The 51190-nt window shown below is 66.8% G+C and carries 53 protein-coding genes and 1 pseudogene; 31 read left to right on the forward strand and 23 right to left on the reverse strand.

The annotated features are described in order from the left end of the window. Positions 1 to 150, reverse strand: a pseudogene (locus GOOTI_RS25725) (IS630 family transposase); the annotation flags it as partial. Between the two features lie 196 nt (positions 151 to 346). Between GOOTI_RS25725 and GOOTI_RS11745 the strand changes: the two are divergent. Further along, positions 347 to 1408, forward strand: coding sequence for a PHP domain-containing protein (locus GOOTI_RS11745; RefSeq protein ID WP_007238809.1), 1062 nt, complete (start codon positions 347 to 349; stop codon positions 1406 to 1408). Here the strand turns inward: GOOTI_RS11745 and GOOTI_RS11750 are convergent. Next, positions 1390 to 2733 (reverse strand): multidrug effflux MFS transporter, encoded by a 1344-nt coding sequence (locus GOOTI_RS11750; RefSeq protein ID WP_083835905.1) that lies wholly within the window; start codon positions 2731 to 2733, stop codon positions 1390 to 1392. The two genes, GOOTI_RS11745 and GOOTI_RS11750, sit on opposite strands and share 19 nt — an antisense overlap. A gap of 137 nt (positions 2734 to 2870) precedes the next feature. Between GOOTI_RS11750 and cynS the strand changes: the two genes are divergently transcribed. From cynS to GOOTI_RS11765, 3 genes are all read left to right on the forward strand, one after another. Continuing rightward, positions 2871 to 3323 carry a cyanase gene (gene cynS, locus GOOTI_RS11755; protein ID WP_007238811.1) on the forward strand — a complete coding sequence of 151 codons (453 nt, stop codon included), beginning with the start codon at positions 2871 to 2873 and terminating at the stop codon, positions 3321 to 3323. Positions 3324 to 3539: 216 nt separating this feature from the next. Next, positions 3540 to 4199 (forward strand): class I SAM-dependent methyltransferase, encoded by a 660-nt coding sequence (locus tag GOOTI_RS11760; RefSeq protein WP_007238812.1) that lies wholly within the window; start codon positions 3540 to 3542, stop codon positions 4197 to 4199. Between the two features lie 95 nt (positions 4200 to 4294). Continuing rightward, positions 4295 to 4735, forward strand: coding sequence for an Rv0313 family protein (locus tag GOOTI_RS11765; RefSeq protein ID WP_007238813.1), 441 nt, complete (start codon positions 4295 to 4297; stop codon positions 4733 to 4735). 15 nt (positions 4736 to 4750) lie between these two features. Here the strand turns inward: GOOTI_RS11765 and GOOTI_RS11770 are convergent, their stop codons facing one another. After that, complete coding sequence (locus tag GOOTI_RS11770; protein ID WP_007238814.1) at positions 4751 to 5584, reverse strand: ABC transporter ATP-binding protein; 834 nt, start codon at positions 5582 to 5584, stop codon at positions 4751 to 4753. Beyond that, positions 5581 to 6621: an ABC transporter permease gene (locus GOOTI_RS11775; protein ID WP_007238815.1), complete on the reverse strand. Its 1041-nt coding sequence runs from the start codon at positions 6619 to 6621 to the stop codon at positions 5581 to 5583. The genes GOOTI_RS11770 and GOOTI_RS11775 overlap by 4 nt, the downstream gene beginning before the upstream one ends. 196 nt (positions 6622 to 6817) lie before the next feature. Between GOOTI_RS11775 and GOOTI_RS11780 the strand changes: the two genes are divergently transcribed. After that, positions 6818 to 8020 carry a sensor histidine kinase gene (locus GOOTI_RS11780; RefSeq protein ID WP_007238816.1) on the forward strand — a complete coding sequence of 401 codons (1203 nt, stop codon included), beginning with the start codon at positions 6818 to 6820 and terminating at the stop codon, positions 8018 to 8020. Further along, positions 8017 to 8652 carry a response regulator gene (locus GOOTI_RS11785; protein ID WP_007238817.1) on the forward strand — a complete coding sequence of 212 codons (636 nt, stop codon included), beginning with the start codon at positions 8017 to 8019 and terminating at the stop codon, positions 8650 to 8652. The genes GOOTI_RS11780 and GOOTI_RS11785 overlap by 4 nt, the downstream gene beginning before the upstream one ends. Positions 8653 to 8915: 263 nt before the next feature. On the opposite strand, the gene GOOTI_RS11790 is transcribed toward GOOTI_RS11785, so the two are convergent. From GOOTI_RS11790 to GOOTI_RS11815, 6 genes are all read right to left on the reverse strand, one after another. Next, a complete protein-coding gene (locus tag GOOTI_RS11790; protein ID WP_007238819.1) occupies positions 8916 to 9560 on the reverse strand; it encodes a LutC/YkgG family protein in 645 nt (214 codons plus the stop codon). Continuing rightward, on the reverse strand, positions 9557 to 11107 hold the full coding sequence (locus tag GOOTI_RS11795) for a LutB/LldF family L-lactate oxidation iron-sulfur protein (protein WP_007238820.1): 1551 nt from the start codon (positions 11105 to 11107) through the stop codon (positions 9557 to 9559). The genes GOOTI_RS11790 and GOOTI_RS11795 overlap by 4 nt, the downstream gene beginning before the upstream one ends. Further along, complete coding sequence (locus GOOTI_RS11800; protein WP_007238821.1) at positions 11104 to 11844, reverse strand: (Fe-S)-binding protein; 741 nt, start codon at positions 11842 to 11844, stop codon at positions 11104 to 11106. The genes GOOTI_RS11795 and GOOTI_RS11800 overlap by 4 nt, the downstream gene beginning before the upstream one ends. Positions 11845 to 12051: 207 nt before the next feature. Then, entirely contained in the window at positions 12052 to 12564 is a 513-nt protein-coding gene (locus GOOTI_RS11805) for an acyl-CoA thioesterase (RefSeq protein ID WP_007238822.1), read from the reverse strand. A gap of 74 nt (positions 12565 to 12638) precedes the next feature. After that, a complete protein-coding gene (locus tag GOOTI_RS11810; protein ID WP_007238823.1) occupies positions 12639 to 13463 on the reverse strand; it encodes a formate/nitrite transporter family protein in 825 nt (274 codons plus the stop codon). A gap of 336 nt (positions 13464 to 13799) precedes the next feature. Beyond that, positions 13800 to 14126 (reverse strand): transglycosylase family protein, encoded by a 327-nt coding sequence (locus GOOTI_RS11815; RefSeq protein WP_005171066.1) that lies wholly within the window; start codon positions 14124 to 14126, stop codon positions 13800 to 13802. 306 nt (positions 14127 to 14432) lie between these two features. Here GOOTI_RS11815 and GOOTI_RS11820 point away from each other — a divergent pair, with 306 nt between their 5' ends. After that, a complete protein-coding gene (locus tag GOOTI_RS11820; RefSeq protein WP_007238824.1) occupies positions 14433 to 15218 on the forward strand; it encodes an enoyl-CoA hydratase in 786 nt (261 codons plus the stop codon). 85 nt (positions 15219 to 15303) lie between these two features. Here GOOTI_RS11820 and GOOTI_RS11825 read toward each other — a convergent pair whose 3' ends face one another. Genes GOOTI_RS11825 through GOOTI_RS11835 form a run of 3 tightly spaced genes read right to left on the reverse strand, consistent with a single transcriptional unit; the run spans position 15304 to position 17886 of the window. Then, positions 15304 to 16542 carry an AI-2E family transporter gene (locus tag GOOTI_RS11825; protein WP_007238825.1) on the reverse strand — a complete coding sequence of 413 codons (1239 nt, stop codon included), beginning with the start codon at positions 16540 to 16542 and terminating at the stop codon, positions 15304 to 15306. Then, positions 16514 to 17299 (reverse strand): hypothetical protein, encoded by a 786-nt coding sequence (locus tag GOOTI_RS11830; RefSeq protein WP_007238826.1) that lies wholly within the window; start codon positions 17297 to 17299, stop codon positions 16514 to 16516. The genes GOOTI_RS11825 and GOOTI_RS11830 overlap by 29 nt, the downstream gene beginning before the upstream one ends. After that, complete coding sequence (locus tag GOOTI_RS11835; RefSeq protein ID WP_007238827.1) at positions 17296 to 17886, reverse strand: RNA polymerase sigma factor; 591 nt, start codon at positions 17884 to 17886, stop codon at positions 17296 to 17298. Before GOOTI_RS11835 ends, GOOTI_RS11830 begins: the two co-directional genes overlap by 4 nt. Before the next feature lie 291 nt (positions 17887 to 18177). On the opposite strand from GOOTI_RS11835, the gene GOOTI_RS11840 reads away from it, so the two are divergent. From GOOTI_RS11840 to GOOTI_RS11870, 7 genes are read left to right on the forward strand one after another with little or no spacing between them, the layout of a single operon-like run. Further along, complete coding sequence (locus GOOTI_RS11840; RefSeq protein ID WP_007238828.1) at positions 18178 to 18690, forward strand: Asp23/Gls24 family envelope stress response protein; 513 nt, start codon at positions 18178 to 18180, stop codon at positions 18688 to 18690. Beyond that, the gene (locus GOOTI_RS24760) at positions 18690 to 19169 is read left to right on the forward strand and encodes a hypothetical protein (RefSeq protein WP_007238829.1); all 480 of its coding nucleotides are present in this window, start codon (positions 18690 to 18692) and stop codon (positions 19167 to 19169) included. Before GOOTI_RS11840 ends, GOOTI_RS24760 begins: the two co-directional genes overlap by 1 nt. Continuing rightward, positions 19166 to 19348: a DUF2273 domain-containing protein gene (locus tag GOOTI_RS11850; protein ID WP_007238830.1), complete on the forward strand. Its 183-nt coding sequence runs from the start codon at positions 19166 to 19168 to the stop codon at positions 19346 to 19348. The genes GOOTI_RS24760 and GOOTI_RS11850 overlap by 4 nt, the downstream gene beginning before the upstream one ends. After that, positions 19341 to 19886 (forward strand): Asp23/Gls24 family envelope stress response protein, encoded by a 546-nt coding sequence (locus tag GOOTI_RS11855; protein WP_007238831.1) that lies wholly within the window; start codon positions 19341 to 19343, stop codon positions 19884 to 19886. Before GOOTI_RS11850 ends, GOOTI_RS11855 begins: the two co-directional genes overlap by 8 nt. After that, on the forward strand, positions 19883 to 20548 hold the full coding sequence (locus tag GOOTI_RS11860) for a DUF6286 domain-containing protein (protein WP_007238832.1): 666 nt from the start codon (positions 19883 to 19885) through the stop codon (positions 20546 to 20548). The genes GOOTI_RS11855 and GOOTI_RS11860 overlap by 4 nt, the downstream gene beginning before the upstream one ends. After that, positions 20545 to 21102 carry an Asp23/Gls24 family envelope stress response protein gene (locus GOOTI_RS11865; RefSeq protein ID WP_007238833.1) on the forward strand — a complete coding sequence of 186 codons (558 nt, stop codon included), beginning with the start codon at positions 20545 to 20547 and terminating at the stop codon, positions 21100 to 21102. Before GOOTI_RS11860 ends, GOOTI_RS11865 begins: the two co-directional genes overlap by 4 nt. 14 nt (positions 21103 to 21116) lie before the next feature. Continuing rightward, positions 21117 to 22580, forward strand: a complete 1464-nt coding sequence (locus GOOTI_RS11870) for a WS/DGAT domain-containing protein (RefSeq protein ID WP_007238834.1) — start codon at positions 21117 to 21119, stop codon at positions 22578 to 22580. Here GOOTI_RS11870 and GOOTI_RS11875 read toward each other — a convergent pair. Then, the gene (locus tag GOOTI_RS11875) at positions 22510 to 23424 is read right to left on the reverse strand and encodes a hypothetical protein (RefSeq protein ID WP_007238835.1); all 915 of its coding nucleotides are present in this window, start codon (positions 23422 to 23424) and stop codon (positions 22510 to 22512) included. The genes GOOTI_RS11870 and GOOTI_RS11875 overlap by 71 nt on opposite strands. A gap of 26 nt (positions 23425 to 23450) precedes the next feature. After that, entirely contained in the window at positions 23451 to 24038 is a 588-nt protein-coding gene (locus GOOTI_RS11880; protein WP_007238836.1) for an HhH-GPD-type base excision DNA repair protein, read from the reverse strand. A 32-nt stretch (positions 24039 to 24070) separates the two neighbouring features. Between GOOTI_RS11880 and GOOTI_RS11885 the strand changes: the two genes are divergently transcribed. Then, on the forward strand, positions 24071 to 24586 hold the full coding sequence (locus tag GOOTI_RS11885; protein WP_051997950.1) for a hypothetical protein: 516 nt from the start codon (positions 24071 to 24073) through the stop codon (positions 24584 to 24586). Positions 24587 to 24841: 255 nt separating this feature from the next. Further along, positions 24842 to 26362, forward strand: coding sequence for a sugar porter family MFS transporter (locus tag GOOTI_RS11890; RefSeq protein WP_007238838.1), 1521 nt, complete (start codon positions 24842 to 24844; stop codon positions 26360 to 26362). Here GOOTI_RS11890 and GOOTI_RS11895 read toward each other — a convergent pair. The 4 genes from GOOTI_RS11895 to GOOTI_RS11910 all read right to left on the reverse strand — a co-directional run bounded on the left by GOOTI_RS11895 (position 26354) and on the right by GOOTI_RS11910 (position 30331). Continuing rightward, on the reverse strand, positions 26354 to 27100 hold the full coding sequence (locus tag GOOTI_RS11895) for a lysoplasmalogenase family protein (protein WP_007238839.1): 747 nt from the start codon (positions 27098 to 27100) through the stop codon (positions 26354 to 26356). The two genes, GOOTI_RS11890 and GOOTI_RS11895, sit on opposite strands and share 9 nt — an antisense overlap. After that, complete coding sequence (locus GOOTI_RS11900; protein WP_007238840.1) at positions 27097 to 28239, reverse strand: alpha/beta hydrolase family protein; 1143 nt, start codon at positions 28237 to 28239, stop codon at positions 27097 to 27099. Before GOOTI_RS11900 ends, GOOTI_RS11895 begins: the two co-directional genes overlap by 4 nt. Before the next feature lie 74 nt (positions 28240 to 28313). After that, entirely contained in the window at positions 28314 to 29357 is a 1044-nt protein-coding gene (locus GOOTI_RS11905; RefSeq protein ID WP_233425487.1) for a hypothetical protein, read from the reverse strand. Between the two features lie 173 nt (positions 29358 to 29530). Beyond that, positions 29531 to 30331: an Rv1157c family protein gene (locus GOOTI_RS11910; RefSeq protein ID WP_007238842.1), complete on the reverse strand. Its 801-nt coding sequence runs from the start codon at positions 30329 to 30331 to the stop codon at positions 29531 to 29533. Positions 30332 to 30741: 410 nt separating this feature from the next. On the opposite strand from GOOTI_RS11910, the gene GOOTI_RS11915 reads away from it, so the two are divergent. From GOOTI_RS11915 to cofG, 13 genes are all read left to right on the forward strand, one after another. Then, positions 30742 to 31833 carry a thiamine ABC transporter substrate-binding protein gene (locus GOOTI_RS11915; RefSeq protein ID WP_007238843.1) on the forward strand — a complete coding sequence of 364 codons (1092 nt, stop codon included), beginning with the start codon at positions 30742 to 30744 and terminating at the stop codon, positions 31831 to 31833. After that, on the forward strand, positions 31809 to 33449 hold the full coding sequence (locus GOOTI_RS11920; RefSeq protein WP_007238844.1) for an ABC transporter permease: 1641 nt from the start codon (positions 31809 to 31811) through the stop codon (positions 33447 to 33449). The genes GOOTI_RS11915 and GOOTI_RS11920 overlap by 25 nt, the downstream gene beginning before the upstream one ends. Further along, positions 33449 to 34489, forward strand: coding sequence for an ABC transporter ATP-binding protein (locus GOOTI_RS11925; RefSeq protein WP_007238845.1), 1041 nt, complete (start codon positions 33449 to 33451; stop codon positions 34487 to 34489). Before GOOTI_RS11920 ends, GOOTI_RS11925 begins: the two co-directional genes overlap by 1 nt. After that, a complete protein-coding gene (locus GOOTI_RS11930) occupies positions 34486 to 34896 on the forward strand; it encodes a (deoxy)nucleoside triphosphate pyrophosphohydrolase (protein WP_007238846.1) in 411 nt (136 codons plus the stop codon). Before GOOTI_RS11925 ends, GOOTI_RS11930 begins: the two co-directional genes overlap by 4 nt. A gap of 280 nt (positions 34897 to 35176) precedes the next feature. Beyond that, positions 35177 to 36571: a lipase family protein gene (locus GOOTI_RS11935; protein WP_233425488.1), complete on the forward strand. Its 1395-nt coding sequence runs from the start codon at positions 35177 to 35179 to the stop codon at positions 36569 to 36571. A gap of 200 nt (positions 36572 to 36771) precedes the next feature. Next, positions 36772 to 37563 carry an EamA family transporter gene (locus GOOTI_RS11940; protein ID WP_007238848.1) on the forward strand — a complete coding sequence of 264 codons (792 nt, stop codon included), beginning with the start codon at positions 36772 to 36774 and terminating at the stop codon, positions 37561 to 37563. 224 nt (positions 37564 to 37787) lie between these two features. Then, positions 37788 to 39698 (forward strand): translational GTPase TypA, encoded by a 1911-nt coding sequence (gene typA, locus GOOTI_RS11945; RefSeq protein ID WP_007238849.1) that lies wholly within the window; start codon positions 37788 to 37790, stop codon positions 39696 to 39698. A 213-nt stretch (positions 39699 to 39911) separates the two neighbouring features. Then, positions 39912 to 41741, forward strand: a complete 1830-nt coding sequence (locus GOOTI_RS11950) for an ABC transporter family substrate-binding protein (RefSeq protein WP_174299136.1) — start codon at positions 39912 to 39914, stop codon at positions 41739 to 41741. Next, positions 41726 to 42655 (forward strand): N-acetyl-1-D-myo-inositol-2-amino-2-deoxy-alpha-D-glucopyranoside deacetylase, encoded by a 930-nt coding sequence (mshB, locus tag GOOTI_RS11955; protein ID WP_007238851.1) that lies wholly within the window; start codon positions 41726 to 41728, stop codon positions 42653 to 42655. Before GOOTI_RS11950 ends, mshB begins: the two co-directional genes overlap by 16 nt. Then, positions 42655 to 43026 carry a hypothetical protein gene (locus GOOTI_RS11960; protein ID WP_007238852.1) on the forward strand — a complete coding sequence of 124 codons (372 nt, stop codon included), beginning with the start codon at positions 42655 to 42657 and terminating at the stop codon, positions 43024 to 43026. Before mshB ends, GOOTI_RS11960 begins: the two co-directional genes overlap by 1 nt. 67 nt (positions 43027 to 43093) lie before the next feature. After that, positions 43094 to 44242 (forward strand): FO synthase, encoded by a 1149-nt coding sequence (locus tag GOOTI_RS11965; protein WP_039993995.1) that lies wholly within the window; start codon positions 43094 to 43096, stop codon positions 44240 to 44242. Between the two features lie 2 nt (positions 44243 to 44244). Further along, a complete protein-coding gene (locus tag GOOTI_RS11970) occupies positions 44245 to 45735 on the forward strand; it encodes a flavin-containing monooxygenase (protein WP_039993996.1) in 1491 nt (496 codons plus the stop codon). Continuing rightward, on the forward strand, positions 45732 to 46979 hold the full coding sequence (gene cofG / locus GOOTI_RS11975) for a 7,8-didemethyl-8-hydroxy-5-deazariboflavin synthase CofG (protein ID WP_007238855.1): 1248 nt from the start codon (positions 45732 to 45734) through the stop codon (positions 46977 to 46979). The genes GOOTI_RS11970 and cofG overlap by 4 nt, the downstream gene beginning before the upstream one ends. 54 nt (positions 46980 to 47033) lie before the next feature. Here the strand turns inward: cofG and GOOTI_RS11980 are convergent, their stop codons facing one another. Further along, complete coding sequence (locus GOOTI_RS11980) at positions 47034 to 47408, reverse strand: rhodanese-like domain-containing protein (RefSeq protein ID WP_007238856.1); 375 nt, start codon at positions 47406 to 47408, stop codon at positions 47034 to 47036. Between the two features lie 37 nt (positions 47409 to 47445). Next, a complete protein-coding gene (locus tag GOOTI_RS11985; RefSeq protein WP_007238857.1) occupies positions 47446 to 48045 on the reverse strand; it encodes a cupin domain-containing protein in 600 nt (199 codons plus the stop codon). A 365-nt stretch (positions 48046 to 48410) separates the two neighbouring features. Here GOOTI_RS11985 and fdxA point away from each other — a divergent pair, with 365 nt between their 5' ends. Together fdxA and dapC are read left to right on the forward strand one after the other, a co-directional pair. Beyond that, positions 48411 to 48743: a ferredoxin gene (gene fdxA, locus GOOTI_RS11990; protein WP_039994011.1), complete on the forward strand. Its 333-nt coding sequence runs from the start codon at positions 48411 to 48413 to the stop codon at positions 48741 to 48743. Between the two features lies 1 nt (position 48744). After that, positions 48745 to 49872, forward strand: a complete 1128-nt coding sequence (gene dapC, locus GOOTI_RS11995; RefSeq protein WP_007238859.1) for a succinyldiaminopimelate transaminase — start codon at positions 48745 to 48747, stop codon at positions 49870 to 49872. 79 nt (positions 49873 to 49951) lie between these two features. Here the strand turns inward: dapC and dapD are convergent, their stop codons facing one another. Both dapD and GOOTI_RS12005 read right to left on the reverse strand, forming a co-directional pair. Then, on the reverse strand, positions 49952 to 50920 hold the full coding sequence (gene dapD, locus GOOTI_RS12000; RefSeq protein ID WP_083835907.1) for a 2,3,4,5-tetrahydropyridine-2,6-dicarboxylate N-succinyltransferase: 969 nt from the start codon (positions 50918 to 50920) through the stop codon (positions 49952 to 49954). Positions 50921 to 50980: 60 nt separating this feature from the next. Further along, a partial coding sequence (locus tag GOOTI_RS12005) for a hypothetical protein (protein WP_007238861.1) occupies positions 50981 to 51190 on the reverse strand: 210 nt, incomplete at its 5' end.

Below are 51190 nucleotides of genomic sequence, written 5' to 3' on the forward strand. Positions count from 1 at the left end.
CACTTTTCCCGACGCGATGTCCAACGCCGCGTACAGGCTGGAGGTGCCGTTGCGCACGTAGTCGTGGCTGGCCCGTTGCGGGGTGCCCGGGAGCATGGGAAAGATCGGCTGGGTGCGATCGAGAGCTTGGATCTGGGTCTTCTCGTCAAGTGCTCGCGGACCCCGGGTTGCCATTCCCCAGTCTATCAACCGAATGACAATTAATGACTCAGGACACTAGCGCCGACCGGGCGCTCTCTGGCGTCGACCGTGCGCTGAAAACCGCCGACTGTGCGCTGCCTGGCGTCGACTGTGCGCTCGTGCGCCGGCTGTGCGCTGCTGCGGAACGCGCGGGTTAGTGTGAGGGATGCGCTCGCTGATCCCGCTCACCGCGCCGGTGACGCCCGTAGATGCGCTCACGCGGATCGCGTGGCTACTCGAGCGGGACAGACAGAGCACCTATCGTGTCGAGGCCTTTCGTCGGGCAGCAGCGACGGTCGCCGAAGTCGGGGATGACGAGATCCGACGACGCGCGCAGGCGGGATCGCTGACTGCGCTGGCAGGCATCGGTACGACCACGGCGGCGGTGATCGACGCCGCCGCGTCCGGCGCGTTGCCGGACTACCTCGATCGTCTGCAGACTGCAGCGGAGCCCTTGATCGGCTCCGACGATCCGCTCTACGCCGCGGTGTGCGGCGATCTCCATGCGCACACGACGTGGAGTGACGGTGGTGCATCCATCGACGAGATGGCCTCGGCTGCACAGGCTCTCGGTCAGGACTGGCTGGCGATCACCGACCACTCGCCCCGTCTCACCGTCGCAAACGGACTCTCGGCGGAGCGGCTCGATGCGCAACTCGATGTGATCGACGAGTTCAACGCTCGCGGCGATGCCGACATCACACTGCTGACCGGGATCGAGGTCGACATCCTCGACGACGGCTCACTCGACCAATCTAAGGACATGCTCGACCGCCTCGACGTCGTGACGGCGTCGGTGCATTCGAAGCTCAGAATGGACGCCGGCCCGATGACACGTCGGATGGTGGCCGCCGTCGAGCATCCGAGGGTGCGCGTCCTCGGGCACTGCACCGGACGGCTGATCACCGGAGGACGCGGTAAGCGACCACAGTCGACATTCGATGCGCATGAGGTGTTTTCCGCCTGCCGTGACACCGGAACCGCGGTCGAGATCAATTCACGTCCCGAACGTGCCGACCCGCCCGACGACCTGCTCGCACTGGCAAGGGATCTCGGCTGTCTGTTCGCCATCGACTCCGACGCTCATGCGCCGGGCCAACTCGGGTTCAAGGCCTTGGGCGCACACCGCGCCGAGGCAATGGAGATCGATCAGGACAGAATAGTGACCACGTGGCCATTGCCTCGGCTACGAGAGTGGCTCGCCGACCCTCACACAGCCTCGTCGTGAATGCGGCCACGCGCTCGCCCGGCTGCCACGAACGCTGCAACGGAAATCGCTGCGCAACAAGCCATCACGATGGCCAGCGGTCCCGCGGTGTCGGAACCCCGGATACTCACCAGAGGTGACACCAGGGCGCCGAGCCCAAACTGCAGAGCACCCAGCACCGCCGACGCCGCACCGGCAGCTGACCCCACATGGCTCATCGCCAGGCCGGTGGCGGTGCCGAACACCAGTCCGAGGCTGCTCACGCACACGAACAGGGGCACCGCGAGCCATCCGGTGGGTGCGCCGGTGGCGACCAGGACACCGAAAGTGGCCGTCGCCAGGCACATCACGATCAACCCGGTGGCAACGATCCCGCGCAGCGAGCGAGTCGACGACAGTCTGGCGGCGAGTCCGCTGACCGCCATCAGCCCGAGTGCGTTGATTCCGAACATCAGCCCGTACACGCCGGAGCTGAGGCCCATCATGTCCTGATAGACGAATGGCGACGCCGAGATGTAGGACATCATGACGGCGAAGGCGAACGCGAATGCGGCGCTGTACCCGAGGAATCCGACGTCGAGTAACTCCGAGAAGCCGTTGCGCGGAGAGGAGTTCCGCGCGCCGTGTCGTCTCGAGCGCGGCAGGGTCTCGCGGATCACCGTCAGTGCCGACACCAGCATCAGCACCGAGATCGCCAACACCACACCGAGCACACCACGCCATCCGAGCGGCGACACCAGAAGGCCGCCGAGGAGAGGGGCCACCACCGGCGCGACGCCGCCGACGATCATCATCAGACTGAACGCCCGCGCAGCCTGACGACCCTCCGAGAGGTCGGAGATGATCGCGCGGCCGATCACCATTCCCGCCGCACCGCCGAGGCCCTGCGCGAACCGTGCCGCGACGAGCACGCCGATCGACGGTGCGAGAACGGCGACGATACCGGCGGCCACGCACAACGTGGCGCCCGCGATCAACGGCCCGCGTCGCCCGAATCGATCCGACATCGGCCCGAAGACGAGCTGCCCGAGCGTGATGCCGATCAGGAACGCTGTCAGTGAGAGCTGAACGGCCGTCGCCGACGTCTGCAGCTCTACGGTCATCTGCGGGAAAGCGGGCAGATATAGGTCCGTGGCGAAGGGCGCCACCGCCGACAGCAACGCGAGCACCACGAGAAGTAGTCCGCCGACGCCGGGCTTGTCCGCGGATGCGGATGCGGAAGGAAGCCCAGACCGTGGCTTCTGGACGCTGGGGGTCTGCGCGACAGGCGGGGACGTCTGCGCACCGCGGTGGTCGGTCGGCTGCGTGTCTCCGTCGGCTCGAGGGGAGGACGACATACTGGTCATCGAATCATGTGGTGCGCGCAGAGCACGCGGTGCCCTGAGCGTTTTCGTCTCCCGAGTGGCGCACACGCGATGTCCGAGCGAGTGTGGACTCGACGCAGATTCGAGAGCCGATGTCGACGAGACCTAGGGAGCCACTGGTGAACGCACCGATCATGTCCAAGTCCGATGCCGCCGAACTGATCGTCGCCGCGCGCATCCGCGCAGGTCTGACGTGGGCCGAGATCGCAGACCGTATCGAGGCGCCGCTGGTGTGGACGGTCGCAGCGCTGTTGGGGAAGCATCCGGTCCCCGCAGAGAAGGCCGAGATCGTCTGCGAACTGCTCGGGCTCGGCGAAGGCGTCGCCGAGAGTCTGCGCCTGCAGCCTTCCCGTACCCGCGACGACGAACTGTCCACCGATCCCACGATCTACCGGTTCTACGAGGCACTCGCGGTCTACGGCCCGGCTCTCAAAGAGCTCATCCACGAGGAGTTCGGCGACGGGATCATGAGCGCGATCAACTTCAAGGTCGACATCGCCAGGCGACCCGACCCCGACGGCGATCGCGTGGTGGTCACCTTCGACGGGAAGTTCTTGGACTACCGGTGGTGACCGGCACCCGGTGCGCCGGATCGGCCCCAACGCGCGTGATCGAACCCGAGAGCTCGATCAAACCGCTCGATCAAGCCGCTTGATCAAGCCGCTCGAATAAATACTGTGAGGACTCGATCACATCGGCTGCAGACGCGTCGCCGGTAGCATTTCGTCGGGTTTGTCCGACGGTGGAAGCGGTGTGGCAATGCGTGTTCTGAGGGATGGTGCGAGGTCATGGGCGGTGTGATCAGCGGAGTTCGGCGCCAGGCCGCGCGCGGGGCGGGACTGGTGGCGAGCTACCTGCGCCCCTATTCGTCGGCTCACGGCGTCGACGACTGTGAGGACGAGTACCGCCACGGCGAATGGGACTACCTCGCCAACGAGCAGGAGACCCCGCGATTCCACGTGGTCGCCGGCTACTGCCTACGGACCACGTCCGCACCGCGTGTGCTCGAGCTCGGCTGCGGCGAGGGCTTGTTGGCGCAGCGCCTGTCGCCCGCGCACTACGCCCGCTTCGTAGGGGTCGACGCCGCGCCGAGCGCCGTCGAACGCGCGGCGGCCCGCAGCCTGGAGCGTGCGACCTTCGTGAGCGCCGACGCCACCACGTTCGATCCCGGTGACCTCGATCCGGGTGCCGCTGACCCCGCTTTCGACGCGATCGTGTTCTCCGAGATGCTCTACTACCTGCCCGACCCGCTGGGCACCGTGCGCCGCTACGAGCAACAGTGGTTGGCGCCGGGCGGCGAGCTCGTCGTTTCCCACTTCAAGTCGATCGATCTGCCCCAGGCACGGCAGGTCTGGAAGCTTCTGCACTCCGCCTACGACACCCGCCTGCGCACCACGCTCAGTACGGGCAACCTGACCTGGACGATCGAGGCGTTGGCGCCGCGCTGAACCGGTCTGCGCTCGGGTTGGTGGCGAAGAAGCGGTCGCGTCGCCACACTGGAGTTCAGTCCGGTATCCACCGGACACTCGCAGGGAGGTAGACGATGGCAGGCAACAATCCATTCGGCATGGACCCGGAGGATTTCGATCGGTTCGCACGCGAGGCCGGGGACGGTCTGCGCGACATGGTCGGGAAATTCCTCGGTTCTCCCACCGGCGGTGTTGCATGGTCGTCGGTATTCGAGCAGACCGGTCGCCGCGCCGCTCCCGAGCCGGAGACCACCGGTGACACCGGTTCGGGTGTCTGGGCGGTGTTCGTCACCGATTCCGACGGCGGCGCCCGGGTGGAGCAGGTGTTCGCGACCGAACTCGACGCACTTCGTGCCAATCAACGCAACACCGATCCCGCCCGCCGGGTCCGCTTCCTGCCCTACGGCATCGCGGTCAGCGCACTCGACGTCGAAATGCCCACCCGCGACGGACACGGCACCGGCGAGGTCACCGACGGGTCCGACGGCGACAGCACCGGTGGCCCCACGCTGTAACGGGCACCCGCCGTGTCAGGCGACTTTCGCTGCACCCGCGCCCACGCGCTGCTGCGCCGCAATCTCGTCGTCGGAAAGTGCGCGCAGCCGGCCGTCGACCATTTCGTAGACCGCATCCATCCGGTGTAGGTGGGTCGGATCGTGGGTGACCAGCACGGTCGCGGCGTTCTGTGTGCGTGACATCCTGATCAGCAGGTCGATGATCTCGCTGCCGCGGTGCTGATCGAGCGCACTCGTCGGTTCGTCGACGAGTAGCAGAGCCGGATCGTTCATCAGGCTGCGTGCGATGTTCACCCGCTGCCGTTGCCCACCCGAGAGCTGACCTGGCAGTTTGTGCATGTGCTCGGCAAGTCCCACCTCGGTGAGTAGAGCGCGGGCGTGATCGCGCACCCTGCGGCGTCGCTGCCTGCTCAGGACGAGGTGTTGTCCGAGATGCGCGGTCACCTCGAGCTGTTCGAGTGCCGTCAGCGAGCCGACGAGATTCGACTGTTGGAAGACGAATCCGAGATGGTCGCGGCGCACCCGCGCCGACTGCTTTCGCGACAGCGCGCTCAGTTCGACGACGTCACCGGGCACGCCGCCCGACTCGAGGTCGCTGCCACTCTCAGCAGCCGGCACTGTCGCGATCGAGACGCGTCCGGAGTCGGGTCGGATGAGGCCGCCCGCGACCGCGAGCAAGCTCGATTTACCCGAGCCCGACGGACCTCTGACCGCGACGATCTTGCCGGGTGCCACGGCCAACTCGACGTCGTCGAGTGCTGTCACCCGTCCCGCGCCGTCGGGGAAGGTCAGCGTCACCGCCGACATGTCAAGAGCGGGAATTGTTCTCGGTGAAGTGGTCATGGTCATCGTGCGCCTCCCAGCGCGGTGAGTGGATCGGTGGTGACGAGGAATCGGAGTGCCAACGCTGCGCCGACGAGGCCGAGCGCGATGATCGCGACGGCGGGCACGAGCGTGGTGGACGCGGTCAGCACGAACGGGATTCCGCCGAGGAGACCGCCGACCAGTGCTGTGATCGCGGTTCCGAGCGCGGCGCCGACGACGAGCACCACCGCGGCCTGGCCCAGGGCGTCGCGCACGAGCGAGCCTGTCGACGCGCCCAGTGCCTTGAGCACCGCGATGTCGGGGACGCGCTGCACGGTCCACACGGTGAAGAACGCGCCGATCACCAACGCCGAGATCACGAACAGCAGAACGGTCATCAGGGTCAGTGAGCTGTTCTCGGCCTTGTAGGAGGCCAGCGCCGATAGCGCATCAGCGGAACTCGTGACGGTCGTCTGGGTCTTCTTCGCCACCGTCGACGTCCCACCTGTCCCCGTCGAGGTGAAGGTCGCGACGGTCGCAGCGCCGGAGTGCGGCGAGAGCGCCTGCCAGTCACCGAGCGAGAGATAGACGACAGGGCTGTGGGCGTACCAGTCGTCGCCGACCACTCGCGTGACGGTGAAGCGTTGACCGCCGAGTTCGACGATCGTGCCCGCACCCGCGTGCAGGTCGTCGGCGACCGGGGCGCTCAGTTCGACGTGACCCCGGGCCGGAGCGTCGCGGTCGGTGCCGATGAGTGCCACCGGAAGGGGCGAATCGGGCTGCGTGGACGTCGAGATCCACGAGCGGGAGATCCCCACGGCGACGGTGCTCGGCTGTGCGGATCGCCACGTGTCGAGTTGTGCTGCGGTGAGCGATGATTCGTCGAACGAGGGGGATGTGCCGGTGTCGGCGAACACCACAGACGAGCCGGGGAGGGCCTGCACTGCGGAGACGTTCTGATGTTTGAGGCCCGCTGTCAACCCGCTGAGGAAGGTGACGAGCACCGCCACGAGCACGACGACGAGCGCGATGAGCGCGAATCGTCCACGAGCGCGACGCAGATCGCGAAGCGCGACATACATCGGGAGTCCTTTCTGCTGCGTCGACCGTGGAGAACCATCGAACGCAGATGTCGATATCGGATATGTCTCCATGCTCGGCCCCGAGCCCCTACGCGCGCGTCGCCCATGAGGGTGCCGTGTTCTCCACCCTTCTTGCGCCGCGATCTCGCACTTTCGATGGATGCGTGCGGCATGTCCGGGGTTATCGTTGGGTCACATGCACACGTCCCCGCTCACCCCCGTCGTCGCAGGACTGCGCTGGGGTCTGCACCTGCTCGCCGTCGCGTTGACCGCGGTGGTGATGGCGCGCGCACTGATCGCGTCCCCCGCCGACATCGCCGCGGCGGTGGTTGCTGCGGTGTGGCTCGCGGTCTACTTCGCCGGCGGGCTCGCACTCGGCGATCGGCGCCGTGCCCTGGCGTGGTTGACGGTCCTGACCACGGTGTGGCTAGTGGAGTTGGCCCTGACACCCGAGGCGACCTACCTGGTGTTCGTCCTGTTCTTCCTCTATCTGCATCTGCTCGGCAGGCGCCGCGGATCAGTGGCTGTGGTGCTCGCGACGGCTGTCGCGGTGATCGGGTACGCGGCGCACAGCGGGTGGTCGGCAGCGGCGGTGATCGGGCCGGTTCTGGGTGCCGGGGTGGCCGTGGTGATCTCGGCGGGCTATGCGCAACTGTTCGCCGAAGCCGCGCAGCGCGAACGTCTCATCGACGAATTGGTCACGGCACGGGCCGATCTCGAGGAACAGCAACAGGCGGTGGGGCGGGCAGCCGAACGAGAACGTCTCGCGGCCGAGATCCATGACACCGTGGCGCAGAGTCTGTCGAGTATCCAGCTGCTGCTGCATGCGGCCGAGCAGGCGACGGGTGAGCGAGCGCAGGTATCGATCGCGTTGGCGCGCACCGCAGCTGCCAACGCTCTCACAGAGACCCGACGCCTCATCGCCGAACTGTCACCGGCGCCGTTGGACGGGTCCTCACTCGCTGACGCGCTGCGGCGGGTGGCGGCGGACGCGGCCGGTCACGGAATCGACACCAGCGTGGTGATCGAGGGCGACGTCGAACACCTGGCCATGCCGACCGAGGCCGCACTGGTCCGTATCGCACAGGGCGCGGTGTCGAACGTGGTGCGTCACTCGCAGGCTACGGCGTTGCATCTGACCCTGACCTACACCGACGACGACGTACACCTCGACATCGTGGACGATGGAACGGGTTTCGCCCCCGACACGTCGGAAGGGTACGGGCTCACCACGATTCGACGGCGTGTCGCCGACCTCGGGGGTATCGCCGACGTCTCGTCCGACGCAGGTGGTACCACCGTAGCGGTGTCGTTCCCCCTCGCTCCCGAGCCCGCCGACGAATCCCGCACCGGGGCCGCGGATGTGACAGCTGCGCACATGAGGGAGGGGCGACGATGATCCGGTTGCTGCTCGCCGATGACCATCCCATCGTGCGCGCAGGCCTGCGGGCGCTGCTCGCGAACGTCGACGACATCGAGGTCATCGGCGAGGTAGCCACTGCAGAAGACGCCGTCGCCTGGTGCGCCGATGTCGACCGGACACCGCGACCCGACGTCGTACTGATGGATCTCCGCTTCGGGGAAGGGCTTTCGGGGGTCGAGGCAACACGCAGCATTCACGAATTGCCCCATGCGCCCCATGTCCTGGTCGTCACCAACTACGACACCGATGCCGACATCCTCGCCGCCATCGAGGCGGGCGCGAGTGGCTATCTACTCAAGGACACCCCGCCCGCAGAGTTACTCGCGGCGGTCCGCGCTGCCGCTGCGGGGGAGAGTGCACTGTCACCGACCGTGGCCACGCGATTGTTGACCCGCGTGCGCGCGACCCCCGATTCCGTGCTCACGCCACGGGAGATCGACGTCGTCGCTCAGGTGGCGACGGGACGTAGCAACCGAGAGATCGCACGAGCGTTGCACGTCAGCGAGATGACGGTGAAGTCCCACCTCGTGCACATCTTCACCAAACTCGGTGTCGGCTCGCGTACCGCTGCCGTCGCCAAGTCGCGTCGCCAGGGACTCATCGACTGAGGGTTTCAGCCGCGTACCAGACCGATCACCTCGGACAGTGCGTCGAGATCCGCCCGAGAGGGTTCGATGAGGTGAAGTACGAGATCCCGCGGGTCTCATGGAGATCCGCGATGCGTTCTGCGACCTGCGCCGCGCTGCCGTGCAGGATGTACACCGAATCCCGGAGTGCTACGTCGTCGATATCGGGGTTCGCCCCGCGGCGAGCGAGAGCCCACCTGGCGACATGCCCACCACCAACCCGCCCGGCGCCGTATCGATTCCGTTCAGCGGCCGTCGCCGGTCACGATGATGACGTGCAGGGTGCGCGGACCGTGCACGCCCTCCACTCGGTCGAGTTCGATGTCGCTGGTCGCGCTCGGCCCGCTGATCCAGGTCTGCGGTCGGCCGGCCGATCCCGCGTCGATGAGTCGGGCGACGGCTTCGGGCACGTCGGTGACGATCTGGTCGGTGCGGATCAGACAGATGTGGACGTCGGGAACGAGCGAGACAGCGCGACGACCCTGTCCCGCCGAATGATCGAGCACGATCGTTCCGGTGTTCGCGATGCCGACGGCCGCCGTGGTGACCACCGCGCCCGCGGCATCGAGTTCGGTCGGGGAGAGGTCGTCGTCGGAGCACCATGTCACCGGGGCGTCGGCCAGCAGGTCGCGGACCACCGCGTCGGCGATGACGGGGCCGTCGACCGCGGCCAGCGCAGCGGTCACTCGCAGTGCGACGTCGTCGGCGCCGACCTGTTCGACGATGGCCTTGTAGTCGGAGACACGCTCGGCGAATCGATCCACCCGACCGAGTTCGCCAGTGCTCACCGGCTGCCCGTAGTCCCAGTCGACGGGCGTGACGTCGTCGGCGGGCACGTCGGCCAACGCGGCGCGTACCCGACCGATGATCTCCTCGCGCGCCGATGTCACGCTGGGTCCTCGTCAGATATGTTGTCGCGCTCGCGCGTCCACCACTCGCGGAATGTTTCGGCGGGCGGGACGGGAGTGTCGCGTGCACTCGACCACGGAGACATCGGCCAGGGCAGAGCACCGAGCATCCGGCGGTTGCCGAAGAAGCGGTGGCTCGTGGTGGCGGCCTTCTGCGCGGCTTCGAGCCTGCGATGGTCGGCGAAGATCTTCTCCATGGCCTTCATCGCCATCGCCTCGGCGCTCGGCAGACGTTTCCGATGCTCCTCGACGACCCGGGTACGGAGGTGAACGAGTATGTCGGGGATGGGAATCCGGACCGGGCATACGTCGAAGCAGGCGCCGCACAGACTCGACGCGTACGGGAGGGATTGGTCGATGTCCGATGCCGTGCCACGCAGTTGGGGTGTGAGGATCGCGCCGATGGGTCCCGGATAGACCGAGCCGTACGCGTGTCCGCCGGTGCGCTCGTAGACCGGGCACACATTCAGGCACGCGGAGCAGCGAATGCAGCGCAGTGCAGCGCGTCCGACCTGGTCGGCCAGAACGCCGGTGCGGTTGTTGTCCAACAGCACGATGTGGACGTCGCGAGGACCGTCGCCCTCGGCGGCGCCCGTCCAGATCGAGGTGTACGGATTCTCGCGTTCCCCGGTGCTCGACCGGGGCAGAACCTGCAGGAACACCTCGAGATCGGCCCAGGTGGGCAGCATCTTCTCGATGCCTACCACCGAGATGAGGGTCTCCGGCAGGGTCAGGCACATGCGACCGTTGCCCTCCGACTCGACGACCACCAGGCTCCCGGTGTCGGCGATCGCGAAGTTGGCGCCGCTGATACCGACCTTCGCGCGCAAGAACTTCTCGCGCAGGTGCAGCCGTGCTGCCTCGGCGAGCCGGGCGGGTTCCTCGGTCAGGTCGTCGGGCGCGGGCCTGCCCACCTTCGCCATGTTCTGTAGGAAGATCTCGCGGACCTCGCTGCGGTTGCGGTGGATTGCCGGCACCAGGATGTGACTGGGCCAGTCGTCGCCGAGTTGCACGATCAGTTCGGCCAGATCGGTCTCCCAGGCGTCGATACCCGCAGCGGCGAGTGCCTCGTTGAGCTCGATCTCCTGGGTGGCCATCGATTTCACCTTGACGACTTCCGGTGAGCCGGTGTCGCGGACGAGATCGACGATGATGCGGTTCGCCTCGGCTGCATCCCGCGCCCAATGTACGTGTGCGCCCGCGGTTGTCGCCTTCTCCTCGAACTCGAGCAGATACTCGTCGAGGTGACGCAGCGTTCGATTCTTGATCGACTCCGCGGCCACCCTCAGTTGTTCCCAGTCGTCGAGTTCTTCGACGACGGCGGCGCGCTTGTGTCGGATCGTCGACGTCGCATGCTCGAGATTGCGACGCTGCACGGTGTTGGCCATCTCGTGGCGTGCAGCCTTCGGGAACTTCGGCATCCCGACGAAGGTCTCGGTGACGCCGACGTGCGGATGCCCGAGCCCGACGCCGTGGTGTCCGCCCGGTTCCGGGCTGCCCGGGCGTGCGGCGTGGATGATCTCGCTCATGCGGGGTACTCCTCGGTCGACGCCAGGATCTCGGCGAGGTGCATGGTCCGTACTCCTGCCCGTTCGCGTGAGAGCAGTCCACCGATATGCGCCAGGCACGAGTTGTCGCCTGCGACAAGAACTTCGGCTTCGGTGTCGCGGACATGCCGCGACTTGTCGGCTCCCATGGCCACCGAGACGTCGGCGTTCTTCATCGCGAATGTGCCTCCGAAGCCGCAGCACTGGTCGGCCGCAGGCAATTCGACCAGATCGATGCCACGAACGTTGCGCAACAACCGGAGTGGCTTGTCGCCGACGCGTAGCATGCGCAGCGAGTGACACGTCGGGTGATAGGTGACGCGGTGCGGAAAGTATGCCCCGACATCGGTGATGCCGAGTACGTCGACGAGGAACTCACTGAGTTCGAAGAATCTGGGCGTCAGATCGTCGACTGCCAGGCACAGTCCGGTGTCGCCGGTGCGGGCGGCAACCGTCGCGTGCTGGTGACGGACCGACCCGATACAGGAACCCGAAGGAGCGACGACGGCGTCGAATCCCGAGAACACGTCGACGAACTGGCGCACCCCGCCGATGGCCTCGTCGGCGTAGCCGGTATTGGTGAACATCTGTCCGCAACACGTCTGTTGGACGGGAAACTCGACGCGCACGCCCAGTCGCTCCAGCAGCAGCACCGTCGCGCGCGGGGTGTTCGGCCACATCGTGTCGTTGAAGCACGTCGCGAACAGCGCAACTATCATCGTCGACCACGCGTGGTTCGGATGTGGTGCATCGGTCACCGCCAGGGTGTGTGGGCTGATGACCGGTGTTCCCTGCGACCCGGTCTGTCCTCGACGCTATGGGCACTCGTCGGGAGCGTCAACCGCTGACACACCCGGGTCTGGTGCCGCCGCCCGGATTCTCGGTGCTGTGGCCGCGATTCTCGGTGCTGTCGACGGATGGTGCGATCAGGAGTCGCGCGCCGCGCGCAGGGCCGCGCGGCGCAGTTCGGCCTCGGCGAAGCGTCGTTTCTGATCCTCGGTCTCGGGCACGAGCGGCGGCACGGCGTGCGGGCGTCCGTCGTCGCCCATCGCGACCATCGTGAAGTAGCAGCTGTTGGTGTGGCGGCGGATTCCGGAATGGATGTTCTCGGTCTCGACTCTGATACCGACCTCCATCGAGGTGCGGCCGGTGTGATTGATCGAGGCCGACAGGATGAGGAGCTCGCCCACGCGGATCGGTTCGCGGAAGATCACCCGATCAACCGACAGCGTGACCGCGTATCGACGGGAGTACCTGCTCGCGCAGGCGTAGGCCACCTCGTCGAGCAGTTTGAGAAGGGTGCCGCCGTGAACGTTCCCGGTGAAGTTGGCCATGTCGGGCGTCATGAGCAACGACATCGACAGTGTCGACCGGTCGGCGTCGGAGACGTGGTGGCCGTGTGGTGGCTGATCGTCGGGCGGAGGTTGTCCGGCGTCCATGCGGCGATCGTAGCGGGTGCATCGTTCCTGCGTGCGGTGTGTTCGACGACCGCCTCGCCGATCACCGGATGTCGTCAGCCTGCTGGCTGTCCGTCGTTGGAGCGTTCCTCGTCGATCAGTTCCTTCGTCCGCAGCAGTCGAAGCGATGTCACCAGCGCGACACCGCCGACGATGTTGAACAGCACCGCGTACCAGAACCACCCGAGCCAGTCGAGGTAGCTGACGTCGGCACCGGAGAAGATGGCGCCGAAGATCAACAGCGAGTCGAGAACCGAGTGGAACAGCTGCAGACCGGCGAGCAGGAAGGCCGCACCGACGCAGGCAACGATCCGCGCCACAGGCGATTCGGTGCCCTGCTGCATGCGGGTCAGCAGGGTCATCGTGCTGCCGCCGAGCACCGCGAGGCAGATGGATTGCAGATCGAGAGGGGCATTGACGAAGTGCTCGGCGGATTCGGCCAGCGTCGAGCTCCACTCGGGAAATGCGCGGGTCACTATCCACATCATGATCGCGCCACCGACCAGATTGGCCGCGAGTGTGCCGACCCACAGCTTCGCCAGGTCGCGAAGTCTGCCGTCGCGCGCCACGACGGCTGCTATCGGCATCAGGAAGTCTTCGGTGAACAGTTCACTGTGCGCGAGGTAGATGGCGACGAGTCCGATGGAGAACGCCAGCCCCGCGAGAAGATGATTGTCGGTCTGGTGCAGCACGGCGAGCATCGCCATGATGCCCACGGACACCTCTATCCCGCCGAACAGGCCGGTGATGAGGATGGCGCGCCCCGTGCGGTGCAGGCGCTCCGAGCCTTCGGTGACGACGGCGTCGAAGCTGCGCTCCAGCTCGTCTTCGACGGGGCCGTCATTGCGTCCGATGCGCCGTCGTACTGCTTCGTCACTCATGGTGGCCTATCCATCGGGACGAGCCGGGCGGTGGCGTCGTCGGACTGTGGCGTTCTCGGGCTGTGGCGTCGGTGGCGGGAGCGGCCGGAGCAACTCGTCGGATGTCTCGTCTCGATGGTAGGAGACATCGGCCATCGGATTTCGGACATCGGCACGGCGTCGCCGTGTCTGTCGGAACGAGAACGCCCCGCGAGGGGTGAGGACGCGTACTCGACGCGCACCCACCCACTCGCGGGGCGTTGTGAGACCTCGGGGTCGATGTCTCGGGGTTTCAGCTCTCAGCGTGGGAGGGTCTCGGTGGTCACCGAGGCTCCGGCTGAGGCAGACACCGACGGGTCAGAGGTACTGACCGCACACGGGCCATGCACCGGGGCCCTGTGTCGCCAGAACGTTCTCGGCGACTCGGATCTGCTCTTCGCGCGATGCGTTGGCCGCGCTTCCGCTACCGCCGTTGGCTTCCCAGGTGCTCTGCGAGAACTGCAGGCCGCCGTAGTAGCCGTTTCCTGTGTTGGTTGCCCAGTTGCCACTGCTCTCGCAGTTGGCGACGGCATCCCAGTTGTGTCCATCCGCCGACGCTGTCGCTGTCGCGACACCGAACGGGGCAAGTGCGAGCGCGCCGATGATTCCGGCGCGAAGGGCGGTCTTCTTCATCCGCGTGGTCATAGTTCCTCCTATCAGTCACCCGGTGGGAAAATTTGACTGGTGTCGGGTGACTCGTATTTGGACCAACGGCGACCTTACGGAGTGATCACGGAAAGGTCACATCAAGTTCGTGACCTGCGGGGCTTCGATTAGTGAATATAAATACGACATTTTCCTGTGAAATGCCTGCGCATTGCGGCGTGTTGCCGTTCTATTTCGCACATTTAAATACATCCAAGAATGTGGCGTAGATCACTGCTATTTTGTGGCTTGGCGCACAGATATTCTCGAAAGAGTGACGGATATGAGTGTAGGGAAGAGGAGCCAATGTCAGACACGAGCGTGAGTCCCGTCGTCGTCACGCGTGACGGACCACTCGGGTACCTCAGATTGACCGACAGCCGACGACGTAACCCCTTGTCGACGTCGACGATGAAGGCCGCGACGGCGGCCCTTCAGGACTTCGACGCGGATCCCGGCGTGCGAGTTGTCGTCATCGGCGCCGAAGGCCCGGCCTTCTCTGCGGGACACGATCTGACCGAACTCGTCGACCGCACTCTCGACGACGAGGAGGCGATCTTCGCGACGTGCGTCGAACTCATGACGACCATCCACGAGATCCGCCAGCCGGTTATCGCGCAGGTGGCAGGCGCTGCCTTCGCTGCCGGTTGCCAACTCGTTGCGACGTGTGATCTGGCCGTGGCGTCGACGCGTGCCTCGTTCAGTACCCCCGGAGTGCGAATCGGCTTGTTCTGCTCGACACCGATGGTGGCGCTGACCCGGTCGATCGGGCGTAAGCGAGCGATGAAGATGTTGCTCACCGGTGAGCCGATCGACGCGCTCACGGCGGCAGAGTGGGGTCTGGTGAACGATGTCGTCGAGCCCGACGATCTGGAGTCGACCGTCCGTGCGCTCGCGCTGCAGATCGCAGGCTCGAGTGCGTCGACCCTGGCGATCGGTAAACGCGCCTTCTACCGGCAGATCGACGAGTCCGAGCCCGACGCCTATCGATCGATGAGTTCGACAATGGCCACCAACGCGATGACCTGCGATGCGCAGGAGGGCATCTCGGCGTTCCTGGCCAAGCGTGCACCGGTCTGGTCGGACCGTTGACCGAGAAATCCGGTCAGCCCGGCTGACGTAGGTTCGTGGCGCGGCCGCATCACGCCTGTCGGCTCCGCTGACGTGCGATTCGGGATCAGGTGCCCGCGGCGCCCTGGTCGCGGTCTCCGGCGGTCAGCGTGGCCTGTTCTTCGTCCCTGATCCGTTGTTCCTGTTCGTTGTGACGCCGTGCCTCCTCGACCTCTTCCGTTGTCGGTCGACCCGACGAGACGAGCACGTCTGCCCAGCGCGTCGACGGGTCGATGTCGATCAACAACGCTTTGCACAGCAGCGTCAGCGGAATGGCGAGAAGTGCACCGAGCGGGCCGATCACCCAGGCCCAGAAGATCAGCGAAAGAAACGTGACGGTCGTCGTCAGTCCGACGGAGTCGCCGACGAATTTCGGCTGGATCACCGACTGGATCACGAAGTTGATCACCGAGTAGATGATGATCACCCACAGAGCCAGCGTCCATCCGCCGTCGAGAAGTGCCAGGATCGCGGGCGGGATGAGCCCCAGCACGAAGCCGATGTTCGGGATGTAGTTGGTGATGAACGAGAGCAATCCCCACAGCAGGGGAAGTGGAATGCCCATCAGCCAGAGCGCGCCGGTGTCGAAGGCGGCGACGATGAGACCGAACACCGTCGAGACGACCAGGTAGTTGCGGGTTCCCGACGCAAACGTCTGCAGAGCGTTCGCCACTTCGGGGCGTACCCGCCGCAGCACGGTGAATCGCTCGTCGGAATTGATCGAGTCGATGGCCATGAACAACAGCACAGTGAGGACCAGGATGAGGGCCGAGGCTGCGTTCGCGGTGCTCGATACGACATCGCCGACGACGTCGAAGACCTTGCCCGCGTCGACGTGCGAGAGCATGTCGTTGACCTTGTCCTCGCCGACTCCGTGATCGGCCAGCGCCTTCTGGACGTCGTCGATGAGATCGTTGAACTTGTCGCTGTACTGCGGCAGGATCGTCGCGAGCCTGGCGATGCAGTAGATCACCGAGGCGAACAGGCCGACGATGATCCCGTAGACGAGCACTATCGTCGCGAGGAACGCGGTCCACTTGGGCCAGCCCTTGCTGCGCAACCACCCGGGCACCGGGGCCACGGCGACCGTCATCATCAGGCCCAGGAAGACCGGGCCGACGATCGATCCGATCGACTTGATGCCGAGCACCGCGACGACGATGCCCGCGATGGTCAGCAATACCACCGTTCCCCGGGGTAGCGCCCACGACGGTGACCCGGGATCGTCGACCGCTGTCAGGCCAGGGTCGTCGACCGCGTTGTCACGGGGTACTACCTCATCCGATCCAGCGTCCTCGTCCGCCATGTCGACCTTTCTGTCGGCGTCGGCCCCGCAGTGGTTCCCCCGTCAGTGCTCCCCGGCTCGATCCTCGAGGTGCTGTGTTCGGGACGGCCCTGTGCGACAGGCGTTGTCGCAGCATGATCCGAATCGGACGTGGTGTTCCGCCCGGCAAAGCCTGCCAGCGGATGTCGATGTGCTGGCGTGCCAGGGCCGTCGTCTCGGAGCCCAGTGTCGAGGCGAGTACGGCATCGGCAACCTCGCGTACGCGATCGGAGTCGGCAACCAGGTCGTCGTGGTAACGGGCGATCAGTCCGATACGCACGCGGCTCACCTTCGCGTCACGCCCGGGCGCACGCTCGGACCCGGAATCGTGGGCTCCGGAATCTTCGGCACCGGAATCGTGGGCAACTGTGTCGGGCGCCCCGGGGCTGTTCGGACTGTCGAGTTCGACGAGCACGACGAGTCGACCGAGAGCGTGTCGAATCCGGGTGGCCAGTAGCTGTTTGACGACCCGGTCGCTGACGCGAATCATGTCGTCGTCGGTGTCCAGAGTGCGACCGACGCGTCGAACACGGCCGAGCTTTCCGGTGATCGACGAGATCAGATGGGCGATGTCGCGGTCGGGTTCCTCGAGTCGACGACTCGCCTCCACCAGCCAGGCATCGGTCTGGTCGTCGTCGTCGATGTCGATACGCCGAGGATCTGTGCCGGTGCGCCCGGTGTCCGCGCGTCGACTGTCGTGCGAACCCGCGCCGTTGTGCGTTCTGTTCGTTCGCGTCATGGTCGTTCTCCTCTCTGCATGCTCGATTCGGTGGTGTTCTCCCCGGGTCGCCACGGTGCCAGGCGGGTCGCGAGGTACCTCCGACTTCGCTGCAGGTGGCCGCGAACCGAACCGACCGAGATCTGCAGAACCCGTGAGATCTCGGTGAGGGACAGACCCTCGGCCTCTCGCAGCCACCATACGGCTCGTGATGTTTCAGGCAGAGTCGTCAACTCGCTTCGCAATGCCTCGACGAGCGTGGTGTGCAGCACCGCGTCGGAGGGAAGGGGGCGCGGATCGGTGAGATCGGCGAAGCGTTCCTGTTCGGTGGGGACGTCGCGGCGTCGACGCCAGTGATCGACCGTCCGGCGATGCGCGATACCGAACATCCAGGTCTTGAAGGAACTGCGAAATGCGAAGTCGGGCAATCCGCGCCACGCGTCGAGCAATGTGTCCTGCGCCAGATCCTCCGCCGTCTGCGGATCGTCGACCATACGACGCAGGTAGCGCAGTAGCGCAGGCGACACTTTGCCGACCAGTACCGAGAATGCCTCGGCGTCACCGGCCGCGGCAGCGGCGGCCAGTTCGTCCCCGGAGAAATCTCTCAACGACGGGCCTGAAGGTGGTCGTGATGCCGGACTCGGTGCTGCCGCGTGGCGGCTGGCCGATGACGGTGGTTCGTCACTGTGTCCGGCATCACGCGAATTCACGCGTGCAGATATCGGATTCACTACGACTGACCTTATACGGGTGTGAGGCGGCAGCGGGTCGTACTGCTCCGCATCCCCCGGTTCGGTGGATCGCCGGACAACGCGCAGGAGATTAAGCGCGGGTCCGAGATCGCCGGACTCAGGTTGTCCCGTCATCCAACGCGATGAGAATGAGGAAAGAGGAACGTCATGGCAGACACCGCAACCAATCAGTCGAAGTCCACCACGGCCGGTACGGACAGTGCCAAGGGCGGCAGCGCCGTCGCATTGACCGATGCCTCCAGGACCGACGCGTCCAAGTCGGTGGCACCTGCGGGAGAGCGTGGCAAGACATCCATCGCCGATCAGGTCGTAGCAAAGATCGCGGGCATCGCGACGCGTGAGATCAATGGCGTGTACGACGTCGGCGGCGCGACCGAACGCATGGTGGGCAAGGTGCGTGAGGTGATCCCCGGCACGGGCACCAGCACCACCCAGGGCATCAACGTCGAGGTCGGGGAGCGTCAGGCCGCCGTCGACGTCTCGATCGTCGCCGACTACGGCGTGGCCATCCATCAACTGGCTGCGGCCATCCGTCGCAACGTCATCACCTCGATCGAGCAGATGACCGGCCTGGAGGTGACCGAGGTGAACGTCACCGTGCACGACATCCACTTCGGCGACGATGACGACGACTCGTCGGATACCCCGCGGGTCCAGTGATGTCGGATACGTCGGTACCCGACGGCGCGGTACCCGACGGCGCCGTGCCTGAGGGGGCTGCCGGCGGTGGCGGCTCGGTCGCCGAACAGGTGGCCGCCGCCGCGCTGGCGGTTCCCGGGGTGACCAGCTTGCACTCGGGCGTCTTCGGCGAGGTCGCCACCTATCTGCCCGGAAGTCGGGTGGGGGGTGTGCAGATGTCGGACGGCTCGGGCGAGGTGCACATCGTGGTCGACATCAATCACGACCTGCGTGCCGTCGCCGACGACGTGGTGACAGCCGCGTCACAGGCCGCCGGTGTGCCGGTCTCGGTGGTCGTCGAGGACGTTTCGGTCGGACCCACATCGCCCGACGACACATCACACGGCGACACATCACACGGCGACACATCACACGGCGGCACATCACACGGCGACGTCATACAGGGCGCCGTCGTGGCGGACGACGCCACAACTTCGAACAACAGAGGTGAACAACGATGATTAACAACGCGGTGGTCGGACTCATCGTCGGATTGCTGCTCGCAATCGCGGCGACGACCGGCGGTTTCAGTGGTTTCATCCTGGCCATCGTGCTCGGGGTCGTGGGACTGGTCATCGGCCTGCACCGCGACGGCGTGCTCGATCTCGGCCGGCTGCTGAAGAGCAGGAATCGTGGCTGATGCGGTGACGGTCACCCGCGGCGACGTGGGCGCCGCGGCCCTCGGCACAGCGGCGCCCGCGCTGTCGCCGGAGGCCGCGGACCCCTCCGACCCAGGTTCGCGCGGGCGGCTGATCCTCGACGATCGCGTCGGTGAGAAGGTCGCCGAGCGTGCTGCGCTCGATGTCGACGGGGTGATCGAATCCGACGGTAAAGGCGGGTCGGTGCTCAACGCGATCAATCCGCTCTCGGATGGATATCCGTCCGCATCGACGGACATGTCGCAGACCGCGCCGATCATCACCCTCACGATCGCGGTGAGGTGGCCGTGCGCGGTGGCCTCGGTGTGCGCCGAGGTACGCGATCACGTCGCCGCCGAGGTCACCAGACTCACCGGAGTCCGGCCGTCACGCGTCGACGTCACTGTCGCCGAGATAGCGACCGGGGCGCAGGCGAAACGTCGACAGGCCGGATTCATCGAGATTCCGAACCCGACGCAGTCGGAGAAGTCGTCGCGGGCGCCGGGTGCGGACAGTGGCGTCGAGGAGGAGGAATCATGAGCACAACCGAGTCGGACACCGTCGAGTCGCGGACAGGCGAGTCGCGGAAAGGCGAGTCGACCCCGATCGAGTCACAACCAGTCGAGTCCCGCAGTGTCGCCCGCGCCCATGCGCGCGACACACACAAGGGCAAGGTGTTCACCCCGGCCGCAGGACCGAAATCGGTTGTCTCCGGGGTGATCATCGGTCTCCTGCTGCTCGCCCTGGTCGCGGTCGCCATCCATGATCTGCTGATCAAGGCCGGCTGGGTGTCGGACACACTCTGGCTGCAGTCCGCTGCCGATTGGCTCGACGGCGCCACCTGGAAGGACTGGATGTGGGCGGCCGCGGTCGGTTTCATCGTCGTGGGTCTGCTCCTCGTGTGGACCGCTCTCGCTCCCCGTCGACGCACTCACATCAGTCTCGGCGACTACGAGGTCTTGTGGACCCGACGCGGAGACGTCGCACGACGATTCAGCACTGCCGCTCTGTCGGTGTCGGGTGTCGAACACGCGACGACCGTCGTCGGCCGTCGGCGGGCAAAGGTTCTCGTCACCACGAACAGCGGCGTTGACGAGGCGGAACTGCGCGACGTCCTCGACAGTGTGGCGACGTCGTTGGAGAAGTCGGTACGCGTGAAACTGAAGGTGGTCACCCGGCACAGGAAGGGAGGTTCGCGATGAACCGCGGACCAGCATCGTTTCATCGGATCACCGCCGGGCTCATCGGAGTGGTCTGCCTCGTCGTCGGGGTGGGCGCCGTGCTGTGGAAACTCGACGTTCCCAAGGTGCGTGAGTGGGCCGACCATCTCGATTCCGGATGGCCCGCACGTCTCGACGGCACCGACTGGTGGACGGTGGTGCTGTTCGCCATCGTGATCATCGGACTGATCTGGGGGTGGTCATTGATCGCGAGTGCGATCCGCCCGAGCAAGGTCGACGATCTCGAACTCGCGGGAAGCAACGACGACGGCGAGCTCATCGTGGCGCCCAAGCTGATCGCCAATGCCGTCGCCGACGACCTCGCCGGACACACCATGTTCGACGATGTGTCGGCCAAGGCGCTCGACGACCGCGGTCGTAAGCTCATCCGGGTCACGGTAACCGCGCCACCGACCTACTCATACGACGAGGTAGCCGCTGTGCTCGGGCCGGAGATCGAGTTGATCCGCTCGGCCGTGGACGGTTCGGATGTTCACGTGCAAGGTCTCGTCCACCTCGAAACACCCAAGGACTGACGGGATCCGGTCGGATGCAGCGCATGGCTGCGGCAGACGCGCTGTCGTACTGGATGGCACCGATCATCCCCAACGACCAGTTCGCGGTGTACGTTTTCGCCCACCGAGAAGTCGACGACCCGCGCGTCCTCGCCGCGTGGCTCGCGGCGCGGGCGCAGCGTGTGCGCGATCTGAGGCTGCGTGTGCTCGATGTCCCGCTCACACTCGATCGTCCCTACTGGGTGACCACGGACGTCCGAGCGGAACAGTTCGTGGTCGACGACGTCGCACGCACCTGGCAGCAGTGCCTGGCGGCGCTGGCGCAGCGCATGTCCGATCAACTCGATCCGACCGACATGGCCTGGCGTGTCCACGTATTCGCGCCGGTGAGCGGTGTTCCCGGGACGCCCCACGAGTACTCGCAGCCCGGGGAGCCGATCAGCGGGTGCGGCGGTCCGACACCCGCCGCCGACAGCGATGCAGGAGTCGTTGTCGTACTACAGATCTCGCACGCGCTCGGTGACGGTCGACGTACCGCCGAGATCGCTCGCGAACTCTTCGGGACGCGAGTCTTTGGCGCCGAGCCACGCCGATCGGTGACCCGGGCTGCGCCGGATTCGGCGTTACGCGTCGGCAGTGCCCTTCTCGGGGCGGCGCGTTTCCCCGGTCAATTCGCATCGATGGTCGCGCGTGGCGCCGTCGCGTGGCGCCGACATCGCGTTGCTCCGGTCGAACACGGTGGGGGAGTGGCGCTGTCGCGAGTGAACAAGCCGTCCGGACGCTCGCGGACCCTGCGCACACTGACTGTCGAGCGTCGCACGTTGCGAATCGGGGGATGTGGCGTGACGGTCGGTGCGTTGGTGGCGATCTCGCTGGCGCTGCCCCGTTTCCTCGCCGACGTCGACGACCGGCTCGTCGTCGAGCTGACAGTGGCGCGATCGCCCAGGAGGGGCACCCGCAACAACTTTCGTAACGTCGGTATCGATCTACGGGTCGACGAACCGGACCTCTGTGAGCGCGCACGGCGGATCGCGGCCGACATCGATACGGCACGCCGTTGCGACGACGATCCGACGCGCGTCGCGTCGCGAGCCGCGACGGCTGCGACTCCGGCGGCGCTGACCCGTTGGGGCATAGCGCATTTCGATCCTGAGGTTGTTCCCGAGCGGGTCACCGGCGTCACCGTCGTCTCATCCGTGGATCGGGGTCCGGCAGATCTGATGCTCGACGGTCGGCCGGTGCTCGCCACCGCCGGGTTCCCGGCGTTGTCCCCCGTGCAGGGGCTGACACACGGAGTACACGGTATCGGTGACCGCGTCACGATCTCGGTGACGACGTCTCCGGAGGTCTGTCCGGACGTCGATGCCTACCTCGCGGGGCTGTCGGAGGCGATCGATCGCCTCGCTCGTGCAGGGTCGGACAACGCGGTCAGAGCTGGTCGTGCGGGGAGCGAGCCGGATCGTGCCCGCTCGGAAGGGAATTCCGCGACCCGCGGGTGAGGCGCTTGGGCAGGCGGTCGGCGAGTCCGCCGAGCGGGGCGACGGTCTGGTTGAGCAGGTCGACCGTTTCCGCCAGTTCGTGGACGGTGTCCTGCATCGCGATGAGATTCGGCGCGAGTGTGGCGATGACCTCGGTGAGCTCGGTGATTCGGTCGAGAGTGCCACCGGGCGTGATGGCACGTTCGACGGCACCGTCGTCGCCGACGAGCTGATCGAGCAGACCGCCGTCCGTGGCGAGTCTGTCGAGAGCGCCTCCTGGTTCGGTCGCCTTGTCGAGCAGACCGCCGGGCGCGGTGAGCTGGTCGACGATGCCGCCCTCCGAGGTCAGGCGTTCGAGGATGCCCTCGTTCTCCGTGAACTGGTCGACCACACCGCCGGGCCGAGTGAGTCGGTCGAGCGGGCCGTCCTTGGCGGTGAGTCTGACCAGGATGCCGTTCTCATCGGTGATCTGGTCGAACAGGCCGCCGGGTGCGGTGAGCTTTTCGAGCAGTCCGTCCTTTGCGGTGAGCCGGTCGACCACGCCGCCCGGCGTGACCAGCCGCTCGAGTGGACCTCCCGGCGCGATCAGCCGCCCCAGCGGGCGGTCGGGAGCCATCAGATCGGCCAACTGTGACAGGAGCGCGAGTGGAGCACGCGCGCCGCCGAGTTCTGCCCCGGAGATGCCGATCGCCTGCCCGATCTCATGCTGCACACTGGTCGCGGTGACCCGTGCGATCGCCACCGCGGACTCCGCTGCCGTGAGCGCCACGCCGGTGATCGCGAATCCCAACCGGAACGGAAGGTCGATGGCCGAGCGGATATCCGGGCTGGTGATGTCGACTTCGACGTCACGTTCTTCGACCACGAGTTTCTCCTATGTCAAGCGACACCCTAGCCTTTCGCGGACGCGTCGTCGCCCGCTTTCGCCGCCGCCTTCGCGGCCTTCTTGAAATCCCGGACCTTCTGCAGAGAGACGGGATCGGTCACGTCGGCAACGGAGCGAAATCCCTTCTTACCGTAGTCGCCGACGACCGCCGTCCACCCACGCGGGGCGACGTCGAGTTGCTTGGCGAGCAGCGCGGTGAAGATCTTCGCCTTCTGATCGCCGAAGCCGGGGAGGGCCCGAATCCGGTCGAAGAGTTCTCTGCCGGTCGTCGCCGTGGACCACAGTTGGGCGGTGTCGCCGTCGTAGTCGTCGACGATGACTCGGGCGAGCGCCTGGACACGTCCGGCCATCGAGCGTCCGTAACGGTGGATCGCCGGCGGCGTTGCGCACAGGTCGGCGAACGTGTCGGGGTCGGCATCGGCAATCGCCACGGGATCGAGCGAACCGAACCTGTCACGGATCTTGGCCGGTCCGGCGAATGCCCGCTCCATCGGGAACTGCTGATCAAGCAACATCCCGGTGAGCAGCGCAAAGGGATCGGTCGACAACAGTTCATCGGCGGCGGGATCCTGGGCGATCTGCAGTTTTGCCATGGCCTCATCCTAGGGACTCCTACACTGACGCCATGCGCAGATGGGGACGGGCCGCAGGGGTGCGGCGGACGGTCGCGGTGATGGCAGCCGCGGTGGTGGCGATGACCGGACTCACGACGGCCGGTGTCGGCAGGGCGCACGCGATTCCCGAGTACAGCGATCCGAACTTCGTGACCTCATTGCGGTGCGGCAGTGCCAACCCGTGGCCGCTCGGCCCGCTCGACATCCACGTCGACGTCTTCAACGACATCCGTTTTCCGTCCGACGGACTACCGGGGCCCGCGATCGAGCTGATCGGGACCGACCGGGCGCGCGCGGGACTCGTCGACTACTCGATGGAGGTCACGGTCTCATGGCGCAACCTGGCCACGGGGCGCAGCGGCGTGGTCAGCGCACCGAGTCGTGCGAGACACATCTCCTGGCAGATCGTTCTCCACCCCGGCCCCGGCCGGGTGTCGTTCGTGATCCACCAGAAGATAGGGGCCATCGCATTCGTGCCCATGGTCAACCCGCAATTGTCGTCCTGCAGAGGAACTGCGAACGCCTAGCGTCGTTCTGAACGAGGAAACCGGGTCCGGGCGTGCTGCCGACCCACTGCACTCTGGTCTCGCGTCGCGGATCCGATGCCCGAAGCATCACGATCTGAACTCGATGTCGTCGCGCCGTCACGGTTTCGCCCGTACTGACATTCAAAGTGCCTTCACGCTGAACAACATTGGGTAACGTGACAATCACGTCCGGGGCCGCGGCGCACCTGAGAGTCGAGTGTCCCCCAAAGCCGAGTATCGAGGCGAGGTCAGGAAATGTCGCAAGCACGTTCTGCCCCTTCATCCGAGCAACACACAGCCAGAGTCATCGGCGTCAGCGTCGCTGCGGCCGTCGGTGGCTTTCTCTTCGGTTTCGACAGTTCGGTCGTCAACGGCGCCGTCGACTCCATTCAGCAGACCTTCGGGCTCGGCGACCTGTTCAAGGGCTTCGCGGTCGCCATCGCACTGCTCGGTTGTGTCGTGGGTGCATGGTTCGCCGGTCGGCTCGCCGACATCTGGGGTCGTAAACGCGTCATGGTTCTCGGCGCGGTCATGTTCGCCGCGTCGGCCGTCGGCACCGCCTACACCCAGACGGTGTGGGATCTGCTCATCTGGCGCGTGATCGGCGGTCTCGGCATCGGAATCGCGTCGGTCATCGCGCCCGCGTACATCGCCGAGATCGCGCCCGCCCGGTACCGCGGTGCGCTCGCGTCGATGCAACAGCTCGCCATCACGCTCGGTATCTTCGCCGCGTTGCTGTCCGACAAGCTCTTCCAGCAGGCCGCCCCCGGCGGTGAACCGATGAACACGCTGTGGTGGGGTCTGGAAGCCTGGCGGTGGATGTTCCTCGTCGGCGTCGTCCCGGCAGTCGTGTACGGCGTTCTCGCGCTGTTGATCCCGGAGTCGCCGAGATACCTGGTCGGACACAATCGTGACAAGGAAGCCGCCCGCATCCTCGAGGAGGTCACGGGCGAAGAGCATCCACTCGCTCGTGTCAAAGAGATCAAACTGACAGTCAAGCGTGAGTCGTCGGCCAAGCTGTCAGACCTGCGCGGGCCGTCGTTCGGTTTGCATCCCCTTGTCTGGGTGGGTATCTGGCTGGCCATCTTCCAGCAGTTCGTGGGTATCAACGCCATCTTCTATTACTCGACGAGTCTGTGGACATCCGTCGGTTTCAGTACCGACTCCGCATTCACGACCTCGGTCATCACGTCGGCGATCAACGTGGTCATGACGTTCGTGGCGATCCTCTTCGTCGATCGCATCGGTCGGCGTGTGTTGTTGCTGTGGGGTTCGGTCGGCATGTTCATCGGCCTCGTCATGGCGTGCGTGGCGTTCACCCAGTCGCACTACAAGGAGACCGGCTCCGTCGGCGACACGCAGTGCACCCCGGGGAACACCAACTCCGACTGTCTGACACTGAACGGGCACTGGGGTGTCGTCGCGCTGATCGGTGCCAATCTGTTCGTGATCGCGTTCGCCGCCACCTGGGGTCCGGTCATGTGGGTGATGCTGAGCGAGATGTTCCCCAACAGCATCCGGGGCGTGGCACTCGGCGTGTGTACGGCGTTCAACTGGCTCGCCAACTTCACCATCTCGATGCTCTTCCCCGAGGCGAGTGCATCGCTCGGACTCGGCTGGGTCTACGGGTTCTTCGCGTTCTGTGCCGCGGCGTCGTTCTTCTTCGTCAAGGCGAAGGTCCGCGAGACCAAGGGCCTCGAGCTCGAGGACATGGATGCCGTTGCCGCCGAGGACCTATCGCGCTTCGAGGCCACGCGGCGTGCGAAATCAAGCTGAGCGCGAGACCCGCGGGGATGTCGATGGCCCCGGTGCGGTCCCCAGTGCAGTCGTCAGCAGGTACTGGGCCGTGAAATAGCTTGCGAGCACCCAGGCCTCGCTGACCCGACGTGCCGTCGCCCCGCGGACGAGGTGTCGACGATTCAGGATCGTGAAATCCGATGCGAGGAACAGTAACCCGCCGATACGGGTCGACGGCTGTGGGGTATCGAGGTTGCCGGCGAGTGTCGACATCATCGCCAACGTCGTGCCGTACGGCATGAGAACGGTGAGTGGCCGCGGTCGATGTGTCGCGAGAACCGCTGCCGCTTCACTGAGCGCGGCTATCCGCGGTGCGAATGCGCGCAGGCTGGGACGCGCACCTCGGCGGAACAACAGGCCACAGTAACCGAGTTGCCCCGCGGCGAAGAGCGCCGCTCCGGTCGCGAGTCGACGGTCCTTGACCGTCCATTGCGCCGCGGTGTCTGCAGGACTGAACTCTTCGAGGAGCATTGCGCGGTCGCCTGCGGCCGAGAACACGATAGCGCCAGCGAGCAGGGCGTCGTCGATTCCCGGTCTGGCGAGGCGTCGACGTGCCCTCCATGCCGCTCGTCCGGCGAGTAGGGCGAGCGGAACCGGCTTGGTGACGGCCGCTGCGCGGTGCGAGCCGAATGCGCCGGCGATCGTCGCCGCGGCCGACGCAACCGAGTATGCGATCGCGAATCCGGTCTCTCCCGAGACCTGTGGCCGAGTCGTCAACGCATCACGGTCGCAACGAATGCCCGGATGTCGTTGTCCGCCATACGGTTGGCACTGTCCTCCGACAACGTCAGGTAGGGGCGTGGCGAGACCTGTCGATCGGCGGATCGTGCGTCGTTGATGTATTTGAACGTCAGCGGCACGATGACGGACGGATCGACGAGTCCCTGCGTCATCATCACGGGCCGGGTGAAGCCGCGGACGGGCAGCACCGACGCCGCCTCGAGGACACCGGCGAGCTCGCGATTACCCGAGAGTGGTTTGGAGAACAGCGATCCCAGTGACAAGCCGTCCACTTCGCGCGTGAGGTCGGCGACGCACTGATCCGCCGCACGGTTGAGCCAGGTGCGGCCGCTCTCGGTGAGGTAGTCGACGACGTCCACCGACGGCCGTGCACGACTGATCGCACTGAGCGTGTAGAGGGCGTCGGCCGTCAACCCGGCGGGTAGCGTGACGGTACCCGGGCCGAGTTTGGTCAGCAGCGACGAGAATTCTGCGGGAATCGACGACGCCGCGGCACCGCGGAAGTCGAGGGTGGGGCCCTGCAACGTGGTGGCGATGCGGGCGAGGGTCACCGCGGCGGCCGCGCCCTGGCCCTGACCGACCACCGCCCACTTGCGCGCGAGACTGTCGCCGAGCGACCGCGTGGCTCGCACAGCGTCGACGATATTCCGAGCGGTCGCGTCGGAGTCGAAATACTGTGGGGTTCCTGCGGTTCCGAGTCCTGCATAGTCCGTGGTGACCACTGCGTATCCGCGCGAGAGCCACGCACGTGCCTGGTCGAGATCGGTGACGGTAGGCCGTGCCGACGGCGCACACGCGTCGGCCAAACCGCGTGAACCATGTGCCCATGCAATGATCGGGAAGCCGCCGGCGGGGGCGGTGCCGAAGGGCGTGAGTAGGACACCACTCGATCGCTGAGGCTTGTGGTCGGCGCCGGTGGTCGCATACGTGAAGACCGTGCCGTTCGCGGCGCCGGGAACGAGATCCGACGACGGAATCGTACGGCTCGAGTAGACCGCCCCTGCCGACCGGGCGGCAGTGGTGTCAGACGACGACTCCGTGGCGGCATCGGATTGCGACTGGACGGTGGGAGCGGCTGCTGCCACAGCAGGTGTGACGACACTGAGGCACACCATGGCCACACACGCGGCCGCGCGAATCGATCTGGTCGAGGGATGTCTCCGTGACCTCCGGCGACGGGCTGGTCTGGTCACTTGGCGTCCACCACGCCGATCGCCGGCAGGAAGAAGCACGAGCGACCCGCGTTGTTCGATGTTCCGTAGATGGCGGCCAGGACCGTACCGCTGCCGGTCTTCACCGGTGCGAGGCGTACGCCCGACAGCAACGGCAGGAGCACCGTCGCCCGGGGATCGGCCACGGGCTTGAGATCCTCGAATCCGCCCTGCAACGTCGAGGTGTTGAACCACGCGACCTGCATGTGTCCGTCGGCGGCGCCCCCGGTGCCGCTGGTCGCCGGGACGAAAGCGAATGCCGTTTCGCCCTTGTCGACCAGATTGAGCTTCTCCGGCAGCGAGATGCCGGGGATCAGTTGCAGCAGTGGTTCGAGCGGTTTGATCGCCGTCATGGGTTCGGTCTTCGCAGGCCACGGGCCGGGCGCGGCGCCCGCGGCACCGGTCACGATCCCGAGCGGGTTGTCGTCGGTCGGCGTCGTGCACAACGGTGCGATGGCCGGTGAGAACGGTTGGATGCCAACAGCCTTCAGAACTGACGTCACGTCTGCGCCCGCGGCCGGACGTGCGGATGCTCCCGCACTCACATCGCGCGATGCCGTGCTGCCGCCGAGAGCGACCGACAGTGTGTTGAGTCTGTCCTCGATGTCGGCGGTGGAGAGTTGCCCCAGTGACGACTTCACGGCCTCGGCGGCCTTGAGGGCGAGCTGGTCGACGCCCGCGGCTTTGAGCGCCTTGACCGCCTCGGCGAGCTCATGGTCGAGCGGCACACCGCCCAGCGCCTGCGGGTCGGGGGCGAGCGTGGTCGGTGGGGTCGGGAGCGCGGGATCCGCCGAGGCGGTCGCGGGTGCCAGGACGAGTGCGGCGAGTGCTGTTGCGACCCCGGCGACACCCAGGCGGAGTCGACGGGTGGTGCGCACTCGGCGACCGGTTGCCGCGCGCTGCCCTGCTGGTCGATGGACGGTCTCTGCGTGGTGTCCGTGTGCTGCCTCGTGCGCATTCTCGTGCACCGACGTCATCATGCTTCTCCTCGACAAGACCATCAGCGCCGTGCCGGTACGCATGGTGCTGATGTGACAGATGTTTCTAGAGTTACAAGAGACCACGAGTGCGGGTGGGACTTCAAGTCGTGAGTCCGAGCTGTGATGTGCGCGCGATACCTGTGCGACCGGCCAGACGACGAAGCCGGGGGAGCATTGGCTCCCCCGGCTTCGCGGTGTCGTGACGGTGACGTGGATCAGATGATCGCGAGTCCGATCGTCGGAACGATGGTGCAGTTGAGCACCTTGCCCTTGGTCTTGGTGGTGACGTCGCCATAGATCGTCGAGATGACTCGGCCCTTACCGGTCGAGGCGATCCCGGTGAACGTGCCCGGTCCGTCGGTTGCGTTGATCAAGGGGTTGCGCTTGAGCTGGAGTTGGCCGGTACGCCCGTTGTCGATGTTGATCCAACTCACGAGCAGCTGACGAGCCTGGTTGTTGATCGCGGGTCCGGTGCCGAGGCTCGTGTAGACATACCCGGCCTGTCCGCGCTTGGGCCCTGGCGCAGGCGCCTTCTGCGGGCCCGCCGTCACGAGCGCTCTGCCCAGTGAGTTTCCACCGCCCGGCATGCAGCCGAAGCCCAGCGTCGGATAGAGGAACTGTTGGATCTTGGGGGCGTTGGGTCCCTGCGGGATCTCGGGCTCTCCCGGCTTGGCCGCTTCCATGCGGGCGACCTGCTGACGTCCGGGCTCACCGAGGAAGTCGATGATCTTCTGCCAGGTCGACGCCACCTGGGGCGGGAGCCCCGGCTGATCGGCCATGGCGCGCGCCTGCTGCAGGAGTTGAGCGTTGACCTTGCCATCTGGACCCGGTGTCGTGACCGAGCCGATGATCGCAGGTGCGAAGGCTCCGAGGGAGTCCAACGTGCGCTGGTCGACCTTCGGCGCGGGCGTCGGTGCCGCAGTGGCGATGGCCGGGGCGGCGAGCGAGGCCGCGACGGCGACCGTTGCTGCGGCCACGGCGATGCGGGCGCGGCTGGTCAGTGCTGATAGACGCACGTGTCGGTGTCCTATCGGTTGTCGGTGTGTGTCGGGCACTCGGGACACTACCCGGGTGTCACCGCCCGGAACGCCGGTCGGATGACGTGGCGTCCCCCGACACCCCGGTGCTGTTGGCGCCCTGTCGCCGCGCAACCCGCACGGTTGTCGGTCAACAATGACGCCGCGTCATTCTAAGCCCCGGCGATGGGGCGGTGTCCAGGGGAGCCTAACGCCCGGCATGGCCAACTCCTGGTATGGGTGATGCAATTGTTACGTATGTTACGGGTCGCCGCGTCCTCGGGGCTGGTCGACGGACCGTGCGTGACCGAACTGGTTAGATCGACAGGAGTTCGATCAACGTCAGGTTTTCTCGATGGTGCGCCGCCCGGCTGTGTGCGGACGTCGCCGACCCTGGGTGAGGAGCACTGGTGACAGAGCAGACCGCAGCGACGGGTCGACCCGTCGCGAAGACGTCGGGACGGCGGGTGCCGGGTTGGAGGGGTGTGCGGCGCTGCGCGGTCGCAGCGGCGGTGCTCGCTCTTGGTACCTCGCTGCTGACGGCGTGCGGGGACGACTCGTCGTCGAGCTCGGAGGTCACTCTGCTGACTCACGACTCGTTCGATCTGCCGCAACCGGTATTCGATGAGTTCAAGAAGGAGACTGGCCTGACGCTCAAGGTCGTCAAGAGTGGTGACGCGGGTCAGTTGGCCTCGACGGTGTCGCTCACCCCCGGTTCACCGAAAGGCGATGCGGTGTACGGGATCGACAACACCTTCGCCGCCCGACCCATCGCGGCGGGTGCGCTCGAGCCGTACACACCGGCCGCCGCCGCCAACGGTGCCGACCGCTACGCAGTGCCCGATTCGAACAACGAGCTGACCGCCGTCGACCGCGGGGACGTCTGCCTCAACATCGACGACGAGTGGTACCGACGCGAGGGGCAGACCCCGCCGAAGAGCCTGCGTGACCTGACCGAACCGACCTACGCCAAGCAGGCGGCGCTGATCGATCCCGGTACGTCGTCGCCGGGTATGGCCTATCTGCTCAGTACCGTCGGCGTCTTCGGGGACAACTGGCAGGACTATTGGAAGCAGGTCTCCGCCGCCGGCGCGACGATCGTGTCGGGCTGGGAGATCGCATACAACCAGCTCTTCACCGCGGGAGAGGGCAAGGGCGCCAAGCCGATCGTGTTGTCCTACGCGTCCTCGCCTGCGGCGACGCCGGGAACGAGTGCGCTGCTCGACAGCTGCTTTCGACAGGTCGAATACGTCGGAGTGCTCAAGGGTGCGTCGAACACCGCGGGCGCCCGCAAGCTCGTCGACTTCATGCTCAGCCCCACCGTGCAGAAGGCGCTGCCGTCGTCGATGTACGTGTACCCGGTGCAGAAGGACACCCCGTTGCCCGACGGCTGGGTTCAGCGCGCACCCATCCCGCAGTCGACAGTCAACCTGCCACCGGCGTATATCGCGCAGAATCGGGAGACGTGGCTCCAACAATGGCGCAGCGCAGTCGGGCGCTGAGCGCGAACCGTGTCGGGAGCCGGCTCCTTGCCGTCATTCCCGTGGTGTTCCTCGGAGTGTTGTTCGTGTGGCCGGTCGCTGCGCTCGTCTGGCGTGCGATCACCGACAGCGCCGACGCCGCAACCGGTTCGTCGCTGACAGAACTGTTCACACGTACCCGAGCAGCTCATCTGCTGTGGGTGACGGTGGCGCAGGCCGCGGCGTCGACGGCGCTGTCGCTGGTGGTCGCAGCGCCGATCGTCTGGCTGTACTCGCGGTTGCGTGGAGCGTCGGCGATGGTCCTCGACGTGGTGGTGACAGTGCCGTTCGTACTGCCGACGGTCGTCGTCGGCGTGGCGTTCAGGGCCCTGATAGATGGGCCGCTCGCGTTCGCGCACATCGGATCCGGATGGTGGGCGGTGTTGCTCGCCCACGCCTTCCTCAACGTCGCCGTCGTGGTCCGCGTGGTCGGCGCGGCGTGGCGATCACTGGACACCCGCGCGCTCGACGCCGCCCGTACGTTGGGCGCCGGGCGATTCCGTGCATGGCGAACGGTGATCGCGCCAGCTTTGCTACCGGCGGTGGGTGCGGCAGGCACGCTGATATTCCTGTTCTGCTCGACGAGCTTCGGCGTCATCATCATCCTGGGCGGCGGCACACTCCGCACACTCGAAACCGAGATCTATCAACAAGCAATCGGCTACTTCCGGATACCGGAGGCGGTGGCGCTGTCCTTGGTGCAGATCCTCGTCGTCGTCGTCGCGCTCATCCTCACCCGCGTGGTCACGGCACGATCGCGGACCACCACGAAGGGCACCCGCGCACCAAGGCATCGTCGCATCACGGGTTGGGCCAGGGTTTCGGCGTGTCTGGCGTGGGTGTGGACTGTGGCGGTTCTCATCGTCCCGATCGCGGTGTTGGCGGTGCGATCGGTTCGTCCGAGCCGTGACGGGGCGTGGACTCTCTCCGGCTATCGCGCCCTGGCGGAGCCGGTCAATGGCGTGACACCCCTTGCAACACTGCGGTATTCGTTGGTGTCGGCCTTGCTCGCGATGATGATCGCGGTCGCCGTCGGCGCACTGGCGGCCGTCGCGCTGCACAACGCGCGAGGGACCGCGCGCGTGGTGGGTGCGGTTCTGGCGCTGATACCTCTCGGGATCAGCGCCGTGACACTCGGATTCGGATACCTGATCGTGCTGTCGGAGCTGCCCGGCCGCATCGCGGCGTCTGAGTTGATCATCCCGTGCGTGCAGGCCCTGATCGCTATCCCGGTGGTGATCGGGATCGTCGTTCCGGCGCTCGACGCGGTTCCCGATCGTGCACGCGCGGCCGCCGCGACGCTCGGAGCGGGTCCGCTCAGGGTGTTCTGCACCATCGACCTCCCCGCGATCGGCAGGTCGCTGGCCGCGGCCGCGGGATTCGCATTCGTCATGGCTCTCGGCGAGTTCGGCGCGACGAGCTTCCTGGCACGCGCGGACACCACGACTCTGCCCGTGCTGATCGGATCGGCACTCAATCGGCCGGGCGCAACGCAGCTGGCGACGGCGATGGCGGCATCGATGCTGCTCGTCGTGGCGACCGCGGTGGCCATGTTGGCCGTCGAACTACTCCGACCCCGCTCGGGAGCACCGATCTGATGCTCGAGCTCGAAGGTGTACGCATCTCGTACGGGTCGCAGACGGTCATCGACGATCTCGACTGGCGCGTCGGCGTCGACGGGCTCGTGACCGCGCTACTGGGGCCGTCGGGCTGCGGAAAGTCGACTCTGATCCGTGCCATCGCGGGCCTCGAGGACGTGGAACGGGGCAGTATCCGTCTCGACGGTGCCGATCTCGGCCGCGTCCCGCCGCATCGGCGCGACTTCGGTGTGGTGTTCCAGGACGGCCAATTGTTCGGTGGTAGGAGCGTCGGCGCGAACGTCGGATACGGACTCAGGGCCAGACGTATGTCGCGGACATCGGTCGCGCGGCGCGTGGCCGAGATGCTCGAACTCGTGCAGCTGCCGGGCTTCGAGAAACGCTCCGTCGACGAACTCTCCGGCGGGCAGGCGCAGCGCGTTGCACTGGCGCGTGCGTTGGCACCACACCCCAGGTTGCTGTTGCTCGACGAGCCTCTCGCTGCCCTCGATCGCAGGCTGCGTGACGACCTCGCCGTGGACATCGGGAGAGCCGTGCGCGCGACCGACACGCCCACGATCCTCGTCACGCACGACCACACCGAAGCGGCACTGATCGCCGACGCCATCTCGGTGATGAGGTCGGGCGACATCGTGCAGACGAATCCGCCTGCGCGACTGTGGAAGCGGCCGGTCGACGCGTGGGTCGCCCGGTTTCTCGGCTGCACCACCGTGCTGCCGGCCAGGCGCACCGACGGCACACTCACCACACCGCTGGGTGACGTCGACGCCTCCGCGGTGGGTGTCGATACGTCGTGGGAGACGGGAGAACTCGGTCTCCGCGCGGAATCGCTGACTGCGCGACTCGCCGACGTCACAGCGCACCCCTCAGCCACTGCCCTCGGTGACGTCGTCGCTGTGGCGGATCTTCCCGCGGGCCGCCGACTCCGGGTGTCGGCGTCGGTGGGTGACGTCGACGCGGTCTCGCATGACGACGTCCGGGTCGGCGACACTGTTGCGCTGCGTTTACGGCCCGAGCACATCGCGGTGATCGGACCGTGAGCCCGCGGATCGTGGTCGCCGGAGCCGTGACGAGCGTCGACAATCGACTTCTGTTGGCGCAGCGGCGTTATCCGGCTACCGTGGCCGGGTTGTGGGAGCTTCCGGGCGGTAAGGCCGAAGACGACGAGGACGTGAAGTTCGCGCTTCGTCGGGAATTACGCGAGGAACTCGACGTCGGTGTCGAGGTGGGGGAGCGTCTTGCCGAGACGGTCGCCCTCTCGGACGACCTCACCCTCATCGCGCTGTGGGCACGGATCACTGACGGCGTGCCCCGCCCCGTCGAACATTCTCGATTGCGCTGGGTCACAGCCGAGGAACTCGACAAGATGGTTGCCGGGCACCAATTGGTACCCGCCGACACCGTGTGGGTGCCCGAACTGTCCGGCGTACTGCGTCGAGCGCGATGAGGCGTTCCCGCCGCGCTGAGCGCTCCATCTCGTGTGACGCTCTCGCCGAGGTCGGGAGGGTCGGGCTGCCGATTCGTTACATCACGAATCAGTCATCGACCTGCGCACCCGGTCGGTCAACGGTTTAGGGTCGAACACCGAGCGTGGCCGAGAACGAGGCAGAGTCCGCGTCGCCGACTTGCGGTGTACACGAAACCGGTTGTGAGGGAACGGCGGAGGGTGGGGGATGGTGGGCACGATGCGGTATCGGCGTGCATTCCGATTGCGTGCAGTGACAGGGATGTCCTTCGTGAGGGCCTGCTGTCTCGTTCTCGTAGCGGCCATGGTCGCATTCGGCGCAACCGGGGTCCTCGGTGGTTGGCGGGCCGGTGCGGCACCACTCGGCTCATCCGGGTCAGCCGAGACCGGGTCGGGCGGGTCGTCCGGCCCCAACAGCGCCTTCTATACGCCGCCGACCGGTCCGCTTCCCGCGGCGGGGACATTGCTTCGAACGCAAGCGATGTCGACGTTCATCACGATCCCCAACCGGGCCGGCGGGATTCCGGCATCTGCGACGAGGATTCTGTACGTGTCGACCAATGGCCTGGGCAAGCGCGTGGCCGTCAGTGGCTACTACCTACAGCCCGCGCGGCGGTGGACCGGACCGGGGCCGCGACCGCTGGTGTCGTACGGTCCCGGGGCACACGGGATGGGAGACCAGTGTGCCCCTTCACGTCTGGTCGCTTCGCCGACCCTCGCCTCGCCGGGCGGTCCGATGGCCGAGATCGAAGCACTGATCACCTACAACCTGCTCGCCCGCGGATACGGTGTTGTGAGCACCGACTACATCGGGTTGGGAACTCCGGGCGACCACACCTTCGCGATGCGCGTCGACCAGGGCGATGCGGTGATCGACGCCGCCCGCGCCGCACTACAACTCCCGACGGTTGACCCCCGCACCCAGGTGGCGCTTGCCGGGTACTCGCAGGGAGGCGCAGCGACCGCCGCGGCAGCAGAACTCATCGACAGCTACGCCCCCGACCTCGCCAAGCAGGTCGTCGGCATCTATGCAGGCGGTGCGCCGACGGATCTGCGCAGCCTGCTCGATCATCTCGACGGCCAGCGTCTCGGCGGTGCGATCGGGTGGGCGATCGTCGGCGCGATGGCCCTGTATCCGGATATGGCACAACAGATCCCACCCATGCTCAATGCCGAGGGCAAACGCCTCACGAATCTCGTTCGTGGACAATGCATCGTGGCCACCACGCTGATCGGCTCACCGAGGACGAGCACCTGGACCGTCAGCGGAAAGTCGATAGGTCAACTCATAGACGAGACTCCGACCCTCGCCGCCCGGGTCAACGAGCAAAAAGTCGGGCTGCGCGCGCCGACCGACATCCCGATCCTGTTGTCCAGCAATCCCGTCGACCCGACGGTACCGGTGTCGCAGGGGCAGACCCTGTTCGCCGAGTGGTGCGCACAGCAGCCGCGGTCACTGGAGTATCGCAGTATCGCGTTCCCCGTCCTCGGCGGAACTCCGTTGGGCCACATCGCAGGCGGGGTCGCCGGATACAACGAGGCGTACGACTGGCTGGCCGACAGGTTCGCAGGTAAGGCGCCGGCGAGCGGATGCCTGCGCACGGCACCGTCGAACGGGCTCACGACCGGCTCTGCAGGATCGTCCGGCTCTTCCTGAGTGCGGCTGCCGGCTTCGGCTGCACACCGTGGGAACGCGATCGGAGGAGTGGGCGAGGAAACCCCGGCGCGCCGGGGCGCGGTCACGGGGTAGTTTCGGCGCCTGTGACGCAACAGCGACGAGGCCGGGCAGCGGAACCGCGAGCGCGACACAGCGCGCGTTGGCTGGCTCCGGCGTTGATGCTCGTCGGCGGAACCTCGATGTATCTCGGTGCTGCGATAGCGATCGAGTTGTTCGACACCGTGTCGCCCGCGGGAGTCGCCTGGCTGCGCATCGCGGGCGCCGCCGTGGTTCTGGCGGTGGTGGTGCGGCCCTGCCGTGATGCGTGGCGCTGGGGTCGGTTGCGGTTGGCCGGACTGTTCGGGCTGATGACAGCGGCCATGAACATCGCCTTCTACCTCGCACTCGACCACCTCCCGCTCGGCACGACCGTCGCACTCGAGTTCCTCGGGCCGATCGCGGTGGCCGCAGCCGGTTCCCGCACGAGACGCGACGTCGCGGCACTGCTCTCGGCAGTGATCGGCGTGGTGCTCATCGTCGACGTGCACTGGGCCGGGAGTGTGCTCGGCGTCGTGCTGGCGCTCACCGCCGCCGCGTGCTGGGCGGGCTACATCCTGCTGGGGCGGCGGGTCGCAGTTCGTGGAGCCGGGATCGAGGACCTCACCACGGGATTCGTGGTTGCTGCGATCCTGACCTCACCGCTGGCCCTGACCATCGGACCGGCCGTCGACGCGGGCGAGAGCATCTGGTGGCTGCTCCTGCTCGCGCTCGGGCTCGGTGTGCTGTCCACGGCGGTTCCCTACGCTCTCGACCAGGTGATCCTGCGGTCTGTGGGTCCCGCGAGGTTCGCGCTGCTGCTGGCGCTGTTGCCCGTGACGGCGGCAGTGGTGGGCTTCATCGCGCTGCGGCAGATCCCCGCGATCACCGAACTACTCGGAATCGTGGCCGTCGCCGGGGCGATTCTGCTGCAGGCGAGCCGCAGGTCGCACTGACGGGCGCCGCGCGTCGCTCCAACCAGCGGATAAGCGTGCCCTGCCGCTCGCGACCGCCCAGCAGGACGTGCCGCGACGACGTTCATGGTGCTGTGTGATCGCGCTCTCATCCTCCGAGCAGATACCCTGTTGAGCGTCGTAGAGTCCACATCCGGTGCCACCAACCGGATCGCCGACGGCCCGCGCATGCCTCCGGGACGTCGAAGTAGATGAAAGAGAGCTCAGTGAGCGCTGCCCCCAACTTCCGCAACGTCGCGATCGTCGCGCACGTCGACCACGGCAAGACCACGCTGGTCGACGCGATGCTCCGCCAGTCCGGAGTGTTCGGTGAGCGCGCCGAGCTCGTCGACCGCGTGATGGACTCCGGTGACCTCGAACGCGAGAAGGGCATCACCATTCTCGCGAAGAACACCGCGGTGCATCGTCGTCAGCCGGACGGCACCGAGGTCGTCATCAACGTCATCGACACGCCCGGCCACGCCGACTTCGGCGGTGAGGTCGAGCGCGGCCTGTCGATGGTCGACGGCGTCGTGCTGCTCGTCGACGCGTCCGAGGGTCCGCTGCCGCAGACACGCTTCGTGCTGCGCAAGGCGCTGAGTGCGTCGCTGCCGGTGATCCTGCTGGTCAACAAGACCGACCGCCCCGATGCGCGCATCTCGGAGGTCGTCTCCGAGACCCATGACCTGCTCCTCGACCTCGCCTCCGATCTTGACGACGAAGCGGCCACGGCGGCCGAGCAGGTCCTCGACCTCCCGGTGCTCTACGCCTCCGGGCGTGCGGGCATCGCCAGCACCGTCGAACCCGCCAACGGAGAGGTCCCCGAGGGAGAGAACCTCGACCCGTTCTTCGACGTCCTGATGGAGCACGTTCCCGCGCCCAAGGGCGACGCCGAGGCGCCGCTTCAGGCACACGTCACCAACCTCGACGCCTCGCCCTTCCTCGGGCGCCTCGGGCTGGTCCGCATCCACAACGGCACCCTCAAGAAGGGCCAGACCGTCTCCTGGATGCGTGAGGTCGACGGTGAGCCCGTCACCGAGCGCGCCAAGATCACCGAACTCCTCGCCACCGTCGGCGTGGAGCGCAGCCCCGCCGAGTCGGCTGTTGCTGGCGACATCGTGGCGATCGCTGGTATCCCCGAGATCATGATCGGCGACACCCTCGCCGACGCCGAGAACCCGGTAGCCCTGCCGCGCATCACGGTCGACGAGCCTGCCATCTCGGTCATCATCGGTACCAACACCTCGCCGCTCGCGGGACGGGTGAAGGGTCACAAGCTGACTGCTCGTATGGTCAAGGACCGCCTCGACACCGAGCTCATCGGCAACGTGTCGCTGCGCGTCGTCGACATCAATCGTCCCGATGCCTGGGAGGTGCAGGGCCGCGGTGAGCTCGCGCTGGCGATCCTCGTCGAGCAGATGCGTCGCGAGGGGTTCGAGCTGACCGTCGGTAAGCCGCAGGTGGTCACGCGCAAGGTCGACGGCAAGGTGCACGAGCCGTTCGAGCACCTGACCATCGACGTCCCCGAGGAGTACCTCGGCGCGGTCACCCAGTTGCTCGCGGCGCGCAAGGGCCGTATGGACCAGATGAACAACCACGGTTCCGGGTGGGTCCGCATGGAGTTCCGCGTTCCGTCGCGCGGCCTGATCGGGTTCCGTACCGACTTCCTCACCGAGACCCGCGGCACGGGTATCGCCAACGCGGTTTTCGACGGCTACGACGCCTGGGCGGGTGAGATCCGAGCACGACACACCGGTTCGCTGGTGAGCGACCGTGCGGGCACGGTGACGCCGTTCGCGATGATCCAGCTCGCCGACCGCGGCACGTTCTTCGTCAACCCGGGTGACGACACCTACGAGGGCCACGTGGTCGGCATCAATCCGCGCGCCGAGGACCTCGACATCAACGTGACCCGTGAGAAGAAGCTGACCAACATGCGTCAGTCCTCGGCCGACGTCATGGAGACCCTGGCCAAGCCGATGCACCTCGAACTCGAGGGTGCGATGGAATTCTGCGCCGCCGACGAGTGTGTCGAGGCGACTCCGGAGGTCGTGCGGGTGCGTAAGGTGCACCTCGATGCGTCCACTCGCGCCCGTGAGCGTTCGCGCGCCAAGTCGCGCGACCAGGCGGCTGGCTGATCCCGACCGGGTTCGCGTCGCAGGACCGGCGTACCGGTTCAGGAGTCGACGGCCCCGGGTGAGAACTGGTGTGCAGTGGCCGGAGCGAGGTGTGGGGGTGAGCGGGTGGTGACCGGCAGCAGGTCTGTGTACGGACGCGGTGTCGTCGCTGGTCGCAGTCGCCTGCTTCTGGCCGTGCTCGGCGCTGTCGTCGCGCTGGTGACGGCGGGGTGCATGTCCGATCCGCCACCTCCGGTCCGTGAGACGGAGGTGCAGCAAACACCTGCGGAGTACCCGACGGAGAAGACGATCTACGTCGCAACCGACTCTGTCGGTGAGGGTTTCAACCCGCACCTGGCCGCCGACCAGAGCCCGGTGACCACTGCGATCGCCGCGATGACGTTGCCGAGTGCCTTCGAGCCGGTGCAGACACCCAACAGTGTCGTGTGGCAGCGTTCGGAGGCCCTGCTGACCTCGGCGGAGGTGACCTCGCAGGAGCCGTTCACCGTCACCTACAAGATCCACACCAACGCGCAGTGGTCCGACGGCCTGCCGGTCACCGGCGACGACTTCAGCTATCTGTGGCAACAGATGTCCCGCCAGCCCAATGTCGTCGCCCCGGCCGGCTACCGGTTGATCGACTCGGTCGAATCGAGCAGCGGCGGCAAGGTCGTCACGGTCAAGTTCGCGCGTGCATATCCGGCGTGGCGTGAGATGTTCACGTGGCTGCTGCCCAGCCACGTCCTCAAGGGCGCACCCGCGGGCTTCCAGACGGGTATGGACAGCGGGAAGCCCGTGTCGGCGGGTCCGTTCTCGGTGTTCTCCATCGACACCACCCGCGACGAGGTGCGCCTGATCCGCAACGACCGCTACTGGGTGAAGCCCTCGATCCTCGACCAGGTGGTCTTACGACGGGCTGGTACCGCGTCGCAGATGGTCGAATCCGTGCGGTCGGGTGACTCGTCGATCGCGACGCTGGGTACCGGGCCCGCCAGCAGTGCCGAGCTCGCCGCGGTCCCGGGGATCGCGACACAGCGCTCGGCGACGTCGCGGGCACTGGGCATCAGCGTCAACGCCCGTACCCCGGTCATGAACTCGGTGGCGGTGCGTCGGGCGATCCTGGGGATGATCGACCCGGCGGTCGTCACCTACGCGGGAGCCGGTGACCTCGTCGTACAGCCGTACGAGAACACAGTGTTCGCACCCTCCGACCCGGGATACTTCGCGGTCGATCGGCAACGTCCCAGTCCCGACCAGGTCGACGAGCTCCTCGCGTCGGCCGGTTATCGGCGCGGACCGGCCACCACGTCGACCACACCGTCTGCCGACTCGTCGTCGCCGGGACCCTCCCCGAACGGTTCGTCGGCGAGCACGCCCTCCTCGGCTACCTCCTCCTCGTCTGCCCCTTCCTCAGCTGCACCATCCGACGACCCGGCGTCGACCATGTCGGCTGTCCCCGAAGGTGTCGCGGGTTTCGAGAAGGACGGTCGCGACCTCGCGGTTCGTGTCGGCGCGATCAGCGGCGACGCGCGGTCGACCGCTGCTGCGGCCAACATCGTCGACCAACTTCGCAACGCGGGAGTGCGCGCTGCCGTCGTCTCGTTGCCCAACAACGAGCTCTACGGTGTCGCGCTCACCGACTCGAGGGTCGACATGGCCGTCGGGTGGACCGGCCTGGGCGTACCGCCTGCCGCGGCGCTGGCCTCCCAGGTCGATTGTGATCAACCCAAGCCGGGCACCGCACCGAGCCTGTCGACACCACCGACGCCCACCAGCGATGCTCCCGATCAACAGCAGTCGTCGACTCAGGACGTCTATGCGTCCAACCCTTCTGGCGTCTGCGATCCGGTGCTCATCGGACTCGCACGTGACGCATTGTCGTCGCAGGACCCGCTACCTCAGCTGACGGAGGCCGAACCGCTGCTCGCCGCGCAGTCGATCTATCTGCCGCTCTATCAGGACAGCATGATGGTGGGTGTGACACGCAAGGTGACCGACGTCCCGCTCTCGGGGCCGATACAGGTCTCGATCTTCGGTACGGCGAGTAGATGGAACATCTCGTGACAGAACACCTCGTGGCAGAACACCGTGCGGATCGTCGACTGTTGCTGCTGCACGCGCATCCCGACGACGAGACGATCATGACCGGCGGAACCATCGCGCGGTATCTCGCCGAAGGCGTCGACGTGCGCGTGCTGACGTTCACGCTCGGCGAGGAAGGCGAGGTGATCGGCGACGAGTGGGCGCAGTTGGTCGCCGACGGCGGTGCCGATCAGCTCGGCGGCTACCGCATCCGTGAACTGACAGACGCCCTCGCCGCGCTCTCGCCGGTGGGCTCGGATCCGCTGCGTCCCCGGTTCCTCGGCGGCGCGGGGCACTGGCGTGATTCGGGAATGGCAGGATCTCCGTCTGCCGAGCACCCCCGCGCACTCGCGCAGGCACTCTTCGACGACGTCGTGGCAACCCTGGCGGATGTGATCGCCGACTTCGACCCCCAGGTCCTGGTCACCTACGACATGGCAGGCACCTACGGTCATCCCGACCACAAGATGGTCCACACCGCGTCGATGGCGGCTATTCCGCTCGTCGAGGCACGCACAGGTCACGAGCTCGTCGTCTGGGAGTCGGTGACCGAACGCAGCGCTCTGCAGAAGGGGCTCGCCGCAGCGCAGAGCGTGCCCGCGGGATGGCGGATGCCCGAGTCCGGGGAGTTGCCGAGCTACCCCGACCACGAGATCGACGCCGAGATCGACATCACGACCGTGTACGACCACAAGGTCGCGGGCCTGCGTGCGCATGCCACCCAGGTGACCGTCGCGGCGTCGGGAACCGAGTACGCGTTGAGCAACAACATCCTGCAACCGATCATGGCTGCCGAGCACTTCGTGCTGCGGTCGCCGCGCGGTCGTGGTGCGCCGAGTCGACGGGCAACCGACCTGTTCACACCCATCCCGTTCAGCCCCGATGGAGATGTCTGATGCGCGTCGCCGACCGCGTTCTCCTCGGACTGCTGATCCTCGACGGACTGATCGTCGGCGTGCTCTCGGTCGGCTTCGTGTACCTGCGGATCGGGGGAACCGCGGTGCCGATCGCGGCTGTCCTCGCCGGCCTGCTCAACTGCGTGCTGCTGTGGCTGGCTGCGAAGTACACCGACGGCCCCCTGCGCTACGGCCCGCTGGTGGCGTGGCTGGTGGTACTGGTCGTCGCCGGGATGGGCGGTCCGGGTGGTGACGTGATGCTTACGCTGCAGGGCAGTACGACGCTGGCCACATCACTGCTGGTGATCATCGGGCTCGGTGCACCCGTCGCACTGTCCTGGTCGAGGAGACTTCCCGACGCCGAGGCGTGACGCGTCGACATCCGTGCGACCTGTAGCCGTCGGCGGGCGACGGTGCGTGGTCGTTAGAGTGTTCTGCATGGTGTTGCGCGCGTGGGCGAGTGACCGCCCCGCCCCAGGCGGATCGGTTCGGTCGGCGCTGGCTGCGTTGCGCACCGACCGGACCTCGCTCACCGATGCCGACTGGGCGGCGTTGCTCGGCGCCGACGGCGACGAACTGACTGAGCTGTGTACCCTTGCCGACGTCGCGCGCAGGGAGGCCACCGAACCCGACGTCATGACCTTTGTGGTCAACCGGAACCTCGAGACCGCGATGGTCGCCGCGCCGCAGGCCGACGTGTCGATCGACGACCTCGTGGCCGAGGCATGGGCGCTCGGCGCCACCGAGATCTGCATGCAGGGGCCGTTGCCGCGCAGCAGGGACGACGTCGATCCCGACGCCTACCTGAGCATCATCAGGCGAATTCGTGCCGCGGCACCGGGCATGCACCTGCACGCGTTCCGGCCACCGGAGATCGTCGACGCCGCGTCGCGCATGGGGATCGACGTCGCGGAGTTCCTCCGCCGCGCACGCGACGCCGGACTCGGGTCGGTACCCGGGACAGCGGCACAGATACTCGACGACGAGGTGCGCGCGGCACTGCATCCCGTCGGCACACCGCCGCCCGTGTCGGAGTGGGTCGACACCATCCGTGCCGCGCACGACGCACACCTGTTCTCCACCGCGACGCTGCTCTACGGACACGTCGAGACAGCCGGGCATGTGGTCGCGCACCTTCGGCTGCTCAACCGCATCGCCGACGAGACCGGCGGCTTCCACGAGCTGATCGTGATGCCACTGCTCCCGCAGAACGCGCCGCCACACCTTGCAGACGTCGCCACCGCGGAGGTGAGTCGCCGCGAGACCCGCGCGGTGCACGCGGTGGCCCGTCTGATGACCGTCGGACACATCGACCACCTGCAGGTCGCCTGGACGAAACTCGACCGCGACGTCGTCCTCGAGGTCCTCTCGGGTGGCGCCGACGACCTCGGCGGCCTGCTACTCGACGGCGAACTCTCGCCCGAATCCGGCCAGGAAGCCGGACGAACCCTGACCGTCGACGACGTCGTCGCCATCGCGGATGCGGTGGGGCGGGTGCCGCGTCAGCGCCGCACCGACTACGGAGATCCGCCCCCCGGGCAACGAACAGTGCTGCCGCAGAATGAGAATGCGCAGGCCTGCGGGTGACTATGGCGCCGTCGGTGTTCGCCACAGAGGTCGATATCGCGATCATCGGTGCCGGCTTTGCCGGTATCGGAATGGCCACGCGGCTCGCTCGGCGTGGACGCGAGTCGTTCGTCGTTCTCGAACGGGCCGGTGCCGTCGGGGGAACGTGGCGTGACAACACCTATCCGGGTATCGCATGCGACATCCCAGCTCACCTCTATTCGTACTCGTTCCGGCCGCCCGCCGACTGGTCGTCGGTGTATCCCAGCGGCGCCGAGATCCGGCGCTATCTCGAACGCACAGTCGCCGACGAGGGGTTCGGAGAGAGGGTTCGGCTGGGTTGCGAACTGCTCGATGCCTCATGGAACCCCGACACCGCACGCTGGGCACTGTCGACGTCGAATGGGGACATCACCTGCCGCGCCCTGGTCTTGGCGGTTGGGCGGCTCTCGGAAGCACGTATTCCCGACATCGAGGGACTCGACTCCTTCACCGGCGAGGTGGTCCACACCGCGGCGTGGCGTGACGACCTCCCGCTCGACGGTGCACGGATCGGTCTGGTGGGGACGGGCGCCTCGGCGGTGCAGATCGCCCCCCATCTCGCCGAGCAGGCAGACGAACTCGTGGTCTTCTGCCGGACGCCGCCATACGTGGTCCCGCGCGATGACCGTCGCTACACGGCGCGAGAGCGGGACGCGTATCTCGATCCCGTTGTGGCGCAAGATATTCGAGACCAGCTGCTTCGTGACGCCGACGTCGCGTTCCGACAGCGACAGGGCCTGCGGCCTGACATCGACGAGATCCGCGCACGTGCGCGCGCGCACCTGCACGCACAGGTCGACGACCCGGAGCTGCGCTCACTGCTGAGCCCGGAGTACGAGATCGGTTGCAAACGCATCCTGCTCAGTGACGACTTCTATCCGACGTTGGTCCGCGGCAACGTCGTCTTCGAACCCAGCGCACTCGACTCGGTCAGTGAATCGAAGGCGAGGGCCGCCAGTGGACGCTGTCACGACCTCGATCTTCTCGTGATGGCAACAGGATTCGAGGCGGCGCGCCCACCGGTCGCCACGCGCGTCACCGGTGCCAGGGGAGAGCGCCTCGACGCGCACTGGTCCGATGGCATGACGTCGTATGCGTCGACCACGGTCCACGGCTTTCCCAACATGTTCGTGCTCGACGGTCCCAACGCCGCGCTGGGACACAATTCCGCGATCTACATGATCGAGACCCAACTCGACTACGTCCTCGGTGCGCTCGACGTACTCGGCGACGGCGATGTCCGGTCGCTGGAGGTGTCCGCTGACGCCGAGGCCGCCTACACGGCCGAAATCGACGAACGTGCGTCGTCGACGGTGTGGCTGACCGGCTGCAACAGCTGGTACGTCGATCCCGTCAGTGGGCGACTCACCCTGCTCTGGCCCGGTACGGCCGTCTCGTTCCGCGAACGCAACGGTACGTTCGATGTCGGGCCGTATGTCGTCGAGACCAGCGAGGGGAGTGAACGCCGATGACGCAGTCGATGGCCGTTCGTGAAGCGCTCGATGCAGCAGGCTCGGGTGATCGCCTCGGTGTCGCCGAGGTCGCGGCGCTGCTCGCGGCGTCGGGTGACGATCTGACGGCGGTGGCAGCGGCGGCATCGGAACTGCGCGACGAGGGACTCGCCGAGGTGGGTCGAGACCGCCAGATCACCTACTCGCGCAAGGTCTTCGTGCCGCTGACCCGGTTGTGCCGCGACCGGTGCCACTACTGCACATTCGTCACCGTGCCCGGCAAGCTGGCACGAGCAGGTGAGGGGATGTTCCTCGAGATCGACCAGGTGCTGTCCATCGCCCGTCAGGGGGCGGCGCTCGGTTGCAAGGAGGCGCTGTTCACCCTCGGCGACCGACCCGAGGACCGCTGGCCGCAGGCAGGGGAATGGCTTGCAGCGCGCGGGTATTCGTCGACGCTCGACTATGTGCGGGCGGCGGCGGTCGCGGTCCTCGAGGACACCGGCCTGCTTCCGCATCTGAACCCGGGAGTGATGAGCGCCCACGAGATGTCGGTGCTTCGTCCGGTTGCCCCCTCGATGGGAATGATGCTCGAGACGACGTCGCGTCGACTGTTCACCGAGAAGGGCCAACCGCACTACGGCAGCCCGGACAAGGACCCGCTGGTGCGTCTCCAGGTGTTACGTGATGCCGGTGACCTACGCATACCGTTCACCACGGGCATCCTCGTCGGGATCGGTGAGAGTCTGACCGAACGCGCGGAATCGCTCCTCGCGCTCGCCGACATCGCACGCGCCGGTCACATCCAGGAAGTGATCGTGCAGAACTTCCGCGCCAAGCCCAACACCGCGATGCGCGGGACCCCGGACGCCGAGATGACCGAGTTTCTCGCGGCGGTGGCGACGGCGCGTCTGGTGCTCGGTCGGCAGATGCGGGTACAGGCACCACCGAATCTCGTCTCGCGAGAGGAGTGCGCCGCGCTCATCGCTTCGGGTATCGACGACTGGGGCGGGGTGTCGCCGTTGACCCCGGACCACGTCAACCCCGAGCGTCCGTGGCCCAACCTCACGACACTCGCCGAGATCACCGCGGAGTCGGAATACGTTCTCGCCGAGCGGATCACCGCCCAGCCACCGTACGTGCTCGATGCCGAGAACTGGATCGATCCATCGCTGACCGCGCACGTGGCGGCGCTCGCCGATCCGACCACCGGTCTCGCGGCCGATACCCGCCCGTCGGGACTGCCCTGGCCGGCAGCTGTCGCGTGAGCGTCCGGGTCGCGGCCCGGTGAGGGGAGGCCATCGCCCACCCGAGTCGTCGACTCAGTCGACAGGTCGCGCGGCGAGGATCGCCTGGTATCCGCCGACGACGTCGGTCGCGCGGTGCAGTCCAAGCTGTTGCAGCGTCGCGGCGGCCAGCGACGAGCTGTAGCCCTCCGAACACAAGACGATCCACCGCACGTCGTGGTCGACGGCCTCGGGGATGCGGGCGTCACTCGCCGGGTCGAGCCGCCACTCGAGCACGTTGCGTTCGAGCACCAGCGCTCCGGGGTATTCGCCCTCGGTGGCGCGCTGCGCCGCGGGACGTATGTCGACGAGCACACCACCGTTGTCGAGTTCTGTCGCGAGATCGACGGCGTCCACCCGGTCGAGGTTCTCGCGCGCGGTCAGCAGGAGGTCATTGATCGTCACGGCCACATCACAATGCTATTCGGGTCATTCGGCGCTGTTGAGGTCATTCGGGTTCGTCGGTGAGTTCGGTACGCGTGCGCCGTAACCGGCCGGTGTCGGTGACCTCGTAGAACGACATCGCCGTCAACGGCGGCGAGTAGGCGTGCACGCTGAGCGTCGGCCCTGGCTCGTGCACCGAACCGAGCCGCTGGGAGGTTGCGTGCGACTGATTGAGGCCGCGTAGCGGTGGCGCGCTCGCGTGGTGCTGGACGTCGTGCACCCAGCCGAGCGGAAACGAGGCCTGGTCGCCCGCCGACAAGATGCGCAGTGCGAGGTCGTTGCCGGTCCAGCGGTACTCGCGCAGCGCGCCCGACAACACGGTCAGCGCTCCGAGTGAGCCAGCGTGGTCGTGGAGGTCGGTGGAGCGGTCCGGGGTCCAGCTGATCAGCCAGAGGTCGAGGTCGTCGTCGGACTCCAATCGGGTGGACCAGCGTTCGACGGGATCCCAGCTCGTCGGAAGCAGATGGTTGTATCGGCCGTCGATCACGTCCGCGACGCCCTGGTCGGTGATGCGCAGCAGATCAGCGGGCCGGAGCCGGGTGGGTAGTGTGGCACTGGTCGGCCGCGTCGCGGCGCGGTGCACGGGATCGAGAGTCGAGGTCATGGGCACTCCGGACGAAGGTGATGGTCGGGCTCGCAAGCACAGGATGCGCCCGACTCATCTCCGACGGGAGGGTTGGCGTCACGCTGAACGCAACGGACGCTCCACGATCCGGTATGGCATTGAGCGTCGCGCCTCGTCGCGGAAACTGTGATCTTCGTCGTCTCGAGTGGCGCTGAGCGGGGGCGATGTGGGCTCCGGTGGTATCGGACAGATAAGGTTGAACCCGCGTGTGCTCCGCGCCTGTCTCGGGGGAGGCCGACGGTGCGCACGTCCGGCGCGATCAGCCCTCGCGCCAGGTCCGCCGCCTCGTCGCACACGCAGGCCAGAGCGGGCACACAAGCGGTAGAAGTGCGAAGAAGGAGAATGTGGTGACGTACATCATCGCGGAACCCTGCGTGGATGTGATGGACAGGGCCTGCGTCGAGGAGTGCCCTGTCGACTGCATCTACGAGGGTGGCCGCAGTCTGTACATCCAACCGGATGAGTGCGTGGACTGTGGTGCCTGCGAGCCGGTGTGTCCGGTGGAAGCGATCTTCTACGAGGACGACGTCCCCGACGAGTGGGAGCCCTACGTCAGCGCCAACGCCGACTTCTTCGACGACCTCGGCTCGCCGGGCGGTGCGAGCAAGGTCGGCAAGACCGACTACGACCCGCCGTTCGTCAAAGCTCTCCCGCCCATGAACGAGGGCGAGGACTGACTTGCACACGGCCCGTCGGGCACGTGTGAGTGAGGCGCTGCCCGACTTCCCGTGGGACTCGCTCGCGGAGGCGAAGGCGCGCGCCGCAGCCCACGAGGGCGGAATCGTCGACCTCTCGGTCGGTACCCCGGTCGATCCGGTCGACACGCTGATCCGCGAGGCGCTCGCTTCGGCGTCGGAGTTCCCCGGATACCCGGCGACAGTCGGGACCACGGACCTTCGCGAGGCTGCCGCCGAGGCGCTGGCCCGGCGCTACGGGGCGACCGGACTCGCCGAATCGTCGATTCTTCCGGTCATCGGTACCAAGGAAGCCATTGCGGGTCTGTCGTCGGCGCTCGGCATCGGCGCCGGTGACAACGTCGTGATCCCCGAGGTCGCGTACCCGACCTACGAGGTGAGTGCCCTGCTCGCGGGAGCGACGGTGACCCGAGCCGATTCGACGCTGCAGATCGGCCCGGTCATGGGCAGTTCTGCGCCTGCGCTCATGTTCATCAACTCGCCGTCGAATCCGACGGGCCGAGTGCTGGGCGTCGACCACCTGCGCAAGGTGGTGGCGTGGTGCCGTGAGCATGGCACGATCCTCGCTTCCGACGAGTGCTACCTCGGGCTGTCGTGGGACACCGAGGCCGTCTCCATCCTCGACCCGCGGGTCAGCGATGGCGATCACACCGGGCTGTTGGCGATCCACTCACTGTCGAAGATCTCCAACCTCGCGTCCTATCGTGCGGGCTTCTTCGCCGGCGACCACGATCTGATCGCCGAACTCCTTGCTGTGCGCAAACATTCGGGCATGATCGTGCCGTTCCCCATCCAGGCCGCCATGACCGCGGCGCTCTCCGACGACACGCACGTCGAGGCGCAGCGTGCCCGCTACCAGTTACGTCGCTCGCGATTGTTGCCCGCCGTACGCGACGCGGGTTTCCGCGTCGACGACTCGGAGGCGGGCCTGTACCTGTGGGCCACACGCGGTGAGGGCTGCCGCGACACCGTGGCGTGGCTCGCCGAGCGGGGAATCCTGGTAGCGCCGGGCGACTTCTACGGGCCTCTCGGTACGAACCATGTGCGCTTCGCACTCACCGCCACCGACGAGCGCATCGACGCCGCGGTGGAGCGGCTGACTGCCGCCTGACGCAGAAACACGCGCTTCCGACACCGGCACGCGACGCGTCGCTCGCAGGTGTCAGAAGCGCGTGTTTCAGCGCCGGATCTCAGTTGTTCTTGTGCAGCGCCTCGTTGAGCGCGATGCCGTCGCCCTTCCACGGCACCACCTCGACGGCCCCGGTGAGACTGTTGCGGCGGAACAGCAGGTTCGACTGACCGGAGAGTTCACGCGCCTTGATCGACGCGCCGTCGGGGCCGGTGACCTTGGTGCCCGCGGTCACGTAGAGGCCTGCCTCGATGACGCAGTCATCGCCAAGCGGGATGCCGCACCCGGAGTTCGCCCCGAGTAGGCACCGCTTACCCAGGGAGATGATCTCCTTGCCGCCGCCCGACAGCGTGCCCATCGTCGACGCTCCGCCACCGATGTCCGAGCCGTCGCCCACGACGACGCCCGCCGAGATACGGCCCTCCACCATCGACGAACCGAGCGTGCCCGCGTTGTAGTTGACGAAACCCTCGTGCATCACGGTCGTGCCGGGGGCGAGATGCGCACCGAGACGTACGCGATCGGCGTCGCCGATGCGCACTCCGCCGGGCGCGACGTAGTCGACCATGCGGGGGAACTTGTCGATGCTGAGCACCGTCACGTGGCCGCGGGCCCGCAGGCGTCGGCGAACCTTCTCGAAGCCCTCCACCGGGCAGGGGCCGAAGTTGGTCCACACGACGTTGGACAGCAGTCCGAAGATGCCTTCGAGATTCGCCTGGTGCGGCTCGATGAATCGATGCGACAACAGGTGCAGTCGCAGGTAGACGTCGTAGGCGTCCGTCGGTGCGGCGGACAGATCGGCGATCGAGGTGCGGACAGCGACGATCTTGACCCCGCGTGCCTCGTCGAGTCCGACCAGATCGTTGAGGTGGGTGGGGATCTCGTCGCCCTCGAGGATCTTGGTGTCGGCCAGATCAGGTGTTGCGAGTTCGGGGTCGGGGTACCAGACGTCGAGGACAACGCCGGGATCCGCCGACCCCCCGTTGGTCACCGTTGCGATGCCTGTTGCGTATGCGCCATTCGTCGTCACGGGCAGGAGTTTACCGGCGACCTCGTCCCGCAGGTGGGGAGGTCGCCGGTACTCACCCGCTCAGTGCTGGTGATACATGAGGTCGTATTCGGCGCGGTCGTGATCGCTGTTGACCGGAAAGAACGCACTGTGGTGCATCCGGTGACTCAACGTGACCAGTACCGCCGCGCTCGCCACGAAGGCGGCAACCATCACGACGCCCCAGACGATCCCCGCGGTGGGCTCGCCGGTGGCGAACATGGTCAGCGAGACCGCCAGCGACAAGAAGCC

The sequence above is a fragment of the Gordonia otitidis NBRC 100426 genome, assembly GCF_000248075.1.
Taxonomy (GTDB): domain Bacteria; phylum Actinomycetota; class Actinomycetes; order Mycobacteriales; family Mycobacteriaceae; genus Gordonia; species Gordonia otitidis.

What these genes read in the sequence shown, in the direction of transcription:
- GOOTI_RS11770 (WP_007238814.1), bottom strand. Translation starts at nt 5,584, where the DNA reads ATGACCATGACCACTTCACCGAGAACAATTCCCGCTCTTGACATGTCG.
- GOOTI_RS11925 (WP_007238845.1), top strand. Translation starts at nt 33,449, where the DNA reads ATGCTCGAGCTCGAAGGTGTACGCATCTCGTACGGGTCGCAGACGGTC.
- GOOTI_RS11960 (WP_007238852.1), top strand. Translation starts at nt 42,655, where the DNA reads ATGCGCGTCGCCGACCGCGTTCTCCTCGGACTGCTGATCCTCGACGGA.
- GOOTI_RS11810 (WP_007238823.1), bottom strand. Translation starts at nt 13,463, where the DNA reads ATGAGTGACGAAGCAGTACGACGGCGCATCGGACGCAATGACGGCCCC.
- GOOTI_RS11950 (WP_174299136.1), top strand. Translation starts at nt 39,912, where the DNA reads ATGTCCGATCCGCCACCTCCGGTCCGTGAGACGGAGGTGCAGCAAACA.
- GOOTI_RS11940 (WP_007238848.1), top strand. Translation starts at nt 36,772, where the DNA reads ATGTATCTCGGTGCTGCGATAGCGATCGAGTTGTTCGACACCGTGTCG.
- GOOTI_RS11860 (WP_007238832.1), top strand. Translation starts at nt 19,883, where the DNA reads ATGAGCACAACCGAGTCGGACACCGTCGAGTCGCGGACAGGCGAGTCG.
- GOOTI_RS11815 (WP_005171066.1), bottom strand. Translation starts at nt 14,126, where the DNA reads ATGACCACGCGGATGAAGAAGACCGCCCTTCGCGCCGGAATCATCGGC.
- GOOTI_RS11865 (WP_007238833.1), top strand. Translation starts at nt 20,545, where the DNA reads ATGAACCGCGGACCAGCATCGTTTCATCGGATCACCGCCGGGCTCATC.
- GOOTI_RS11750 (WP_083835905.1), bottom strand. Translation starts at nt 2,733, where the DNA reads ATGACCAGTATGTCGTCCTCCCCTCGAGCCGACGGAGACACGCAGCCG.
- GOOTI_RS11745 (WP_007238809.1), top strand. Translation starts at nt 347, where the DNA reads ATGCGCTCGCTGATCCCGCTCACCGCGCCGGTGACGCCCGTAGATGCG.
- GOOTI_RS11880 (WP_007238836.1), bottom strand. Translation starts at nt 24,038, where the DNA reads ATGGCAAAACTGCAGATCGCCCAGGATCCCGCCGCCGATGAACTGTTG.
- GOOTI_RS11825 (WP_007238825.1), bottom strand. Translation starts at nt 16,542, where the DNA reads ATGGCGGACGAGGACGCTGGATCGGATGAGGTAGTACCCCGTGACAAC.
- GOOTI_RS11935 (WP_233425488.1), top strand. Translation starts at nt 35,177, where the DNA reads ATGTCCTTCGTGAGGGCCTGCTGTCTCGTTCTCGTAGCGGCCATGGTC.
- GOOTI_RS11775 (WP_007238815.1), bottom strand. Translation starts at nt 6,621, where the DNA reads ATGTATGTCGCGCTTCGCGATCTGCGTCGCGCTCGTGGACGATTCGCG.
- GOOTI_RS11870 (WP_007238834.1), top strand. Translation starts at nt 21,117, where the DNA reads ATGCAGCGCATGGCTGCGGCAGACGCGCTGTCGTACTGGATGGCACCG.
- GOOTI_RS11900 (WP_007238840.1), bottom strand. Translation starts at nt 28,239, where the DNA reads ATGGTGTGCCTCAGTGTCGTCACACCTGCTGTGGCAGCAGCCGCTCCC.
- GOOTI_RS11820 (WP_007238824.1), top strand. Translation starts at nt 14,433, where the DNA reads ATGTCAGACACGAGCGTGAGTCCCGTCGTCGTCACGCGTGACGGACCA.
- GOOTI_RS24760 (WP_007238829.1), top strand. Translation starts at nt 18,690, where the DNA reads ATGTCGGATACGTCGGTACCCGACGGCGCGGTACCCGACGGCGCCGTG.
- GOOTI_RS11805 (WP_007238822.1), bottom strand. Translation starts at nt 12,564, where the DNA reads ATGGACGCCGGACAACCTCCGCCCGACGATCAGCCACCACACGGCCAC.
- GOOTI_RS11850 (WP_007238830.1), top strand. Translation starts at nt 19,166, where the DNA reads ATGATTAACAACGCGGTGGTCGGACTCATCGTCGGATTGCTGCTCGCA.
- GOOTI_RS11780 (WP_007238816.1), top strand. Translation starts at nt 6,818, where the DNA reads ATGCACACGTCCCCGCTCACCCCCGTCGTCGCAGGACTGCGCTGGGGT.
- GOOTI_RS11890 (WP_007238838.1), top strand. Translation starts at nt 24,842, where the DNA reads ATGTCGCAAGCACGTTCTGCCCCTTCATCCGAGCAACACACAGCCAGA.
- GOOTI_RS11795 (WP_007238820.1), bottom strand. Translation starts at nt 11,107, where the DNA reads ATGAGCGAGATCATCCACGCCGCACGCCCGGGCAGCCCGGAACCGGGC.
- GOOTI_RS11830 (WP_007238826.1), bottom strand. Translation starts at nt 17,299, where the DNA reads ATGACGCGAACGAACAGAACGCACAACGGCGCGGGTTCGCACGACAGT.
- GOOTI_RS11840 (WP_007238828.1), top strand. Translation starts at nt 18,178, where the DNA reads ATGGCAGACACCGCAACCAATCAGTCGAAGTCCACCACGGCCGGTACG.
- GOOTI_RS11765 (WP_007238813.1), top strand. Translation starts at nt 4,295, where the DNA reads ATGGCAGGCAACAATCCATTCGGCATGGACCCGGAGGATTTCGATCGG.
- GOOTI_RS11885 (WP_051997950.1), top strand. Translation starts at nt 24,071, where the DNA reads ATGCGCAGATGGGGACGGGCCGCAGGGGTGCGGCGGACGGTCGCGGTG.
- GOOTI_RS11970 (WP_039993996.1), top strand. Translation starts at nt 44,245, where the DNA reads ATGGCGCCGTCGGTGTTCGCCACAGAGGTCGATATCGCGATCATCGGT.
- mshB (WP_007238851.1), top strand. Translation starts at nt 41,726, where the DNA reads ATGGAACATCTCGTGACAGAACACCTCGTGGCAGAACACCGTGCGGAT.
- GOOTI_RS11785 (WP_007238817.1), top strand. Translation starts at nt 8,017, where the DNA reads ATGATCCGGTTGCTGCTCGCCGATGACCATCCCATCGTGCGCGCAGGC.
- GOOTI_RS11760 (WP_007238812.1), top strand. Translation starts at nt 3,540, where the DNA reads ATGGGCGGTGTGATCAGCGGAGTTCGGCGCCAGGCCGCGCGCGGGGCG.
- GOOTI_RS11965 (WP_039993995.1), top strand. Translation starts at nt 43,094, where the DNA reads ATGGTGTTGCGCGCGTGGGCGAGTGACCGCCCCGCCCCAGGCGGATCG.
- cofG (WP_007238855.1), top strand. Translation starts at nt 45,732, where the DNA reads ATGACGCAGTCGATGGCCGTTCGTGAAGCGCTCGATGCAGCAGGCTCG.
- GOOTI_RS11985 (WP_007238857.1), bottom strand. Translation starts at nt 48,045, where the DNA reads ATGACCTCGACTCTCGATCCCGTGCACCGCGCCGCGACGCGGCCGACC.
- GOOTI_RS11920 (WP_007238844.1), top strand. Translation starts at nt 31,809, where the DNA reads ATGGCGCAGCGCAGTCGGGCGCTGAGCGCGAACCGTGTCGGGAGCCGG.
- GOOTI_RS11800 (WP_007238821.1), bottom strand. Translation starts at nt 11,844, where the DNA reads ATGATAGTTGCGCTGTTCGCGACGTGCTTCAACGACACGATGTGGCCG.
- GOOTI_RS11905 (WP_233425487.1), bottom strand. Translation starts at nt 29,357, where the DNA reads ATGCGTACCGGCACGGCGCTGATGGTCTTGTCGAGGAGAAGCATGATG.